The following is a 43258-nucleotide window of genomic DNA, read 5'->3' on the forward strand; positions in this document are numbered from 1 at the left end:
ACCCTGCGCGGCGGCGAAATGTACGCGCAGGTGGCTTTCTCCGCGGCCCCCGATCAGGGGTTTGAGGCCGGGGGGCACGGGGTGCTGAAAGCGGGCAGCGCGTGGATGCCGGATAACGAGATCAACGGCGTGGATTTTGTTCTTCCGTTCCGCTTAAGCCAGGGTACCTGGTCGCTGGGCACGCGCGGGCCGGTAACGTTACGAATCGACGAGGTGAAAAACCTGGTCACAGCCCGAAATATCACCGCGGATCTCCAGGGCGATTATCCCTGGACCGAAGCGAACCCGCTCCTGCTCACCAACGTGAAGGTGGAAGCGCTCGGCGGGAAAATCACCATGCAGCAGTTGAGAATGCCGCAGCACGATCCGGCTTTACTGCGCGTGGATAATATTTCCTCCAGCGAACTGATAAGCGCGGTGAATCCGAAGCAGTTTGCCATGTCCGGCCCGGTGAGCGGCGCGCTGCCGTTCTGGCTGGACAATGAAAAATGGATCATTAAAGATGGCTGGCTGACCAACCCGGGGCCGATGACGCTGCGCATCGACCAGGACACGGCGGATGCCATTGTGAAAGACAATATGGTTGCCGGGGCGGCGATCAACTGGCTCCGCTATATGGAAATTTCGCAGTCGTGGACAAAACTCAATGTGGATAATCTGGGTGTGTTAACCATGCAGGCGGCCATTAAAGGCACCAGCCGCGTCGAAGGCAAAAGCAGTTTCGTAAACCTAAATTACACCCATGAAGAGAACATTTTTACCCTCTGGCGCAGCCTGCGCTTTGGGGACAATCTGCAAACATGGTTTGAGCAACATGCGGCGATACCCCTTCTCCGCGGTTCGACAGGCAAGGAAAGTGAGGAACAACAATGAAAAAGAGGGCTGGTGTACTCACCGTGGCCGTCGTCGCGCTGCTGTCAGGCTGCACGCCGCGCATTGAAGTGGCGGCGCCCAAAGAGCCGATCACCATCAACATGAACGTGAAAATCGAGCATGAAATCCATATCAAGGTGGATAAAGACGTTGAAGCCCTGCTGAAATCCCGCAGCGATCTGTTCTGAGGATGTCATGAAACGATTAGCTCTGATGTTACTGGCGCTGGGGATGAACGTTCACGCCGCCACGCTTACGCTCAACGATGCGCGTGCCCAGGGGCGCGTAGGGGAAACCCTGAGCGGCTATCTTGCGCCCGTTCAGCACGACGCTGAAACCCTGGCGCTGGTGAACCGTATCAACGCCGCACGCACGGAAAGTTACCAGCAGCTGGCTGACAGTAATAATTTACCCGTCGACGAGGTGGCGAAAATGGCGGGACAAAAGCTGGTGGCCCGCGCGCAGCCGGGTGAGTACGTGAAGGGAATTAACGGCAAGTGGCTGAAAAAATAGCTAGCGATAACGCCTGCGGTATTCGCCCGGCGAAACCCCGAAACGCTGCTTAAAGGCGGTGGAAAAATGGCTATGGTCGGTGAAACCCCAGCTGTAGCCAATCCCCGCCAGCTTTTCGTCATCGCTGATGGAACGCAGCGCCTGAGCGCATAAATCGAGGCGACGGTTCTTAATATACTGCGCTACCACCAGCCCTTTCCCGGCAAACATGCGGTACAAGCTACGCACGGACATGCCGCTCTCTGAAGCTATCCACTCCGGTCTTAACGCCTCCGACTGAATATGATCATCAATCAGGGACAGAACGTGGCGGAACTGACGCTCCTTGCGCGGCAGCACCTCGTCACGCTGCTGGAAGGCCGGACGCAGCAGACACACCATCGCCTCAAGCGCCGCTTCGCTTTCACTGGCGCTGAGATCGGCATTGCCCATGCTCTCCTGCAACAGACGGTAGCTCAGCTGTACGGTAGGCAGACTGCGGGAGAGGGGCAGCGCGCACCTCACTTCCTGAAAACGCGCGTGTTGCTCAATGATTTGTCGCGGGAGCAGCAGCGAAATCTGGCGGGAACGCTCCTGCCAGTAAATGGAGCACGGGCGGGAGGCGTCAATCAGCGTGATATCCCCGGCTTTCAGCATCGCGCGCTGGTCGTCCTGTTCGATTCCGGCGCTGCCTTCCAGCTGAAACACGGTGTAGAACCAGGCATCGTTGCCGTTTTTGATCTCCTGACGGGTGCGAAACAGGTTAACGCCTGCGGCGGTCACCGTGCTCAGCTTCAGACTTTGGGTGTAGCTGGTTTCCAGCTCGCCGAGAAACGCCCCCTCTAACGGACGTGCCGCAAAGCGCCCACAAACCTGGTTAATTTGCGCCAGCCACTGCTGAAAATTGTCCTGTTCGCTTGCACACGCCATTGATGTTCTCGCTGCACCGTCACTGTTTTCGCATTGTTGCATTTATGTTGCATTTTGTCAGGGCTACGAGGCTGACTATAGGAAAGAACATTCAACGGTTACAGCGATATAAGCGGGAATTATCACGATTTGCGTACCCTGTCACAGCTGGCAAAGCGAATGTCACACAGACAAAAGCAGGAATGCGAATCCCCTCTTAGACTGCATACACACCCTGCGAAGCATAACGAAGGAGTATTCTATGTCCGAATCACACGTCGCCATCCTGCCGGGCGTGCAGCAGTTTTTAGATCGCCAGCACGGCCTGTGGATCGAAGGGCGTCAGGCGGCATCCGATAGCGAAAAGCGTCTGAACGTCTACAACCCGGCGACCGGAGAGGTTATTGCCTCTACCGCCGATGCCAGCGTCGATGATGTCGATCGTGCGGTGATGTCTGGCTGGCGCGCCTTTGTCGCCCGAAGCTGGGCCGGGCGGCTGCCGGCAGAGCGGGAACGCATCCTGCTGCGGTTTGCGGATCTGGTGGAACAGCATGGCGAAGAGCTGGCACAGCTCGAAACCCTGGAGCAGGGGAAATCGATTAACATTTCCCGCGCCTTCGAGGTGGGCTGCACCCTGAACTGGATGCGCTACACGGCAGGGCTGACCACCAAAATTGCCGGTAAAACCCTCGATCTCTCGATTCCACTGCCGCAGGGCGCGCGTTATCAGGCGTGGACGCGTAAAGAGCCGGTGGGAGTCGTGGCGGGGATTGTGCCGTGGAACTTCCCGCTGATGATTGGCATGTGGAAAGTGATGCCCGCGCTGGCGGCAGGTTGCTCCATCGTGATCAAACCGTCGGAAACCACGCCGCTCACCCTGTTACGGGTGGCGGAACTGGCGAGCGAGGCGGGGATTCCGGAGGGTGTGTTCAACGTGGTGACCGGCAGTGGCGCCGTCTGTGGCGCGGCGCTGACCTCGCACCCGCGCATTGCCAAAGTGAGCTTTACCGGTTCGACGGCGACGGGCAAGCAGATTGCCCGCGCGGCGGCGGACACGCTAACGGGCGTGACGCTGGAGCTGGGCGGCAAAAACCCGGCCATCGTGCTGAAAGATGCCGATCCGGCGTGGGTGATTGAAGGGCTGATGACCGGCAGCTTCCTGAATCAGGGGCAGGTCTGCGCGGCCAGTTCGCGTATTTATATTGAGGCTCCGCTGTTTGACACGCTGGTCAGCGGGTTTGAACAGGCCGTGAAGTCCCTGAGCGTCGGGCCGGGCATGTCGCCGGAGGCGTTTATCAACCCGCTGGTGTCGCGCGCCCACTGCGATAAGGTCCAGGCGTTCCTGGATGAGGCGAAGGCGCACCATGCGGAGCTGATCGCCGGGAACCGGGGGCCAGACGGCAAAGGCTATTACGTTTCGCCAACGCTGGTGGTCAACCCGGATAATCATCTGCGACTGACGCGTGAAGAGGTCTTCGGGCCGGTGGTGAATCTGGTTCGTGTGGCCGATGGGGAAGAGGCGCTTCAGCTGGCGAACGACACTGAATATGGCTTAACGGCCAGCGTCTGGACGCAGAACATCAGTAAAGCGCTGGCGTATACCGACAGGTTACAGGCCGGTACCGTGTGGGTGAACAGCCACACGCTGATAGACGCCAACCTGCCGTTCGGCGGCATGAAGCAGTCTGGCACCGGGCGCGATTTCGGCCCCGACTGGCTGGACGGCTGGTGTGAAACCAAGTCGGTGTGTGTGCGGTATTAAAAAAACGCCGGGTGGCGGCTACGCCTTACCCGGCCTACGGGATCGAGGAAAAGGTTGGTTTTGTAGGCCGGGTAAGCGCAGCGCCACCCGGCGTAACTTACAGCGACCACCGATCCCGCCCGGCCTCTTTCGCCCTGTACAGCGCCGCATCGGCGCGGGCGATGATTTCCGGGCCGGCCAGCCCTGCGGTATAGCCTGCAATGCCCATACTCGCCGTCACACATTCACTCACCTTCGACGCGCTGTGCGGAATGGCTGCGTTGCGCAGGCCAGCCTGGATCCGCGCGGCGACTTTCTCAGCAACGCTTTCTTCGCAGTCAAAGAGGATCACCACAAACTCCTCGCCACCGTAGCGCGAAACCACATCCTCTGGCGTGCGCACCGAGGTGTTCAGCACCTCTGCCACCCGCGCGAGGCACGCATCTCCGGCCTGGTGACCGTAGGTATCGTTATACAGTTTGAAGTAATCGACATCCAGCATCAGCACCGCGAAGCGTTTGCCTTGCTCTACGGCATTTTCCAGCACCAGCTCCATCGCCCGGCGGTTGGCCGTTTTCGTCAGCGGATCCTGATGGGCCAGCGCATCCAGCCGCGAAATTAAACGCTGATTCTGCTGGTTGCGACGCCACGCCTCTTCAAACCAGCTCAACAGGATATAGCGCCCGCACACGAGAATGAACGTGAACACCACCCACAGCCCGGCAAAGCGATAATTAATTTCCTGATTCAGCAGCATGCTGGCAACGGGCAGGCTTACCCATAGCGGAACGGTGAAGCAGAGCAGTGCCACCGGGTGAAAATAGAGCGCGGTCATACCGGCCATCAGCAGGGTAACGAATATAGGCCAGGGATGAGGAAGCTGTAACACGTTGATAAACCAGTAACAACTTATCGACCACAGCAGGCTGCACATAAACAAAACGGCGCTGACGCCGCGGATGTGGCGCCAGGCCATGATCACCAGCGCCACGGAAAGGATCACCACGCCCAGCATGGAGGCGTCAATCATCTGCCGCAGAGGGGGGCTGATGTGCAGCAGGGCATCAATATGGCCGAACAACGAATTGCGCAGCAGGACCATAAGGGCAAAGCTGGCATTCACAAAGGCGAGCCACGGCAGGTTCACGGCCAGCCCGTGAACAACCATTGATTTACGGGTAGGCCATATCGCGGGTTCGGGTGTGGCTGGATGTCTTTTTTCCATTGAAGAGAATTTTCCTTGAGCGGGCGGAACGTCCGCCCGCGAGTGCTGCCTTTACGGGGTCACAATGTTAAACCAGAATTCAAATTTATCCATGTAACCGAGCATGGCATCAAGTTTTGCGGCATCGCCGGTCACTTTGATATCGCCGTTATCCTGCGCCTGTTTAAGCGTCACTTCTTTCAGGATGATTTTATTCAGCGTATCGCGGTTGAGGGTCACTGTCGCGTCAGCGTCTTTCGCTTCGGCGTTCGCCGTGTGGTTCAGCACGCCATTTTCCAGCTCCAGCTTGTATTTACCGCCGTCGCTGCCGAGGTCGATGTTAAACACCGATTTTGCATCCGCCGCTTTTTCACCGTTAATGTGCACCGCCAGATAGTCAAAGAACATTTCTGGCGTCATCGCGCGCACGGTATCCGGGCTGGCGGTGTTCGGGGTCGGTCCTTTCACCACGCCGTTACGCAGCTCCTGGGCGCCGGTCAGGTAGAAGTTACGCCACGGGCCTGATTCAGCCTGATAACCCAGCTGCTCCAGCGCATCCGCTTCCAGGTTTCGCGCGGCCTGATTATTTGGATCGGCAAAGACCACCTTGCTGACCACCTGAGCCACCCAGCGGTAGTTCCCCTGGTCAAAGTCAGTTTTCGCTTTGCTCAGGATGGCATCCGCGCCGCCCATATAGTCCACAAATTTCTTCGCGGCTTCTTCAGGCGGCAGTTCGTCCAGGGTCGCCGGGTTGCCGTCAAACCAGCCTAAATAGAGCACGTAGGTTGCTTTAACGTCATGGCTGACAGAACCGTAATAGCCACGGTTTGCCCAGGTATTGGCCAGGGAGTTTGGCAGTTTGAAGTTGGCGGCAATCTCGTCACGGGTCAGCCCTTCGTTCGCCATGCGCAGGGTCTGGTCGTTGATGTAGCGATACAGGTCGCGCTGGCTTTTCAGCAGGTTAACCACGTTGTCATTGCCCCATGTCGGCCAGTGGTGCTGCGCCATAATGATTTCGGCTTTATCACCCCAGCGTACAATCGCCTGGTTGATGTATTTCGACCATGGCAACGGCTCACGAATTTTCGCCCCGCGCAGGGAGTAGGTGTTGTGCAGGGTATGGGTGACATCTTCCGCAGACTCGATCAGCTTTTTCTCTTCGATATACCAGAGCATCTCGGAAGGCGCTTCCGATCCCGGCGCGAGCATAAAATCATAGGTCAGGCCGTCGATCACCTCTTTCTGACCATCTTTCTCGATGATATTGGTCGGGGCGATCAGGGTCACCGTCCCGGCGGAGGTGGTGGTACCGAGACCCGCGCCGACCTGGCCCTTCGCATCCGGCTTCAGCAGGTTGCCGTACATATAGCTGGCGCGGCGGCTCATGACGTTACCCGCCATGATATTCTCCGCGACGGCGGCCTCCATAAATCCGGCGGGCGCGTAGACTTTCACCTTGCCGGACTTCACATCAGCTTCGTCCACCACGCCGCGCACGCCGCCATAGTGGTCAACGTGGCTGTGGGTGTAAATAACGGCGACCACAGGCTTATTACCGCGATTTTTATAGTAAAGATCCATCCCGACTTTGGCCGTTTCCGCCGACACCAGCGGGTCGACCACGGTAATGCCTTCTTTACCTTCAATAATGGTCATGTTTGACAGGTCGAGGTTACGGATCTGGTAAACGCCTTCGGTCACTTCAAACAGACCGCTGATGTTAATCAGCTGGGACTGACGCCATAAGCTCGGGTTAACCGAGTCGGGCGCCTTATCGCCTTCTTTGATAAAAGCGTACTGCTGCGGATCCCAGACGGTGTTGCCTTGCTCCCCTTTGATAATGTCCTGAGGCAGCGGGGCAATAAACCCTTTGTGGGCGTTGGTAAAATCGGTGTTATCGGAGAAAGGAAGCTGGTTGAAGAGTGCGTTGTTGGCCTGTTGCGTTGCTGCGGTGGCATCCTTAGGTGCTTCTGCGGCCCAGGCGGAACTGGCAGAAATAAAACATCCCGCCAGCGCGAGACTCCTGACGATCTCATTGATTCTCATCCTAAAACCTCTCAGTAAACTGTGACGTTGTTTGTGGAGACTCCGAATCCTGGTGAAAGTGTGTCAAGAAATGCAAAAGGATTAAGCGAGGTAACAATAACTATAATCGGGGAGAGTAATTCAGCAAGTAAGCGGATGAAAAACCGGGCATTACGCCCGGTCGGTGGATTATTTCTGCTCTTTTTTCTTGCCGAGCGTTGGCGTCTCGTCAAAGAAATTCCACGGCTTGAGTAAGGTGTGCACCCATTCCGTCGGCATTATCGGCCACTCCTCGGCACGGGCGACATGGGTGGTGCCGGTGGTCATCCAGATGACGTTATCCTGGTCGTTCAGCGACTCGTTATCTTTGCTGTACTGGCCGAGGCCGGTATCGTGCGTGGAACGGTTCGGGTATTTTCCCTCCGGGTACATCTCGTCGGGATGGTAACGCGTCACCCACAGCTGTTTATCCATAAAGCTCAGGCGGTGATAAATCCACTCGTCCGGGGCAAACTTCGCGCCGGACGCTACCGGGTGTGTACCGCCCGCGTAAGGGATGATCTGATACGAGACCGGGTTGCCCATGCGGTTCTCTTTGCTGGTATTGCTCAGCAGGCGGATGGTGCCCGGGTCAAACTTCTGCGCCGCCTGCTGTTCGGTATCAATATCATACTGATTAACCTGCATGGTGCTGGTGCGCGGTCCGCCAGCGGTGTTCGGTTTGACGTCCGGATCCATGGCCACCAGCTTATTGTTGATGCCGTCCACGTCCATATCCAGACGGAAGTTGTAGATGTGCTGGTGGGTGGTACCGACAATATTATGGTCGATCAGCGTTCCGTATCGGGTGTCATCCTTCGCGGTGGCATCATGCATGGTTTTCGTTTGCACGCCTTTCACCGCTTCAATGCCCGTAGCCCCTGCATCAATGCCGATGGTGCCGTTTTCGTGGAATACCCAGTCGAAGATGTAATCGTAGTTACCCACGGTGCTGACCCAGCGCACCACCAGCTCGCGGCGTTCGGTGCTGACGTTGGGTTTACCTAACTCCTGATGCTTATATTCCGGCCCGGCGTAACGCTCGAAAATGGCGATCGCCCTGGGGATCTCCATTGGCGCGCCGGTGTAATCCGGGATGGTTTCGTTGAGCATCACGGCGTTAGACGGAACATCCTTGCCGCGCACCAGCGGGGAGGTCAGGGTACCCATGCCGTAATCGCCGGAGTCCAGGTAGGCTTTAAAGTACCAGCCGATATCCGGGTCGCCGTACGGCACAATCATGCCGCCGAGCGATCCCTGATACATCACCTGTCGCTTTTTGCCGTTGTCGTTATAGGTCACGGTGGAGATTATCGGGCCGACGCGTGAGTCCAGGCTCAGATGAAAATCCCAGTTCTGCCAGTGCACCCTGTCCCCGGTGATGGTGTAGTTCTTGCCTTCCGGCTCGATAATTTCCAGCGGTTTTTTCACCGTTTCAACGCGGTCGCGGCCATCATAAGGGCGCGGCGTGAGCGGAACCGGCACGACCGGGCCTTCCTCAATCTTCTGGATTTTCTTCTGCTCGAGATCCACCACCGCAACCAGGTTTTCGATCGGGTGCGCCCAGTAGTTACCGTCGCCCACGTCGAGATAGCTGATCACTTTCAGCAGGCGGTCTTCCTGTTTCAGCCCATCCTTGCCGTCAAAAAAGCCGACGGTAAGCGGAGTGGTGATCACTTTCTTCGGGTCGGTAATGCCGCGCTTTTTCAGCACGGCGGCAAACTCCGGGCTTTCATTGATGATCTGCTGCACGGTATTGAAGTCATCCAGCAGCACCATGCCGTGCGCGTCTTTGATCGGCTCCCAGCGGAGGATCTTTTTGTCCTTCAGATCCACCCGGCTTTCGATGATGTGTTTACCATCAAGCATGATGATATTGGCCTGGCGGGGCGCATCCACCGCCGTGCCGTTAAGCACAAAGTCCCAGACTTTGGCCTTTTCTGGCTCCGCCAGCGCAATCTGGGTAAAGCGGGTATTGGGTTTAAAATCCGCAGAGGCTTTCACAATGGCTACGGCCTGGTTGATTTCATCAGCCGTCAGCGCGTTTAACGGGTGGGGGCTTTTTTCAACCTGGAATGTCTGATCAAGACCGGACTGAAAAACATCGTTGATAAAGGTCTCCGGGATAAACGCCTTATTGTTCTTCATCACCACGGGCACCTGGAGCGTCAGCGGTTTGCCGTTAACGATGGCGGTATTTGCGCCGGGTTTGACCTTCACAAAGGCACCGTCTTTGACGATGGTGAACATCTGGGCGTAATCATCCCACTGCACGTCCGCGCCAAACGCCTGAAGCGTTTTGTCCATCGGGACCATATGCGCCTCGCTGCCGTGAGCGTAAACAGGGGATTGCCAGGCGCAACAGAGCGCAACGGCCATGGCCAGTGCCGTTCTACGGGCAGAAAAAGAAGAATTGCTTCCCATCGCAGACCTCATCTTGTTGTGTTTATTGTGTTGTGTCAGCCTTATCCTGACAGGCGCGCACGAAAAGCGTTTGCCTGCATCTGCCAGGTTGTTTGTCAGTCTTGCCAGGTTAAAAAAAGAGCGGGGGTGCATCACACCCCGGTCAGGTAGTTGTAGGCCGGGTAAGCGGAGCGACACCCGGCAAGAAAGAGGTGCGTCAGAAGTCACCCTGCTGGCGCGCCACCAGCGTCAGGATGGAGTAGAGCGCCACGGCCTGCTGGTGCTGGTTGAAGATCTCCACCGCCCATTCCACCACGCCGGTGGGTTTTTCCTCGGCAGTGCGCTGTTTCTTCAGCGTTTTACGTTTACAGGTCAGGCGCACCTGAATGGTATCGCCCGGCTTGACCGGCTCGATAAAGCGCAGGTTTTCCATGCCGTAGTTGGCAATAACCGGCCCAACCCCGGCATCGACAAACAGCCCCGCCGCGGCGGAAATCAGGAAATAACCGTGTACCACGCGCTCACCAAAAATCGACTCCGCCGCGCCAATTTTGTCCATATGGGCGTAGAAATGATCCCCGCTCAGGCAGGCAAAATTCACGATATCCGCTTCCGTCAGGGTACGACGCGGGGTCAGCAGGCTGTCGCCCGGCTGTAACTCCTCGAAGTATTTACGGAAGGGATGAACGCGATCTTCCTGCACCTCCGCGCCACGGACCCACTGTTTACCGATCGCGGCGAGCATGGACGGGCTGCCCTGAATGGCCGTGCGCTGAAGATAGTGCTTCACCGCGCGCAGGCCGCCCAGCTCTTCGCCGCCGCCCGCACGTCCCGGACCACCGTGCACCAGCTGCGGCAGCGGTGAACCGTGGCCGGTGGATTCTTTCGAGGATTCCTGGTTGAGGATCTGAATGCGTCCGTGGGCGCGCGCGGCACCGGCAATAAACTGCCGCGCCACGCGGGTATCTGCCGTAACCAGCGTTCCCGCCAGGCTGCCGCCGCCCGCCCGCGCCAGCTGCATGGCGTGTTCGGTGTTACGGCAGGGCATTAGGGTTGCAACGGGGCCAAAGGCTTCGGTGGCGTGGACGGCCGGGGTTTCGTCCGGCTGCGGGCAGAACAGCAGGGTGGGCGGGAAGAATGCGCCAGCCGCCTGCAAATCAGCTTTACCACCCAGACGGATCTGACAGCCCGCGGCAAGGAGATGATCGACTTTTTCCTGCACGTCAGCACGTTGCTCACCGTTGACGAGGGCCCCCATCTTCACCCCTTCCTGGGCCGGATCGCCGACGACCACTTTCTCCAGCCGCGCAATCAGCGCCTGGCTGACGGCGTCAACCTGCGCTTCCGGCACGATGATGCGGCGGATGGCGGTACATTTTTGCCCGGCTTTGGCGGTCATCTCGCGCACCACTTCGCGAATAAACAGCGCAAACTCCGGGTGTTCCGGCGTCACGTCCTCACCCAGCACGCAGCAGTTAAGGGAATCCGCTTCCATGGTAAACGGAATGGAATGCGCGACGATATTTGGGTGGACGCGCAGGCTCTGCCCGGTGCTGGCCGACCCGGTAAACGTCACCACGTCCTGGCTGTCGAGCTGGTTCAGCAGATCGCCCGCGCCACCGCAGATCAGGTTGATGGCGCCGTCCGGCACCAGTCCGCTCTCGACGATCGCTTTCACCATCGCCTGAGTCACCTGCGCGGTGGCGGTGGCGGGCTTGATGATGGCGGGCATCCCGGCAAGCCAGGTGGGCGCGAGCTTTTCCAGCATCCCCCAGCACGGGAAGTTGAACGCGTTGATATGCACCGCCACGCCGGATTTCGACGTTAACACGTGACGTGCCGCAAAGCCGCCTTCCTTCGACAGCGGGATCAGCTCATCCTCCGGCCACAGGGTATCGTCCGGCAGCTCACGGCTGCCGAGGCTTGCGTAGGTGAAGAGGGTGCCGATACCGCCTTCAATATCCACCCAACTGTCGGCCTTCGTCGCGCCGGTCTGGGCTGACAGGGCATAAAAGCGATCCTTCTGGCTCAGCAGATGTTTGGCCACCGCCTTCAGCATGGCGGCGCGCTCGATAAAGCTCATTGCCCGGAGCGCTTCTCCGCCGTGTTCAATGGCGTAACGGCGCGCGGCCGCCATATCCAGCCCTTCGCTGGTGACTTCAAATAGCGTTTCCCCGCTGATGGCGTGGGTGATGGTGCGCTCGCGGCCCCGGCCTGATTGCCAGGTGCCGGACAAGAAGCTGGCTAACTGCTGCATTTCTTCTCTCCAGATGTTTCATAATTTCACTATAAATAGTTTGACCGCGAATCATAAAAATCAAGCTGAGTTTTAATGAATTGTTAACGCTGTGATCTGTATTGCTTAATCTGACCACCCAAAAGCCTTGCGTCATCGGCCTTTCATTAAAAGGCTTGCGAGCGTCGTCACAAAATAAACAAACGCTTCTTGGGGTTATATTTAACCTTTGTGTAACTTTTAAGAAACCAAATGATTCACCATTTTGCTATTTGTGGTGATTTAACGAATCACAAAGGTGGTTATGTGACGCAAGAACAACGCTTTGAGCAACGCATCGCACAGGAGACGGCCATCGAGCCGCAGGACTGGATGCCGGATGCCTACCGCAAGACGCTGATCCGCCAGATTGGACAGCACGCCCACTCTGAGATTGTCGGCATGCTGCCGGAAGGAAACTGGATCACCCGCGCGCCGACGCTGCGCCGGAAAGCCATTCTGCTGGCGAAGGTGCAGGATGAAGCCGGACACGGTCTGTACCTCTACAGCGCGGCGGAAACGCTGGGCTGCGCCCGGGAGGACATTTATCAAAAGATGCTCGACGGCAAGATGAAATACTCCTCCATCTTCAACTATCCGACCCTGAGCTGGGCCGATATCGGGGTCATTGGCTGGCTGGTGGACGGGGCGGCCATTGTGAACCAGGTGGCGCTGTGCCGTACCTCTTACGGCCCGTATGCCCGGGCGATGGTGAAAATCTGTAAAGAAGAGAGCTTCCATCAGCGTCAGGGTTTTGAGGCCTGCATGGCGCTGGCGCAGGGCAGCGAAGCCCAGCGGCAGATGTTGCAGGACGCCATCAACCGTTTCTGGTGGCCCGCGCTGATGATGTTCGGACCCAACGACGACAACTCCCCAAACAGCGCCCGCAGCCTGGCCTGGAAGATCAAACGCTTTGGCAACGATGAGCTTCGCCAGCGCTTCGTGGACAACACGGTGCCTCAGGTGGAGATGCTCGGTATGACCGTGCCGGACCCCGACCTGCGTTTCGATGAAGAGAGCGGCCACTACCGCTTCGGCGAAATCGACTGGCAGGAATTTGACGAGGTGATCAACGGGCGCGGGATCTGCAACCACGAACGTCTGGCCGCAAAACGTAAAGCCTGGGACGACGGCGCATGGGTGCGTGAAGCCGCTCTGGCCCACGCGGCAAAACAACGCGCCCGCCAGGCCGCATAAGAGGAATCAACCATGAGCAATGTTTACTGGCCGTTATACGAAGTTTTTGTCCGTTCGAAGCAGGGGCTGTCGCACCGGCATGTGGGCAGCCTTCACGCTGCCGACGACCGCATGGCGCTGGAAAACGCGCGCGATGCCTATACCCGCCGCAGCGAAGGCTGTTCCATCTGGGTGGTGAAGGCGAGTGAAATCGTCGCTTCCCAGCCGGAAGAGAGCGGGGAGTTTTTCGATCCGGCGGAAAGTAAGGTCTACCGTCATCCGACGTTTTACACCATCCCTGATGGCATCGAGCATATGTGAGGTTGGGGATGAACAACGTATCTGCTTATGCCCTGCGTCTGGGCGACAACGGTCTGGTGCTCTCACAGCGTCTGGGCGCCTGGTGCGGCCACGCGCCAGAGCTGGAAATTGACCTGGCGCTCGCCAATATCGGCCTTGATCTGCTCGGGCAGGCGCGCAATTTCCTGACCTACGCCGCTGAACGGGAGGGTAAGGGCGATGAAGACACCCTGGCCTATGGCCGCGATGAGCGTCAGTTCCGCAATCTGCTGCTGGTGGAACAACCAAACGGCAGCTTCGCTGACACCATTGCCCGTCAGTATCTGATGGATGCGTGGAACGTGGCGCTCTACGAGCGGCTGATCCATAGCAGCGACAGTCAGCTTGCCGCCATCGCGGCAAAAGCCATTAAGGAGGCGCGCTATCACCTGCGCTTTAGCCGCGGCTGGCTGGTGCGGCTGGGGGACGGAACAGAAACCTCCGCACAAAAAATGCAGCAGGCGGTGGATAGCCTGTGGCGCTTTACGGCTGAACTGTTCGACGCCGACGACGTCGAGCTGGCGCTGATTGATGACGGCGTGGCGGTTGACCCGCGCGACCTGCGGGACCCGTGGGAGCGCGAAGTGTTTGCTGGCCTGGCGGAAGCCACCCTCCGCGTGCCCGAAGAGGTGGCGTATCGCACGGGCGGCAAGAAGGGGCTACATACCGAACACCTCGGGCCGATGCTGGCAGAGATGCAGTATCTCCAGCGTGTTTACCCCGGCCAGCAGTGGTAAAGGAGGACGCCATGCAACGCCTCGTCGACATCGCGCCTGCACAAATCCCGCAGATTTGGGCGCTGTTAAGCCAGATCCCCGACCCGGAAGTGCCGGTGCTGACCATCACCGACTTAGGCATGGTGCGCAGCGTGAAGGCGCAGGGGGAAGGCTGGGTCATCGGCTTCACGCCAACCTATTCGGGCTGTCCGGCAACGGAGCATCTGCTGGGGGCGATCCGCGAAACCCTGACCGGAAACGGCTTTAGCCCGGTACATATTGTGCTGCAACTGGAGCCCGCCTGGACCACCGACTGGATGACCGACGATGCCCGCAGGCGCCTGCGTGAATATGGCATCAGCCCGCCTGTCGGCCATAGCTGCCATGCCCACGTTCCCGCGGAGGTGAGCTGCCCGCGCTGTGCGAGCACCGATACCTCGCTTATCAGTGAATTTGGTTCTACGGCCTGCAAAGCGCTCTATCGCTGCAATACCTGCCGTGAGCCCTTCGACTATTTCAAATGTATTTGAGGCTGCCATGACAACGTTTCATTCATTAACAGTGGCAAAAGTAGAACCCGAAACCCGCGACGCGGTGACCATTACCTTCGCGGTGCCGCAGGCGTTACAGGAGGCGTACCGCTTCCGTCCCGGTCAGCATCTGACCCTGAAAGCCAGTCCTGGCGGGGATGAATTGCGCCGCTGCTACTCCATCTGCCGGAGCACCGCGTGCGGTGAGATCAGCGTGGCGGTCAAAGCCATCGAGGGCGGACGTTTTTCCCGCTATGCCCGGGACGAGATCAAACCGGGCATGGCGCTGGAGGTGATGGTGCCCCAGGGACAGTTTGGCTATCAGCCGCAGGCCGAACGCGAAGGCCACTATCTGGCGATTGCCGCCGGGTCCGGGATCACCCCAATGCTGGCGATTATGTCCGCTACGCTGGCCACTGAAGCCCACAGCCACTTCACCCTGATTTACGGCAACCGCAGCAGCCAGAGCATGATGTTCCGCCGGGCGCTGGCGGACCTGAAAGATAAATACCCGCAGCGTTTGCAGCTGATCGCCATCTTCAGCCAGGAGACGCTCGACAGCGATCTGCTCCATGGCCGCATTGACGGGGAAAAGCTCCAGGCGCTGGCAAAAACGCTGGTGAATTTCCGTCAGTACGATGAAGCCTTCATCTGCGGCCCGTCGGCGATGATGGATGAGGCCGAAGCGGCGCTGCAAGCGCTGGGTATGCCGGAAAAAGCGATCCATCTTGAGCGCTTTAACACGCCGGGTACCGCCGTTAAACGGACAGCCAGCGTGCAGGCCGACGGGCAGAAGGTCACCGTCCGTCAGGACGGGCGCGACAGGGAGATCACCCTGACTGCGGACGACGAGAGCATTCTTGACGCGGCCCTGCGTCAGGGGGCGGATCTGCCTTACGCCTGCAAGGGCGGCGTATGCGCCACCTGCAAATGCAAAGTGCTGCGCGGAAAAGTCGATATGGCGACCAACTACAGCCTGGAGCCGGACGAGCTGGCCGCAGGCTATGTGCTGAGCTGTCAGGCGCTGCCGTTAACCGCCGATGTTATCGTCGATTTTGATGCGAAGGGGATGGCATGAGTGAACTGATTGTCACCCGTCACGGTCGCGTGTTGCAGCTGACGCTTAACCGTCCGGCGGCGCGCAACGCGCTCAACAATGCGCTGCTCCTGCAAATCGCGGAGCAGCTTGAGGCCGCCGCCGCGGATGCTGAGATCGCCGTCTGCGTGGTGTACGGCAACGAACGCTGCTTTGCCGCCGGGGCCGATCTCAACGAAATGGCGGAGAAAGACCTGCCCGCCACCCTGAACGATATCCGTCCGCAGCTGTGGGCGCGGATCAACGCCTTCACCAAACCGCTGATTGCCGCCGTGAACGGCTTCGCGCTGGGGGCAGGCTGTGAGCTGGCGCTGCTCTGCGATGTCGTGATTGCCGGCGATAACGCCCGTTTTGGCCTGCCGGAAATCACCCTCGGGATCATGCCGGGCGCAGGCGGCACCCAGCGGCTGATCCGCAGCGTGGGCAAATCGTTGGCCAGCAAAATGGTGCTGACTGGCGAAAGCATCACGGCGGTTCAGGCGCACAGCGCCGGGCTGGTCAGCGACGTCTACCCGGCCTCGCTGACGCTGGAGTACGCCCTGAAACAGGCGGCGCTGATGGCGCGCCACTCGCCGCTGGCGCTACAGGCGGCGAAGCAGGCGCTTCGCCAGTCGCAGGAAGTCCCGCTTCAGGCCGGGCTGGCGCAGGAGCGTCAGCTGTTTGCGCTGCTCGCGGCCACCGACGATCGCCGGGAAGGTATCAACGCCTTTTTACAAAAACGCACCCCAGACTTTAAAGGACGCTAATTGTGGAATCTATTCTGAGCCATGTTGAGCAGGGCGTAATGACCATTACGCTGAACCGCCCGAAGCGCCTGAACAGCTTTAACGACGTCATGCACCAGCAGCTTTCCGAATGCCTGAAGCAGGCCGAGCGCGATGACGCCATCCGCTGCCTGCTGATCACCGGGGCAGGACGCGGTTTCTGCGCCGGGCAGGATCTTAACGACCGTAACGTCGACCCGAACGGCCCCGCGCCCGATCTGGGCATGTCCGTTGAGACTTTTTACAACCCGCTGGTGCGCCGTCTGGCAAAACTGCCGAAGCCGGTGATTTGCGCGGTTAACGGCGTGGCGGCGGGCGCGGGGGCCACGCTGGCCCTCGGCTGTGACATGGTGATTGCGGCCCGTTCAGCCAGCTTTGTGATGGCCTTCAGCAAGCTCGGGCTGGTACCGGACTGCGGCGGAACCTGGCTGCTGCCGCGCGTGACCGGACGCGCCCGCGCCATGGGGCTGGCATTGCTGGGCGATAAGCTCAGCGCCGAGCAGGCACAGGCCTGGGGAATGATCTGGCAGGTGGTGGACGACGACCAGCTCTCCGCCACCGCACAGCAGATGGCGCTGCATTTTGCCTCGCAGCCGACCTTTGGCCTGGGCTTGATCAAGCAGGCGATTAACGCCGCCGAAACCAATACCCTCGACGCCCAGCTTGATCTGGAGCGCGACTATCAACGTCTGGCCGGACGCAGCGACGACTACCGGGAAGGCGTCAGCGCGTTCCTGGCAAAACGCGCGCCGAACTTTACGGGGAAATAAGATGGTGAATATCCATACGGTCGCCGTCATTGGCAGCGGCACCATGGGCGCCGGGATTGCCGAAGTGGCAGCCAGCCACGGTCATCCGGTTCTGGTGTACGACATTGATGCAGCGGCGATTTCCCGCGCCATCGACGGCATTCGTCAGCGGCTCTCCTCTCGCGTTGCGCGCGGAAAACTCTCTGCCGACGCCGGGGAACAGATCCTCGCCCGCCTGACGCCGGTGACGACTATCAGTGCTCTGGCGAAAGCCGATCTGGTGATCGAGGCGGCCTCCGAGCGGCTTGAGGTAAAAAAAGCGCTGTTTACCCAGCTGGCAGAGATCTGCCCGCCGCAGACGCTGCTTGCCAGCAATACCTCGTCCATTTCCGTTACCGCGATTGCGGCGGAGATAAACCACCCTGAACGCGTCGCCGGGCTGCACTTCTTCAATCCTGCCCCGGTGATGAAGCTGGTGGAAGTGGTCAGCGGGCTGGCGACCTCTCCCGAAGTGGCCGATGCACTGTGCGAGCTGGCGTTGAGCTGGGGAAAGCAGCCGGTACGCTGCCAGTCCACGCCGGGGTTTATCGTCAACCGCGTGGCGCGCCCGTTCTACTCGGAAGCCTGGCGCGCGCTGGAAGAGCAGGTGGCAACGCCCGAGGCGATCGACGCCGCCCTGCGAGACGGCGGAGGCTTCCCGATGGGGCCGCTTGAGCTGACGGACATGATTGGTCAGGACGTCAACTTTGCCGTGACCTGCTCCGTGTTTAACGCCTTCTGGCAGGAGCGTCGTTTTCTGCCGTCGCTGGTGCAGCAGGAGCTAGTGCTGGCGGGGCGTCTGGGTAAGAAAAGCGGGCAGGGCGTTTACCGCTGGCTGGAGGAGAAACCCGCCGTCAGCTGGCTCGCCCCGGTCAGCGACAGCTTCAGCCCGATGCGCGTACAGCGAAGAAGTGACGGTGTCACGGAAATTGACGATCTGTTGCTGATCGAAACGCAGGGTGAAACCGCGCAGTCGCTGGCGCTGCGCCACGGCTGCCCGGTGGTGGTGGTCGACCGCATCGAGCGGGATGTGGCCGTGATAGCCGCCGCACCCGGCAACCCGCACGCCGCCACGCAGAAAGCCATTTACTGGTTGCAGCACCAGGAGAAACGGGTGGTACAGATTGCCGATTACCCCGGCCTGCTGGTCTGGCGCACGGTAGCGATGATTGCCAACGAAGCGCTGGACGCCCTGCAAAAAGGGGTCGCCAGCGAGCAAGACATCGATACCGCCATGCGCTTAGGGGTCAACTATCCCTGCGGGCCCATCGCCTGGGGCGAGCGCCTTGGCTGGCAGCGTCTGTTAACGCTGCTGGAAAACCTGCAACGTCACTACGGCGAGGAACGCTATCGCCCCTGTTCACTGCTGCGCCAGCGTGCGCTTCTGGAGAGTAGCTATGAGTCATAACGCCTGGCATAACGCCCGCGCGATGTACGAACGGGACGCCTGCGCGCAGGCGATGGGGATGGACATTATCGACATGGGCGAGGGCTACGCGGTGGTGACCATGACCATCACCCCGCAGATGCTCAACGGGCATAAAACCTGCCACGGCGGACAGCTGTTCTCGCTGGCCGATACCGCCTTTGCCTACGCCTGCAACAGTCAGGGGCTGGCGGCGGTGGCCTCAGGCTGCGCCATCGATTTTCTGCGTCCGGGCTTTGCCGGAGATAAGCTCACCGCCACCGCGCGGGTGAAGCATCAGGGCAAACTGACCGGCGTCTACGACATTGAAATTCAGAACCAACACCAGAAAACCGTCGCTCTTTTTCGCGGGAAATCGCACCGCACCGGCGGCAGTGTGACAGGAGAAGCCTGATGCGTGACGCATTTATTTGTGAGGGGGTGCGTACCCCGGTTGGTCGCTACGGCGGAGGATTATCCAGCGTGCGCGCCGATGACTTAGGGGCCGTGCCGCTGCGTGCGCTGCTGGCGCGTTACCCGCAGCTCGATCTGGAGCGCATAGATGACGTGATCTTCGGCTGCGCGAATCAGGCCGGGGAGGATAACCGCAACGTGGCGCGCATGTCGGCGCTGCTGGCCGGGCTGCCGCAGACGGTATCCGGCACCACCATTAACCGCCTGTGCGGCTCCGGTCTGGATGCCATTGGCTTTGCGGCGCGCGCCATCAGGGCCGGGGATGGCGATCTGCTGATCGCAGGTGGCGTCGAATCCATGTCCCGTGCGCCGTTCGTGATGGGCAAAGCCACGGCGGCGTTTCAGCGTCAGGCGGAGATCTTCGACACCACCATCGGCTGGCGATTTGTGAATCCGCTCATGCATCAGCAATACGGAACTGACAGCATGCCGGAAACGGCAGAGAATGTAGCGGAATTGTTAAATATAAGCCGTGCCGATCAGGACGCATTTGCCCTGCGCAGCCAGCAGCGCACCGCGCGGGCGCAGCAGAATGGCGTTCTGGCGCAGGAGATTATCCCGGTACAGGTGGCGGGGAAAAAAGGTGCGGTAACGGAAGTGAGCGTGGACGAGCATCCGCGCGCCGAAACCACCCTGGAACAGCTTGCCGCGCTGAAAGCCCCGTTCCGTAAGAACGGTGTGGTGACGGCGGGGAACGCCTCTGGCGTCAACGACGGGGCGGCGGCGCTGATTATCGCCAGCGAGCCGATGGCGCTTGCCCAGGGGTTAACCCCGCGCACCCGCATTGTGGCCATGGCGACAGCGGGCGTCGAGCCGCGCCTGATGGGATTAGGCCCGGTGCCCGCCACCCGCAAGGTGCTGGAGCGTGCCGGACTCAGTATCACCGATATGGACGTCATTGAGCTTAATGAAGCCTTCGCCGCACAGGCGCTGGGCGTGCTGCGTCAGCTGGGCTTGCCGGATGACGCGGAGCATGTCAACCCGAACGGCGGGGCGATCGCGCTAGGTCATCCGCTGGGAATGAGCGGTGCCAGACTGGCGCTGGCCGCAAGCAATGAATTGCACCGACGCGGCGGGCGCTACGCGCTGTGTACGATGTGCATCGGTGTGGGTCAGGGCATTGCCATGATCCTTGAGCGTGTTTGAGCGAACAATAATGTGAGTACCCTGCGATGATAAATACAACAAAGCTTGATCCGATCGAAACCGCGTCCATTGATGAATTACAGGCGTTGCAGACCGCGCGCCTGAAGTGGACGCTGCACCACGCCTACAACAACGTTCCGATGTACAAACGCAAGTTTGATGCCGCGGGCGTTCACCCTGACGACTTCACCGAGCTGGCGGACCTGCAAAAATTCCCGTGCACCACCAAGCAGGATCTGCGCGACAACTACCCGTTTGATACCTTTGCGGTGCCAATGGAACAGGTGGTACGCATCCATGCCTCGTCGGGCACCACCGGAAAGCCGACCGTGGTGGGGTATACCCAGAATGATATCGACAACTGGGCCAATATCGTCGCCCGTTCCCTGCGCGCCGCCGGGGGCAGCGCGAAGGATAAAATTCACGTCGCCTACGGTTACGGGCTCTTCACCGGCGGGCTGGGGGCGCACTACGGTGCCGAGCGTCTGGGAGCGACGGTGATCCCGATGTCCGGCGGCCAGACGGAGAAGCAGGCGCAGCTGATCCGCGATTTCCAGCCGGATATGATCATGGTGACGCCGTCTTACTGCCTGAACCTGATTGAAGAGCTGGAGCGTCAGATGGGCGGCGATGCCAGCGCCTGTTCCCTGCGCGTCGGCGTGTTTGGCGCCGAGCCGTGGACGCAGGCGATGCGCCGCGAAATTGAAAAACGGCTGGGCATTACCGCGCTGGATATCTATGGTCTCTCCGAAGTGATGGGGCCGGGCGTGGCGATGGAGTGTCTTGAAACCGCTGACGGCCCGACTATCTGGGAAGATCACTTCTACCCGGAGATCGTCAACCCGAATGACGGCACGCCGCTGGCCGACGGCGAGCAGGGTGAGCTGCTGTTCACCACGCTGACCAAAGAGGCGCTGCCGGTGATCCGCTACCGCACCCGCGATCTGACGCGCCTGCTGCCGGGCACCGCACGCACCATGCGCCGGATGGATCGCATCAGCGGGCGCAGCGACGACATGCTCATCATTCGCGGGGTTAACGTCTTCCCGTCACAGCTGGAAGAGGAGATCGTTAAGTTCGAACACCTTTCGCCGCACTATCAGCTGGAGGTGAACCGCCGCGGGCATCTTGATTCACTTTCGGTGAAGGTCGAGCTGAAACAGAGCAGCTTAACGCTGACCCATGAACAGCGCTGTCAGGTGTGCCATCAGCTGCGTCATCGGATTAAATCGATGGTGGGGATCTCAACCGACGTGATGATCGTTAACTGCGGCAGCATTCCGCGCTCCGAGGGTAAAGCCTGCCGGGTGTTTGATTTGCGTAAAGTGGCAGCCAACGGTTGAATTTCCCTCACCCCAGCCCTCTCCCAAAGGGAGAGGGTGTATTAAGTTCCCTCTCCCTTTGGGGGAGGGTTAGGGTGAGGGTACACCCCAGATTCGTATGCTATGATTCATCCACGAAAAAAATAACAACAGAATGAATCACATGAATAAACTTGATGCCTTTATCCAGCACGCAGTCAGCTCTGTTCCCGTCAGCGGAACGTCGCTTATCTCCTCGCTGTATGGCGACGCGCTTTCCCATCGCGGCGGAGAGATCTGGCTCGGCAGCCTGGCGGCCCTGCTGGAAGGGATGGGTTTCGGGGAGCGCTTTGTGCGCACTGCGCTGTTTCGCCTCAACAAAGAGGGCTGGCTGGACGTGTCCCGCATTGGCCGCCGCAGCTTTTACCGTCTCAGCGACAAAGGGCTGCGCCTGACCCGCCGTGCGGAAAGCAAAATCTACCGCGCGGAGCTGCCCGCCTGGGACGGCAAGTGGCTGCTTCTGCTGTCAGAAGGGCTGGATAAAACCACGCTGGCCGATGTGAAAAAACAGCTGATATGGCAAGGGTTTGGCACATTGGCACCGAGCCTGATGGCCTCGCCGTCGCAGCATCTGGCGGACGTACAGTCGCTGCTCCACGACGCGGGCGTGGCGGAAAACGTCATCTTCTTTGAGGCCCATTCGCCGCTGGCGCTGTCCCGCGCGGCGCTGCGTTCGCGGGTGGAAGAGTGCTGGCAGCTGACCGAACAAAACGCGATGTACGAAACGTTTATCAACTCGTTCCGTCCGCTGCTGCCGCTGCTGAAAGAAGCACCGCCTGAGGATTTGACCCCGGAACGCTGCTTCCAGATCCAGCTGTTACTCATTCATTTTTATCGTCGCGTGGTGCTGAAAGATCCGCTGTTGCCGGAGGAGTTACTTCCTGCGCACTGGGCGGGACAGAGCGCGCGACAGCTGTGTATTAACATCTATCAGCGCGTGGCGGCGGGAGCCCTGGCGTTTGTCAGTGAGAAGGGGGAAACCTCCGTGGGCGAGCTGCCCGCTCCCGGCACGCTTTATCACCAGCGTTTTGGTGGTCTGAATATCACATAAGGAGAGGGTATGCCTGTTTATCAAATTGATGGTCTGACGCCGGTCGTGCCTGACGAGAGTTATGTACACCCGACCGCGGTGCTGATTGGCGACGTGATTCTGGGCAAGGGCGTTTACGTTGGCCCTAACGCCAGCCTGCGCGGTGATTTTGGCCGGATCGTGGTTAAAGACGGCGCGAACATCCAGGATAACTGCGTGATGCACGGTTTTCCGGAGCAGGACACGGTGGTGGAAGAGGACGGGCATATCGGCCACAGCGCGATCCTGCACGGCTGCATTATCCGCCGTAATGCGCTGGTGGGGATGAATGCGGTCGTGATGGACGGGGCGACGATCGGCGAAAACAGCATCGTCGGGGCGGCGGCGTTTGTGAAGGCCAAAGCGGAGATGCCTGCGAATCACTTGATTCTTGGCAGTCCGGCGAAAGCGATTCGTGAGTTAAGCGCGCAGGAGATAGCGTGGAAGAAGCAGGGCACAAAAGAGTATCAGGTGCTGGTGGAACGCTGTAAGCTCACGATGCATCAGGTTGAGCCGCTGCGGGAAGAAGAGCCCGGCCGCAAACGGCTGGTCTTCGATGAGAATTTACGGCCCAAGTCGGCTGGCCGGGATAAATAAGGCCGTTCGTTCCCGCGTGTTGCTCAAGGCGTGAAGATGAGCTTAATACGCTTCCGGCAGGGGCCGGTCAATCGACACCAGCTTCCCGCGCTTCATGGTGATATAGCCCCCGGCTTTGAGATCTGCCAGCACGCGAAAGACATGCGTGCGTGACAGGTTAGTGCGCTTAATGATAAACAGCGCCAGGCCCTCATTCTCTCCCGTGTGGGTCTCCTGCCGATAGAGATAGCGGTACAGCATCGGTTTGATGGTCTGGTAGCTGGTGACCTGCCTGCGTTCATTGTGCAGGTCGATGGTGAAAATGGACATGTAGGTCAGTATGGTGGCCAGCGCCTGCATGCGCTCACACCCGCCCCCGAAAAATAGCTGGTCGAAGTCGGCCCAGGCTATTCTCACCAGCTTCACCTTTGCACTGCTGCGATATTCATACTTCGCCAGTGGACAATACCTTTCCATTAACCCTATCGGCATATACTCGATAGTATTGCCAATATTTAGGCCATCATCAGGCATTAATATTGTCAGCGATCCTTCAGTGCAAAAATAGATATAGCCAGGCTCGACGGTGAATTTTTTATTTGCGGCAACGGATAAGGCCTCGCCTTTACAAAGCATGTGCGGAAAGAATTGCCCAATATTGAGTTGCTGATAATAGGTATGGATATCCTGAAAATTCACGCTAAGCCTCTCCCCGCAACGTCTGCCGTGGTAACGAGTATAGCAGCAATAGCCCCCGGATTACGAACCGATAAATAACCAGTCCCATATGGGACTATGATGAGAAAGTATTCTGATTAGAATGGTCGTCAATGAGTTCGCATTAAAATTATCCGCCAACAGTAAATATCCAGGCGGCGCAATTAATCTATGAGGCCATTCAATGAAATTAACCCTAATTGCTAAACATCTGGCGCTTGCCGGTGTGTTGACGTCGCTGTCGCTTTCCGCGTTTGCGGAAGTGCAGCCGCAGGATGCCACTGCCACAACCCGGCAGGCAAATAACGCCCTGTATAACAAATTACCGTTTGCCGATAAAACCGACTTTGAGAACGCCCATAAAGGTTTTATCGCCCCGCTGCCACAAAACATGATTAAAGGCGAGCAGGGGAACGTTATCTGGAACCCGGCGAAATATGATTTCGTGAAAGAGGGTGAAAAAGCCCCGGATACGGTAAACCCGAGCCTGTGGCGTCAGTCACAGCTGATCAACATTGGCGGGCTGTTTAAGGTCACCGACGGCGTGTATCAGATCCGCAATCTCGATCTCTCCAACATGACCATCATTGAAGGCGAGAAGGGCATCACCGTTATCGACCCGCTGTTAAGCGCTGAACCGGCGAAAGAAGCGCTGGATCTCTACTATGCAAACCGCGGCAAGAAACCGGTCGTCGCTGTGGTGATCACCCACAGTCACGTCGACCACTACGGCGGCCTGCGCGGTGTGGTTGACGAAGCCGACGTGAAGTCCGGCAAAGTGAAGATCTACGCCCCGGAAGGCTTTATGAAAGAAGCGGTTTCCGAAAACATTATGGCCGGGAATGCGATGAGCCGCCGTGCGAGCTATATGTACGGCAACCTGCTGAAGCCGGATGCAAAAGGCCAGGTGGGGGCGGGTCTTGGCACCACCACCTCTGCGGGTACGGTGACCCTGATCCCGCCGACCAACTACATTACCCATACCGGCCAGCAAGAGGTGATTGACGGGCTGACCTACGACTTTATGATGGCGCCGGGCTCAGAAGCCCCGTCCGAAATGCTGTGGTATGTCAAAGAGAAGAAAATGATCGAAGCCGCAGAGGACGTGACCCATACCCTGCACAACACCTACTCCCTGCGCGGCGCGAAAATCCGCGATCCGCTGGCCTGGTCCAAGTACATCAACGCCGCCATTGAGCGCTGGGGCGCGGACGCGGAAGTGATTATTGCGCAGCACCACTGGCCGACCTGGGGCAACGAGAATATCGTCAAGCTGATGAAAGGCCAGCGCGATATGTATCGCTACATCAACGACCAGACCCTGCGTATGGCAAACAAGGGGCTGACCCGCGACGAGATCGCCGCCGAATTTACACTGCCGGAATCGCTGGAAAAACAGTGGGCGAGCCGCGGCTATTACGGTTCCGTCAGCCACGACGTCAAAGCCACCTACGTGTTTTATCTCGGATGGTTTGACGGCAACCCGGCTACCCTCGACGAACTGCCGCCTGAACAGGCTGCGAAGAAGTTTGTGGAATACATGGGAGGGGCCGATGCCATCATGCAGAAAGCCAAAGCTGACTATCAGAAGGGCAACTACCGCTGGGTGGCGCAGGTGACCAGCAAAATTGTCTTCGCCGATCCGCAGAACGCTGCGGCACGTAATCTGGAAGCCGACGCGCTGGAGCAGTTAGGTTACCAGGCGGAAGCGGGCACCTGGCGTAACTTCTACCTGACCGGCGCGCAGGAACTGCGTAATGGCGTGAAGAAGCTGCCGACGCCGAACACCGCCAGCCCGGATACCGTGCGGGCGATGACCCCGGAAATGTTCTTCGACTACCTGGGCGTGCACATCAACGGGGTACGGGCCGGTAACGCGAAAGCGGTCTTTAACATCGATCTCGGTAAGGATGGCGGCAAATACAAGCTGGAGCTGGAAAACGGCGTGCTGAACCATACCGCCAACGCGCAGGCGAAGGATGCCGACGCAACCATCACGCTGGACCGCACCACGCTGAACAACATCATCCTTAAGAAAGAGACGCTGAAGCAGGCGATGGATAAGGGTGACGTGAAGGTGAGCGGAGACGGAGCGAAGCTGGAAGAGATGCTGAGTTACATGGATAAGTTTGACTTCTGGTTCAATATTGTGACGCCATAAGTTTAGCGTTCATCCTGGTTAATCCTGGCGCCTTATTGCGATAAGGCGCCATTTTTTTATTCACGCATCGCCAGCGCGCTGGCGCTTGCCGGATCGAACAGCGAAATACTCTCGATCTGATCCAGCATGATCACTTTGCGAAAATCCATGGCGCTTTTGGGCTCTGAATCGAGCGTAATGTCATGCTCGGCATACCATTTGCTGTAGTTATGCTCGATACAGAGCTGCATGTTCTTCCCGTCACGGTAGCCGCTCAGCATCGGAATAAGCACGATATTGGCCGTTTTTTCATACTCCAGCGTGGCGGTATGGATCATGCCAATATAGATCCGCCGCGATTTCAGCGTGACGTGCGCCAGTTCACCTTCCTCCATGCACTGATAGAGCAACTGTTCAATCCCGCTCGACTGCGCCAGCCGCTTGTACAATTTTTTCCGGCCATCGCCGTCCAGCCGCGCGCTTCCGGCCCAGTTCGAGCGGTAGAGACAAAACAGGATCGCAAAAGTCAGCATCACCACCACCGGGGCCTGAATCCCCAGGAAGCTCCAGTTCATAAAATCAATTTGCCAGTCGGCATATTTTGCTGACGTGAAATGGAACGTGTTATCGGCGGCGGAGAGGGCGAACAACAGCAGCCACAGCAGGCCGGTGGCGATCACCCCCTGAAGAACAAAAATACAGCCATACAGTGCAACAAGAAAATAGACGTCCCAGCCAAAGGATCGCTTGATTTTAAACCGTGTTGAGAGGTCGCGGCTGGTGTACCAGTACCCGCATACCATCAATACCATGAATATTGCCGTTCCCATTTCAGGCCCTCTTCAGCGCGTTGACATGGCGCAGAAAGTCCTGCCGCACCTCGTGGCTTTTGTAGTTAACCGAGGCGTTTCCATCCTGATCGATGATGATGCGGTCGCCATCCTCTACGGCTTCGATAATTTCCTGGTGACTCATGACCTGCAACAAGGATTCCGGGCTGGAAAAGAGCGTCATCAGTAAATGTTTCATCGCGTGACATCCTTATGAATTAAAAGGATAAGTCTGGAAGATAAATGGCACCTTTGCCTTAAGGTTATCCCTAAAAAAACGGCAGCCTGGCGGCGAAATTCATATTTTTCACAAAATGGTTGTGCGTGGTGATATTCCATGTAACTGAAAAATAATAAGAATAAAAAATATATCTGCGCAAACTTGGACAAATAACGTTAACTGTGTAAGTTTAAATTATGCGATTCCGCTACGTTGTTTACACCCAGGATGTGACCCATGAGCACGTTGCCGTCCGTCATCAGTCGGTTCGTTGATTACTACGCCACGCTGGATACCCAGCCACCTTCGGCGCTGGCGGGGATTTATCGCGCCGATGCCACGCTTATCGATCCCTTTGGCGAACACAGCGGGGTGTTCGCGATTCAGCGCTATTTCACCCATCTGCTGGCTAACGTCCAGCACTGTCGCTTTACCGTCGATGCACCGTTGCAGCAGGGCGATCGCTTTGTGGTCACCTGGATGATGCACTGGTCGCACCCGCGTATCGCCGGGGGGGCAATGCGCCAGCTGCCGGGCTGCTCCGTGGTAGACATGCGCGACGATCGCATTGTTCGCCAGCGGGATTACTACGATGCCGGAGAGATGATTTACGAACATCTCCCGATACTCGGCTGGGCCGTGCGCGGCGTGAAGCGAAGAGTGAAATCATGAAAACGGTTCTGATCACCGGCGCAAGCTCGGGCATCGGGGCGGGGCTGGCGAAATCGTTTGCCGACGATGGTTACCGGGTGATTGCCTGCGGGCGCGATGCGCAACGTCTGGCAGCCGTCCATCAGTACAGCCCCAACATTACGGTGCGCCTGTTCGATATGACAGACAGGGACGCCTGTCGCCAGGCGCTGGCGGACTGTACTGCCGACACGGTGATTCTCTGCGCCGGAACCTGCGAGTATCTCGACCGCGGCGAGGTGGATGCCGGGCTGGTGGCGCGGGTCATGACCACCAATTTCATCGGGCCGGTAAACTGCCTTGCGGCGTTGCAGCCGCAGCTGGTATCCGGCAACCGCGTGGTGCTGGTCAGTTCGATGGCGCACTGGCTTCACTTCCCGCGAGCCGAAGCGTATGGCGCCTCCAAGGCGGCGTTAACCTGGTTCGCCGATACGCTGCGCCTCGACTGGGAACCGAAAGGGATTGCCGTCACGGTCGTTTCACCCGGTTTTGTCGACACGCCGCTGACCCGCAAAAACGATTTCCCGATGCCGGGCCGGGTCAGCGTGGGGGACGCCGTCCACGCCATTCGTCGCGGTCTGGCAAAAGGGAAGGATCACATCGCGTTTCCCGCCGGGTTCAGCCTGGCGCTGCGCCTGCTTTCCGGCCTGCCCGATGTACTTCAGCGCGCACTGCTGCGCAGGATGGTGCGACCATGAAAATCGCAATTATCGGCAGCGGCATCGCCGGGTTAACCTGTGCCTGGCGGCTCGCCGGACATCATCAGGTCACGCTGTTTGAGGCGCAGGCCACGCCGGGCGGCCATACCGCAACGGTGGATGTCGATACGCCGCAGGGCAGCTTTGCCATCGATACCGGTTTTATCGTCTACAACGACCGCACCTATCCACGCTTCATGGGGCTGCTCAGCGAACTGGGCATCTGCGGGCAAAAAACGCAGATGAGCTTTTCGGTGCACAACCCGCAGAGCGGGCTGGAGTACAACGGGCACACGCTGACGTCGCTGTTCGCCCAGCGACGTAATCTGCTCAACCCGGCTTTCTGGACGCTGCTGAAGGAGATCGTGCGCTTTAACCGGCTGGCGAAACAGACGCTCCGGGGCGAAGTCGATGGTTCCGCCACGCTGGAAACGTTCCTGCGCCAGCACCGTTTTACGCCCTTTTTTGCGCGCCACTACATCCTGCCCATGGGGGCGGCTATCTGGTCGTCGTCGCTACAGGAGATGAAACGCTTTCCGCTGCCGCTCTTTTTACGCTTTTTTGAAAACCACGGTCTGCTGGACATTACCCATCGTCCGCAGTGGTACGTGGTGCCAGGCGGCTCCAGGGAGTATATCCGCGCGATGCTGGATACGCTCGGCGATCGCCTGACGCTGCACCTTAACGCGCCGGTGCAGCAGGTTATTCGCCACGATCGTGGGGTTGATATTGCGCGTGAGGGCGTAACAGACACTTTTGATCAGGTGATCTTCGCCTGCCACTCCGCTCAGGCGCTGGCGATGCTCGCCAGCCCAACGCAGGCTGAACGCGAGGTGCTGGGGGATATCGGCTGGCAGCGTAACGAGGTGGTGCTTCACCGCGATCCGCGCTGGCTGCCGGTGCGCGAACGCGCGTGGGCGAGCTGGAACTACCGCCTCAGCGAGCAGGATCAGGCCAGCGCCTGCGTCACCTACAACATGAATATCTTGCAGGGACTGCCGCCGGGTAGCCCGCTGTTTTGCGTCACCCTCAACCCGGAAACGCCGGTGGAGGAACGGTTTGTGCTGCGCCGCTTTGTCTATGAGCATCCGCTTTTTAACCCGCAAAGCTGGCAAGCTCAGGCCCGGCGCGGCGAAATAAACGGTCGCCAGCGGAGCTGGTTCTGCGGCGCGTACTGGTACAACGGCTTCCACGAAGATGGCGTGCGCAGTGCGCTGGACGTGGTCAACGCTATCGCGACCGGGGAGGGCAACTAAGATGAACAGCTGCCTTTACCACGGCACATTGCGCCATCGTCGGCTTGCGCCGAAAGCGCACCACTTTACCTACAGCGTGTTTATGGCCTGGCTCGATCTGGATGAGCTGGACGCGCTGCCCTCTGTCGGCGTGCGTCGTAACCGCGTTGCGCCCGCGGCATTTTATGATGCGGATTACCCGCTGGGCACGCCGCTCAAAGCGCGTGTCCTTGAGTGTCTGGAAAATCTGACCGGCGAACGTCCGGCGGGGCGGGTCATGCTTCTGACTCAGCTGCGCTATTTCGGTTTTCATTTCAACCCGGTCAATTTCTACTACTGCTATGACGGGGAAGACACCCTGCGCTGGGTTCTCGCCGAAGTCCGTAACACGCCGTGGAATGAACGACATTACTACGCGGTAGCGGGGCGGGACGCCCCGCCGACGGAGAAAGCGTTTCACGTCTCGCCCTTTAATCCGATGGATATGATCTACCACTGGCGCTTCAACAGCCCGGACAGCACGCTGCGCATGCATATCGAAAACCATCAGGAGACGAAGGTGTTTGATGCCACCCTGACGCTGCGCCGGGTCCCGCTGACGCGCACGGCGCTGCGTTCGCTGCTGGCGCGGATCCCGTTGATGACCCTCAAAACCGTTTTCGCCATTTACTGGCAGGCGCTCAGGCTGTGGCTGAAGCGCGTACCGCTGCATAACCATCCCCTCAGCAGGAGTGAACGCTCATGACCAATCCCGTCTTTGCGCTTGAACCCGATATCCCGCGCAACGTCCGCGTCGCGCGATGGTTGCTCTTCCGCCTGCTGAATGGCCTGCACGGTGGCTCGCTGACGCTGCGTGAAGGTGCGCAGACGTTCCAGTTCGGCGACGCTTCCGCCGCGCTTCACGCTGAGGTGCAGGTACTTGCTCCGGGCGTCTACTGGCGCATTTTAACCGGGGGCAGCCTCGCCGCGGCACAAGCGTGGATGGATGGCGACTGGGAGACGCCCCACCTGACGCCGCTGCTGGAGCTGATTGCGCGCAATAGCCAAATCCTCGGAAAGCTGGAAAAAGGGTTTCGCCTGCTCGGGAAACCGGTGGAGCGGCTGCGGCACTGGATGCGGCGCAACTCCCGCGCGCAGGCGCGGGAAAATATTGCCGCCCATTACGATCTGGGCAACGCCTTTTACGCCCATTTCCTTGATGAACATCTCCTGTACTCCAGCGCGCTGTTTAGCGGGGACGAGCAGGATCTGACCGCGGCTCAGCAGGCGAAAATGGCGAGGCTGTGCGACCAGCTGGCGCTCACGGCAAACGATCATCTGCTGGAGATTGGCACCGGCTGGGGGGCGATGGCGGAATATGCCGCCCGTCATTACGGCTGCCGGGTGACCACCACCACGCTGTCGCAGGAGCAGTACCACTGGGCCACCGCGCGCATCGCCCGGGCAGGGTTGCAGGATCGCGTTGAGGTACTGCTCTGCGACTACCGCGATCTGACCGGGGTCTACGACAAGCTGGTGTCGGTTGAGATGATTGAGGCCGTCGGTCAACGCTACCTGCCAACATTTTTCCGCACCTGCCAGGCGCGTCTGCGTCCAGGCGGGCGGATGGCGATTCAGGCCATCACCATTCAGGATCAACGCTATCGCGACTACAGCAAAAGCGTCGATTTTATTCAGCGCTACATCTTCCCCGGCGGCTTTTTGCCCAGCATCACCGCCATGAATGAACTCATGACCCGCCATACCGATTTTGTGGTGCGTAACCTCTTCGATATGGGGCCGGACTACGCCCGCACGCTGGCGCACTGGCGTCAGCGCTTCGTTCACGCCTGGCAGGAGATTGAAAAGCTCGGGTTTGATGACCGTTTCCGCCGGATGTGGCTGTACTACCTCGGCTACTGTGAAGCCGGGTTTAATGCCCGCACCATCAGCGTGGTGCAGCTGACTGCGGAACGCGTATGAAGCGCTACGGGCAGGTATTTCTGTTGGCCATCGGGTTTGATCTCTACTGGACGCGCTCTGGGCGCTGACGGGGCTGATTGCGTTCACGGGCGCGTCCCTGATGCCGCTATGGATGGTGGCGCTGTGGCTAATGTTTGCCACCGTCTGGACGCAACTGACCCGCACGACCACCTTGCCGGGCTGGTTGCTGACGGTGCTGGCGACCCTGGGCGGGCCGGTGGCCTACCTGATCGGCGAGCGTCTGGGGGCCATTTACCGTTTATACCTCTCAGCTTCTGACGCCCGACGGCAGCTATACAGGGTTAGACGGCGATAATGCGCTGATTATCACCTATGCCCGGGACATCGATGGTGACGACCTGGTTGAGGCGACCCGCGACCAGTGGCAGGCGCAGGGCATTTTGCAGCAGGAGCCGCAGAGTGAAGCATGGCTGAGCGAGTATCCTGAACTGCGTCAGCAGTTAATCGGAGGACCACAATGAAACGTTTCCTGTTAATGGCGCTTGCCCTGACGATGCTGGTGGCCGGATGTAGCACCGAGGTGACAGAGTATCGTCAGCAGCAGCCACGGCTTGATATTTTTACTTACTTCCAGGGGAAAACCGAGGCGTGGGGGATGGTGCAGGATCGCAGCGGTAAGCAGATCCGTCGTTTTCACGTCGAGATCGCCGGGGATGTTATCGGCGATACGCTGACCCTGAATGAACATTTTGTCTACGATGACGGCGAGAAGCAGCAGCGCGTCTGGCATATCCGCCGCGTAGGGCAGAATCGCTATGAAGGCACGGCGGGTGACATAGAAGGTGTCGCGACAGGCCAGGCGGCGGGCAATGCCCTTAACTGGCGCTACAGCATGAACGTGAAGGCGGACGGTAAAACCTGGCTGCTGCACTTTGATGACTGGATGTATTTGCAGGACAGCACCCGTCTGTTTAATAAAACCGAGATGAAGAAATTTGGCGTCACCGTCGCCACGGTGACGCTGTTCTTTACCCGCAAAGAGGGCGGTTAATCCTCTTCGGGCTGAGGTTTACTGCTTGAGTAGATGAAGAAGAGCGCAATACTCAGGCAGACGACGGCCCCGAAACGGCTCACTGAAAACGGAATGGCTTCATTGTTCAGCCAGCCAAAGTTATCAATCAGCATGCTCATGGCCAGCTGGCCCAGGATAACCGCTACCGTGGCAACGGCGGTCCCGATGCGCTGCACTGCGAGCACCATAATCACGATATAGGGCACGCCGCACAGGGCCCCCAGGAGCTGCCATTTGGGTACATCCATCAGGCTGACCGCCTGTTTCGGCTCAAAAAAGAAGATCAGCAGGGCGGTCACCAGCGCGCCGACGGAAAACGTCAGAAACGCGCTTTTAAATACCCCCACGCTGCTGCCTAATTGCCCGTTAATGGCAGCCTGAATGCTCAGCGTTGCGCCGCCAATCACCGCCAGAATAATCATAATCACTGTCATAACGTTACCCCTGCGCCACGAGAATGAGCGCGGCGATGATAAATCCCAGCGCAATAATGCGTTTTGTATCGATCCTGCGGTGCGGCGTACCCAGCAGGCCATAGTGGTCAATAATCAGGCTTTTAAAAACCTGGCCTGCCAGAATGCCGATCATCGTCATGGCAATGCCGATCGCAGGCGTGGCAATGGTGAGAATGATGACGTAAACCGGGCCGAGCACGCCGCCCAACAGGTGCCATGAAGGCTGCGCAAAAAATGAGGGACTGTTGCGCGGGCTGAAAAACAGCATCAGCAGAAACGTCAGCCCCGTTCCCACGCTGAATATGCTGAACGCCGCCCACAGGTCGCCCACCTCTGCGCCCAGCGGCCCCAGCAGCCCGGCTTCCACGGACAGCCCCATGCCACCAGCAATCACCAGTAAAATTAAAATAATGTGCATAACGCTTTTTCTCCTTTTTCCAGGCGGAGAAGATTACGTCTGAACATCATTGAGAAAAATGCCATAATGCAGGAAACACCTTTGCAGGAAATGCATTAATGATGGATGCCGGACATATCAGCATTCGCGCGCTGCTGATCTTCATCGACGTTTATGAAACGCAGAATTTTTCCGTGGTGGCGAGGCGGGAAGGGATTTCTGCGTCGCAGGTCTCACGCGTGATCCACCAGCTTGAGGACGCCCTCGGGCAACAGCTTTTCTACCGCAACACGCGGGCGATTATGCCCACAGAGAGCGGGCATCTTTTTGTGCGCTATGCCCGTGCGATGGCCGGGAATATGGAGGACGCGCGACGCGAGCTGGATGAACGCGCCCGCGAGCCGTCGGGCACGCTGCGTATCAATGGCCCGGTCTTTTTCGGACAAAGGCACATCGCGCCGGGCCTGCCGGGGCTTCTGGCGCGTTACCCTCGTCTCTCCATTGAACTGACCCTCACCGACGATTTTATCGATCCGCACCGTGATGCCGCGGACGTTATCTTCCGCATCGGCGCGCTGACGGACTCCTCGTTTCACGCCCGGGTGTTCGGGCAGCAGTTCTATCATCTGGCGGCCTCGCCGGACTATCTGCAAAAACATGGCGCGCCCGAGGGGCCGGACGATCTCAGCCGTCACCACTGTCTGGTTTACCGCGGCTCGTCCGGGCCTAACCGCTGGCTGATCCGGCGGCCGGGCGAGGCGTGGGTTCACTATCCCATTGTACCGCTGATGACTTCCAATAACGCGGAAACGCTCCTGATTGCGGCGCTGGGCGGCATGGGCGTTGTGCTTTTCCCGGACTGGATGGTGAGCGAACGGCTCAAAAGCGGTGAGCTGGTGGCACTGCTGCCGGAAATGGAGTGTTCAATTAATACGGAGCCACTGACGATTGCGGCGATTTACCCGAACGCGCGTCATCCGCCCCTGAACGTCAGGGCGGTGATTGATTACTATATTGAGCGATTCGGTACGCCACTGTACTGGCAAACCTGAAGGTTAGCGGGCAAGCTCGCGACGGATAATGTCAGCCCCGGCGCTTAACGCCTTCAGCTTACCGTTGGCGACCTGGCGGGAAAGGGGGGCCATACCGCAGTTGGTGGACGGATAGAGCTTGTCTGCATCAACAAACTGCAACGCCTTGCGCAGCGTATCGGCCACCTCTTCCGGCGTTTCGATGGTCTGGGTGGCGACGTCAATTGCCCCGACCATCACTTTTTTACCGCGGATAAGCTCCAGCAGATCCATCGGCACGCGCGAGTTGTGGCACTCCAGCGAGATGATATCGATCTTCGAGGTCTGTAACTTTGGAAATGCCTCTTCATACTGGCGCCACTCGGAGCCGAGCGTCTTTTTCCAGTCCGTATTGGCTTTGATGCCGTACCCGTAACAGATATGTACCGCGGTTTCGCATTTCAGCCCTTCAATGGCGCGCTCCAGTGCGGCGATACCCCAGTCATTCACCTCGTCGAAAAAGACGTTAAAGGCAGGTTCGTCGAACTGAATAATGTCGACGCCGGCCGCTTCCAGCTCGCGGGCCTCCTGATTGAGAATTTTAGCGAACTCCCAGGCCAGCTTTTCGCGGCTTTTATAGTGGGCATCGTATAGCGTGTCGATCATGGTCATCGGGCCGGGCAGCGCCCACTTGATCGGCTTGTCAGTCAGCTGGCGCAGGTATTTCGCGTCGTCAACAAACACCGGCTTCTGGCGCGCCACCGCGTCTACCACGGTCGGCACGCTCGCATCGTAACGGTTACGGATGCGTACCGTCTGACGGTTCTCAAAATCCACGCCGCTGAGATGTTCAATAAAGGTGGTGACAAAATGCTGGCGGGTTTGTTCCCCGTCGCTGACGATATCAATCCCGGCGCGAATCTGTTCATCCAGAGACAAACGCAGCGCATCCTGTTTCCCTGCCAGTAATTCCTCGTCCTGGAGTTTCCATGGCGACCAGAGCGTTTCCGGCTGCGCAAGCCAGGTGGGTTTCGGCAGGCTGCCAGCCGTTGATGTCGGGAGCAATGTTTTCATAAAAGAACCTTTTATCCGTATTAAATTAAAGCGTGAAGTGTTGAGACCACTGCTCAAGAAGGGTTTTATAGGGTTTGATAAACCGCTCTTCGGTATATTTACCCTGTTCAATGGCCAGCCGGCTGCGCTCTTCACGGTCATAGACGATTTTGGTTAATGAGTGATCCTGCTGATTCAGGTCGGGCTGATAGCACTGTCCCGCAGCGGAATTGGCATTGTAAATTTCTGGTCGATAGATCTTCTGGAACGTCTCCATGGTGCTGATGGTGCCGATCAGTTCCAGATTGGTGTAATCACGCAGTAAATCGCCGGTGAAGAAGAAGGCAAATGGCGCGACGCTGTTTTCCGGCATGAAATAGCGAACCTTCAGGCCCATCTTCGCGAAGTACTGTTCCGTTAGCGACTCGCCGTCCGGCTGGTACTCATAGCCCAGCACCGGGTGGTGGTTACCGGTACGACGATAGGTGTCTTTGCTGGAGACGCTCAGGCAGATCACCGGCGCTTTTTTAAAGTTCGCCTGATATTCCGCAGAATGAACGAAGCTTTTAAAGATATTGCCGTGCAGCTCGCCAAAATTCTCGGGGAGAGAGAAACGGGCCCGGTCTTTATTATGCTCCAGCAGCAGGACGCTGAAATCATAGTCACGAACATACGATGAGAAGTTATTTCCGACGATGCCTTCGATGCGCTCGTGGGTTTTTTTATCCACGATCGTCGTTTGCAGAATTTCGATGGCTGGGAAAGTAAAATCGCCGCCGATATTCATATCGACAGAAATAATCTCCAGCTCGACGGCATAGCGGTCAGCTTTCGGGTTATCCCAGCTCGCCAGCGCGTTAAAGCGGTTGTTGATCATCACCAGCGTATTGCGCAGGTTCTCCTGACGCTTCTCGCCACGCGCCAGGTTGGCGAAGTTGGTGGTGGTACGCGTGTTTTCTGACGGGTTATAATTTTCATCAAAGCAACTGCGCTTAAGGGTAAATGTGAAAGCCTGACTCATTTGGTTATGCATCCTAAGTTCATGTTGCCGGAACGTTATCAATGCATAATTTATGCCTGAGCCACTGGCGCAGGGGAAGTGACTTAATTTCACTGCAACATGAGGGTTCTTCATGAACTGCGCGATTCAGGTATAATCCCCCGACATTTCCAACCGGTTTAAACGAACATGACAAAACTCACCCTACAAGAGCAGATGCTGAAAGCGGGCTTAGTCAGCAGTAAAAAGATGGCGAAGGTCCAGCGCACGGCGAAAAAATCCCGCGTCCAGGCTCGCGAGGCGAGAGAGGCTGTTGAAGAGAACAAGAAAGCCCAGCTGGAGCGTGATAAGCAGCTGAGCGAACAGCAAAAACAGGCGGTGCTGGCAAAAGAGTTCAGGGCGCAGGTGAAGCAGCTGATTGAGATGAACCGCATCACCGTGGCGAAGGGCAACATTACCTTTAACTTTACCGACGGCAACCTTATCAAAAAAATCGAGGTCGATAAGCAGACGCAAACCCAGCTGATCAATGGCCGTCTGGCGATTGCCCGACTGGTGATTAACGCGAATGGCGACTGTGATTACGCGATTATCCCGGCGGTAGTGGCGGATAAAATTGCCCAGCGCGATGCGGACAGCATTGTGCTAAACAGCGCCCTGAGTCAGGAAGAGCAGGACGAAGACGATCCGTACGCAGACTTCAAAATCCCTGACGATTTAATGTGGTAATCCCCGCTCAGAACGGCGCGGCGTGACGGGCGTTTATCGTCTCGCCGCTCAGCGGATGAATAAAATTCAGAGCGCTTGCATGCAGCATCAGCCGGGGCGTTTCTTCCGCCCCCGGCCATTCCAGACCACCATACAAATCGCACCCCAGAATAGGGTGGCCTAACTGCTGGCAGTGAATGCGCAGCTGGTGGGTGCGCCCGGTCTCCGGGGTAAGCTCAACCCGCGTCAGCGGCATTATCTTATCCTGGTAAATACGTTCCACCACCCGATAGCGCGAGCGAGCGGGCTTACCGGTGCGGGCACAGATCGTCATCAGCGGAAACAGCGCCGGATCTTTGGCAATCGGCGCATCCACGGTCCCTTCGTCCTGTTCCACATGTCCGCACAGCAGGGCGGTGTAAACCTTGTTCACGGCGCGCTGACTGAACTGGTGGCAAAGCGCGGCGTTGATCGCTTTGTTACGCGCAATGACCATCAGACCCGAAGTGCCAAAATCAAGACGATGCACCAGCGTGCAGCCGGGAAAGGTTTGAACAAGACGGTGGTGGACGGAATCGAGGTTTTGCGGATTTTTCCCCGACAGGCTGAGCAGACCGGAAGGTTTATTGATCAGCAGCAGATGCTCGTCCTGCCAGAGGATCTCAATGTCGTCGTGACAGGGTGGTGCAATAAACGTATCGATAATGACAGACATCAGGCCGCCGGGCTGGAGAGTGGGTGCGGATGATAACGAAATACGGGGGAAAAGAAAAACCCTCCCACCGGGCGGTGAGAGGGGGAAAACTTAGGCAGCGACCAGGCTGTCGATAGCGGCTTTCGCGTCGGTCTGCGCTTTGGTGGCCACTTCCGGGCCGTAAGCGATACCTTCAGCGAACACGAAGTTCACGTCGGTAATGCCGATGAAGCCCAGGAACAGCGTCAGGTACGGTGCGACCAGGTCGGTAGGGGTATCTTTGTGAATACCGCCGCGGCTGGTCAGTACAACCGCACGCTTGCCTTTCACCAGACCTTCCGGGCCGTTCTCGGTGTAACGGAAGGTTACGCCAGCGCGCGCCACCAGGTCGAAGTAGTTCTTCAGCTGGGTAGGAATGTTGAAGTTGTACATTGGGGCGTTGATCACGATAACGTCGTGCGCCTGCAACTCAGCAATCAGCTCGTCGGAGAGCGCCAGGGCTTCCTGCTGACGCGGGGTAAGAGGCGCATCGCTCGGACGCAGCGCGCCAACCAGCTCGCCGTCCAGCACAGGAATTGGGTTTGCCGCCAGGTCACGCACGGTGATTTCATCCGCGCTGTGCTGTTCACGCCACTGTTCAACGAAATAGTCAGACAGCTGACCAGACTGTGAATACCCTGCCAGAATACTGGATTTCAACACTAATACTTTGCTCATGGGAAATTCCTGTTTTGTATTTGATTGAGGGGGTTGCCCCGTTGCTTGTTGACACTTTATTCACAATCCTGCCACAGGGATAGCGCAATATATCGAAGCCTATGTTCGAATTTTTTGAATAAGGCGCGAAAAGCGCTGATGTGGTACTCTATACCAATCATTAAAAAGAGATTTTATCCGGCAGTGCACTGCCCGTTAACGCTATGACAGAACACCAAAAATTGACCTTCCCGATGCTGATGCAAAAGCTTGATTCGCTGATGCTGCGCGATAAACAGCGGTTTGCGCGCCGTCTGCACGGCGTTAAGAAGGTTAAAAATCCTGATGCACAACAGGCCATTTACCAGGAGATGGCCAACGAGATTGAACAGGCGGCAGGGAAAGTTGTGCTGCGTGAAGCCGCACGTCCGGAGATTACCTATCCGGAAAATCTGCCCGTCAGCCAGAAGAAACAGGACATTCTTGAGGCCGTACGCGACCACCAGGTGGTGATCGTCGCGGGGGAAACCGGTTCAGGTAAAACCACTCAGCTGCCGAAAATCTGCATGGAGCTGGGCCGCGGGGTGAAAGGGCTGATCGGTCACACCCAGCCGCGTCGTCTGGCGGCGCGCACCGTGGCGAACCGTATTGCGGAAGAGCTGCAAACGGAGCCGGGCGGCTGCATCGGCTACAAGGTGCGATTCAGCGACCACGTCAGCGATAACACCATGGTTAAGCTGATGACCGACGGTATCCTGCTGGCGGAAATCCAGCAGGATCGTCTGCTGATGCAGTACGACACCATCATCATCGATGAAGCGCACGAGCGCAGCCTGAACATCGACTTCCTGCTCGGCTACCTCAAAGAGCTGCTGCCCCGGCGTCCGGATCTGAAAATCATCATCACCTCCGCGACCATCGACCCGGAGCGCTTCTCAAAACATTTCAACAATGCGCCGATTATCGAGGTGTCAGGACGTACGTATCCGGTGGAAGTGCGCTATCGCCCGATTGTGGAAGAGGCGGACGATACCGAGCGCGACCAGCTTCAGGCCATCTTTGATGCCGTCGACGAGCTGGGCAACGAGAGTTCTGGCGACATTCTGATCTTCATGAGCGGCGAGCGCGAGATCCGCGATACCGCCGATGCGCTCAGCAAGCGCGATCTGCGCCATACTGAGATCCTGCCGCTGTACGCGCGCCTGTCGAACAGCGAGCAGAACCGCGTGTTCCAGCCGCACAGCGGGCGCCGCATCGTGCTGGCGACCAACGTGGCCGAAACTTCGCTGACCGTACCGGGCATTAAATACGTGATCGACCCGGGTACGGCGCGCATCAGCCGCTACAGCTACCGCACCAAAGTTCAGCGCCTGCCGATTGAGCCGGTTTCGCAGGCGTCGGCTAATCAGCGTAAGGGCCGCTGCGGCCGCGTGTCGGAAGGGATCTGTATTCGTCTCTATTCGGAAGACGATTTCCTGTCGCGCCCGGAGTTTACCGATCCGGAGATCCTGCGGACCAACCTGGCATCCGTTATCCTGCAAATGACCGCGCTGGGGCTGGGCGATATCGCCGCCTTCCCGTTTGTGGAAGCGCCGGATAAGCGCAATATTCAGGACGGGGTGCGGTTGCTGGAAGAGCTGGGGGCCATCACCACCGACGAACAGGCGACGGCCTACAAGCTAACGCCATTGGGCCGCCAGCTTAGCCAGTTGCCGGTCGACCCGCGTCTGGCGCGCATGGTGCTGGAGGCGCAAAAACACGGCTGCGTGCGCGAGGCGATGATCATCACCTCGGCGCTCTCCATTCAGGATCCGCGCGAGCGTCCGATGGACAAGCAGCAGGCGTCGGATGAAAAACACCGTCGCTTCCACGATAAAGAGTCCGATTTCCTCGCCTTTGTGAACCTGTGGAACTACCTTGGCGAGCAGCAAAAAGCGCTCTCCTCGAACCAGTTCCGCCGTCAGTGCCGGGTGGATTTCCTCAATTATCTGCGCGTACGCGAGTGGCAGGATATCTACACCCAGCTGCGCCAGGTGGTGAAAGAGCTGGGTATCCCGGTGAACAGTGAACCGGCGGAGTACCGCGAAATCCATATCGCCCTGTTGACTGGTTTGCTGTCTCATATCGGGATGAAGGATGCGGATAAACAGGAATATACCGGCGCACGCAACGCGCGTTTCTCCATCTTCCCGGGCTCCGGTTTGTTTAAGAAGCCGCCGAAGTGGACCATGGTCGCCGAGCTGGTGGAAACCAGCCGTCTGTGGGGGCGTATCGCCGCGCGTATCGATCCGGAGTGGGTTGAACCAGTGGCGCAGCACCTGCTGAAACGCTCATACAGCGAGCCGCACTGGGAGCGCGGGCAGGGCGCGGTGATGGCGACGGAAAAAGTCACCGTCTACGGCCTGCCGGTGGTGGCCGCGCGTAAGGTTAACTACAGCCAGATCGATCCGGCGTTGAGTCGCGAGCTGTTTATCCGCCACGCGCTGGTGGAAGGCGACTGGCAGACGCGTCATGCCTTCTTCCGCGAAAACCTGAAGCTGCGCGCCGAGGTGGAAGAGCTTGAGCACAAGTCCCGCCGTCGCGACATTCTGGTGGACGACGAGACGCTGTTTGAGTTTTACGATCAGCGCATCAGCCACGATGTGATCTCGGCGCGCCATTTCGACAGCTGGTGGAAGAAAGCCAGCAAAGAGGCCCCGGACCTGCTCAACTTTGAAAAGAGCATGCTGATCAAAGAGGGCGCGGAGTCGGTCAGCAAGCTCGATTATCCGAACTTCTGGCATCAGGGCAACCTCAAGCTGCGTCTGACCTATCAGTTTGAGCCGGGCGCGGATGCCGATGGTGTGACGGTGCACATTCCGCTGCCGCTGTTAAACCAGGTGGAAGAGAGCGGGTTTGAGTGGCAGATCCCCGGCCTGCGCCGCGAGCTGGTCATTGCGTTAATCAAATCCCTGCCTAAACCGGTGCGGCGTAACTTTGTGCCGGCGCCGAACTACGCCGAAGCGTTTTTAGGCCGCGTCACGCCGCTGGAGCTGCCGCTGCTGGACGCCCTGGAGCGTGAGTTCCGCCGCATGACCGGGACCACCATCGACCGCGACGACTGGAACTGGGATCAGGTGCCCGATCACCTGAAAATCACATTCCGCGTGGTGGACGATAAAAACAAAAAGCTGCTCGAAGGCCGTTCTCTGACGGAGCTGAAAGAGGCGCTGAAAGGTAAAGTCCAGGAGACGCTCTCTGCGGTGGCCGATGACGGCATTGAGCAGAGCGGGCTGCACATCTGGAGCTTTGGTCAGCTCCCGGAAAGCTACGAGCAGAAGCGCGGGAACTACAGGGTGAAAGCCTGGCCCGCGCTGGTGGATGAGCGCGACAGCGTGGCGATTAAGCTCTTTGACAATCCGCAGGAGCAACAGCAGATGATGTGGCGCGGGCTGCGTCGACTGCTTCTGCTCAATATCCCGTCGCCGATTAAGTATCTGCACGAGAAGCTGCCGAACAAAGCCAAGCTGGGGCTCTACTTTAACCCGTACGGTAAGGTGCTGGACCTGATCGACGACTGCATCTCCTGCGGTGTGGATAAGCTGATCCACGAGGCCGGCGGTCCGGTCTGGACGGAAGAGGGCTTTGCTCAGCTTCATGAAAAGGTGCGCGCGGAGCTGAACGACACCGTGGTCGAGATTGCCAAACAGGTCGAGCAGATCCTTACCGCCGTGTTCAATATCAACAAGCGCCTGAAGGGGCGGGTGGATATGACCATGGCCCTGGGGCTGTCGGACGTTAAGGCGCAGATGGCGGGGCTGGTGTATCGCGGCTTTGTCACCGGCAATGGCTTTAAGCGTCTGGGCGATACGCTGCGTTATTTGCAGGCGATAGAGAAGCGTCTGGAGAAAATGGCGGTCGATCCGCATCGCGATCGTGCGCAGATGCTGAAAGTCGAAAACGTGCAGCAGGCGTGGCAGCAGTGGCTCAACAAACTGCCGCCGGCGCGTCGCGATGACGACGACGTGCGGGAGATCCGCTGGATGATCGAGGAGCTGCGCGTCAGCTTCTTCGCTCAGCAGCTGGGAACGCCGTATCCCATTTCGGATAAGCGTATCTTGCAGGCGATGGAGCAGATTTCCGGCTAAAACCGTTGCCCGGTGGCGCTGCGCTTACCGGGCCTACGAGAGAATATGTAGAACATGTAGGCCGGGTAAGGCGTAGCCGCCACCCGGCTTTTTATCGTTTCTCCGGGTATAATCCTTGCCCGGTGGCGCTGCGCTTACCGGGCCTACAGGAGAATATGTAGAGCATGTAGGCCGGGTAAGGCGTAGCCGCCA

At 58.4% G+C, this 43258-nt stretch carries 41 protein-coding genes and 2 pseudogenes (1 of these 43 only partly in view); 29 read left to right on the forward strand and 14 right to left on the reverse strand.

The genetic code is table 11. The annotated features are described in order from the left end of the window. The 3 genes in view from ACWKXX_RS19830 to ACWKXX_RS19840 are tightly spaced (at most 7 nt apart) and all read left to right on the forward strand, a layout consistent with a single transcriptional unit that may run on beyond the window. Positions 1 to 873: the 3' portion of a YdbH family protein gene (locus ACWKXX_RS19830; protein ID WP_045348168.1), read on the forward strand. 1767 nt of this gene lie to the left of the window's left edge; only the last 873 of its 2640 coding nucleotides appear in the window; its start codon lies off the left edge, out of view; the stop codon is at positions 871 to 873. Then, the gene (locus ACWKXX_RS19835; RefSeq protein ID WP_003857369.1) at positions 870 to 1061 is read left to right on the forward strand and encodes a YnbE family lipoprotein; all 192 of its coding nucleotides are present in this window, start codon (positions 870 to 872) and stop codon (positions 1059 to 1061) included. The genes ACWKXX_RS19830 and ACWKXX_RS19835 overlap by 4 nt, the downstream gene beginning before the upstream one ends. A 7-nt stretch (positions 1062 to 1068) precedes the next feature. Next, on the forward strand, positions 1069 to 1386 hold the full coding sequence (locus ACWKXX_RS19840) for a YdbL family protein (protein WP_006808832.1): 318 nt from the start codon (positions 1069 to 1071) through the stop codon (positions 1384 to 1386). Here ACWKXX_RS19840 and feaR read toward each other — a convergent pair whose 3' ends face one another. Further along, positions 1387 to 2295 (reverse strand): transcriptional regulator FeaR, encoded by a 909-nt coding sequence (gene feaR, locus ACWKXX_RS19845; protein ID WP_015570600.1) that lies wholly within the window; start codon positions 2293 to 2295, stop codon positions 1387 to 1389. A gap of 241 nt (positions 2296 to 2536) precedes the next feature. Here feaR and ACWKXX_RS19850 point away from each other — a divergent pair, with 241 nt between their 5' ends. After that, complete coding sequence (locus ACWKXX_RS19850; RefSeq protein ID WP_045339728.1) at positions 2537 to 4036, forward strand: aldehyde dehydrogenase family protein; 1500 nt, start codon at positions 2537 to 2539, stop codon at positions 4034 to 4036. A 97-nt stretch (positions 4037 to 4133) separates the two neighbouring features. Here ACWKXX_RS19850 and ACWKXX_RS19855 read toward each other — a convergent pair whose 3' ends face one another. The 4 genes from ACWKXX_RS19855 to paaZ form a co-directional block, all read right to left on the reverse strand. Next, on the reverse strand, positions 4134 to 5240 hold the full coding sequence (locus ACWKXX_RS19855) for a GGDEF domain-containing protein (protein WP_017693486.1): 1107 nt from the start codon (positions 5238 to 5240) through the stop codon (positions 4134 to 4136). Positions 5241 to 5291: 51 nt separating this feature from the next. Then, positions 5292 to 7265 carry an alkyl/aryl-sulfatase gene (locus ACWKXX_RS19860; RefSeq protein ID WP_017693485.1) on the reverse strand — a complete coding sequence of 658 codons (1974 nt, stop codon included), beginning with the start codon at positions 7263 to 7265 and terminating at the stop codon, positions 5292 to 5294. Between the two features lie 168 nt (positions 7266 to 7433). After that, positions 7434 to 9707 carry a primary-amine oxidase gene (gene tynA / locus ACWKXX_RS19865; RefSeq protein ID WP_023296556.1) on the reverse strand — a complete coding sequence of 758 codons (2274 nt, stop codon included), beginning with the start codon at positions 9705 to 9707 and terminating at the stop codon, positions 7434 to 7436. 196 nt (positions 9708 to 9903) lie between these two features. Then, positions 9904 to 11943, reverse strand: a complete 2040-nt coding sequence (gene paaZ / locus ACWKXX_RS19870) for a phenylacetic acid degradation bifunctional protein PaaZ (protein ID WP_261666259.1) — start codon at positions 11941 to 11943, stop codon at positions 9904 to 9906. 285 nt (positions 11944 to 12228) lie between these two features. On the opposite strand from paaZ, the gene paaA reads away from it, so the two are divergent. The 13 genes from paaA to paaY all read left to right on the forward strand — a co-directional run bounded on the left by paaA (position 12229) and on the right by paaY (position 23422). Next, positions 12229 to 13158: a 1,2-phenylacetyl-CoA epoxidase subunit PaaA gene (gene paaA / locus ACWKXX_RS19875; RefSeq protein ID WP_040118298.1), complete on the forward strand. Its 930-nt coding sequence runs from the start codon at positions 12229 to 12231 to the stop codon at positions 13156 to 13158. A 12-nt stretch (positions 13159 to 13170) separates the two neighbouring features. After that, the gene (gene paaB / locus ACWKXX_RS19880; protein WP_003857353.1) at positions 13171 to 13458 is read left to right on the forward strand and encodes a 1,2-phenylacetyl-CoA epoxidase subunit PaaB; all 288 of its coding nucleotides are present in this window, start codon (positions 13171 to 13173) and stop codon (positions 13456 to 13458) included. An 8-nt stretch (positions 13459 to 13466) separates the two neighbouring features. Beyond that, the gene (gene paaC, locus ACWKXX_RS19885) at positions 13467 to 14213 is read left to right on the forward strand and encodes a 1,2-phenylacetyl-CoA epoxidase subunit PaaC (protein WP_015570597.1); all 747 of its coding nucleotides are present in this window, start codon (positions 13467 to 13469) and stop codon (positions 14211 to 14213) included. 11 nt (positions 14214 to 14224) lie between these two features. Continuing rightward, a complete protein-coding gene (gene paaD / locus ACWKXX_RS19890; RefSeq protein ID WP_003857347.1) occupies positions 14225 to 14722 on the forward strand; it encodes a 1,2-phenylacetyl-CoA epoxidase subunit PaaD in 498 nt (165 codons plus the stop codon). Positions 14723 to 14729: 7 nt separating this feature from the next. Beyond that, positions 14730 to 15800, forward strand: coding sequence for a 1,2-phenylacetyl-CoA epoxidase subunit PaaE (paaE, locus tag ACWKXX_RS19895; RefSeq protein ID WP_033486769.1), 1071 nt, complete (start codon positions 14730 to 14732; stop codon positions 15798 to 15800). Next, complete coding sequence (gene paaF / locus ACWKXX_RS19900; protein ID WP_045141540.1) at positions 15797 to 16564, forward strand: 2,3-dehydroadipyl-CoA hydratase PaaF; 768 nt, start codon at positions 15797 to 15799, stop codon at positions 16562 to 16564. The genes paaE and paaF overlap by 4 nt, the downstream gene beginning before the upstream one ends. Beyond that, positions 16564 to 17352, forward strand: coding sequence for a 2-(1,2-epoxy-1,2-dihydrophenyl)acetyl-CoA isomerase PaaG (gene paaG / locus ACWKXX_RS19905; protein ID WP_261666474.1), 789 nt, complete (start codon positions 16564 to 16566; stop codon positions 17350 to 17352). The genes paaF and paaG overlap by 1 nt, the downstream gene beginning before the upstream one ends. 1 nt (position 17353) lies before the next feature. Next, on the forward strand, positions 17354 to 18778 hold the full coding sequence (gene paaH, locus ACWKXX_RS19910) for a 3-hydroxyacyl-CoA dehydrogenase PaaH (protein WP_032671113.1): 1425 nt from the start codon (positions 17354 to 17356) through the stop codon (positions 18776 to 18778). Next, entirely contained in the window at positions 18768 to 19190 is a 423-nt protein-coding gene (paaI, locus tag ACWKXX_RS19915; protein ID WP_017693477.1) for a hydroxyphenylacetyl-CoA thioesterase PaaI, read from the forward strand. Before paaH ends, paaI begins: the two co-directional genes overlap by 11 nt. Then, the gene (gene pcaF / locus ACWKXX_RS19920; protein ID WP_023296563.1) at positions 19190 to 20395 is read left to right on the forward strand and encodes a 3-oxoadipyl-CoA thiolase; all 1206 of its coding nucleotides are present in this window, start codon (positions 19190 to 19192) and stop codon (positions 20393 to 20395) included. Before paaI ends, pcaF begins: the two co-directional genes overlap by 1 nt. A gap of 26 nt (positions 20396 to 20421) precedes the next feature. Beyond that, positions 20422 to 21738 carry a phenylacetate--CoA ligase PaaK gene (paaK, locus tag ACWKXX_RS19925; RefSeq protein WP_017384511.1) on the forward strand — a complete coding sequence of 439 codons (1317 nt, stop codon included), beginning with the start codon at positions 20422 to 20424 and terminating at the stop codon, positions 21736 to 21738. A gap of 133 nt (positions 21739 to 21871) precedes the next feature. Further along, complete coding sequence (gene paaX, locus ACWKXX_RS19930) at positions 21872 to 22807, forward strand: phenylacetic acid degradation operon negative regulatory protein PaaX (protein WP_039270818.1); 936 nt, start codon at positions 21872 to 21874, stop codon at positions 22805 to 22807. A gap of 9 nt (positions 22808 to 22816) precedes the next feature. Next, entirely contained in the window at positions 22817 to 23422 is a 606-nt protein-coding gene (paaY, locus tag ACWKXX_RS19935) for a phenylacetic acid degradation protein PaaY (RefSeq protein ID WP_039270815.1), read from the forward strand. Between the two features lie 42 nt (positions 23423 to 23464). On the opposite strand, the gene ACWKXX_RS19940 is transcribed toward paaY, so the two are convergent. Beyond that, positions 23465 to 24100, reverse strand: a complete 636-nt coding sequence (locus tag ACWKXX_RS19940; protein ID WP_017693472.1) for a helix-turn-helix domain-containing protein — start codon at positions 24098 to 24100, stop codon at positions 23465 to 23467. 202 nt (positions 24101 to 24302) lie between these two features. Between ACWKXX_RS19940 and ACWKXX_RS19945 the strand changes: the two genes are divergently transcribed. Further along, the gene (locus ACWKXX_RS19945; RefSeq protein WP_454540846.1) at positions 24303 to 26279 is read left to right on the forward strand and encodes an alkyl/aryl-sulfatase; all 1977 of its coding nucleotides are present in this window, start codon (positions 24303 to 24305) and stop codon (positions 26277 to 26279) included. 56 nt (positions 26280 to 26335) lie between these two features. Here the strand turns inward: ACWKXX_RS19945 and ACWKXX_RS19950 are convergent, their stop codons facing one another. Both ACWKXX_RS19950 and ACWKXX_RS19955 read right to left on the reverse strand, forming a co-directional pair. Next, entirely contained in the window at positions 26336 to 27088 is a 753-nt protein-coding gene (locus ACWKXX_RS19950) for a hypothetical protein (protein ID WP_017384508.1), read from the reverse strand. Between the two features lies 1 nt (position 27089). Then, on the reverse strand, positions 27090 to 27287 hold the full coding sequence (locus tag ACWKXX_RS19955) for a hypothetical protein (protein WP_003857318.1): 198 nt from the start codon (positions 27285 to 27287) through the stop codon (positions 27090 to 27092). 258 nt (positions 27288 to 27545) lie between these two features. Between ACWKXX_RS19955 and ACWKXX_RS19960 the strand changes: the two genes are divergently transcribed. The 8 genes and pseudogenes from ACWKXX_RS19960 to ACWKXX_RS19995 all read left to right on the forward strand — a co-directional run bounded on the left by ACWKXX_RS19960 (position 27546) and on the right by ACWKXX_RS19995 (position 32905). Next, positions 27546 to 27980, forward strand: a complete 435-nt coding sequence (locus ACWKXX_RS19960; protein ID WP_017384507.1) for a nuclear transport factor 2 family protein — start codon at positions 27546 to 27548, stop codon at positions 27978 to 27980. Next, positions 27977 to 28696, forward strand: coding sequence for an SDR family NAD(P)-dependent oxidoreductase (locus tag ACWKXX_RS19965; protein ID WP_261666256.1), 720 nt, complete (start codon positions 27977 to 27979; stop codon positions 28694 to 28696). Before ACWKXX_RS19960 ends, ACWKXX_RS19965 begins: the two co-directional genes overlap by 4 nt. Continuing rightward, on the forward strand, positions 28693 to 29952 hold the full coding sequence (locus tag ACWKXX_RS19970) for an NAD(P)/FAD-dependent oxidoreductase (RefSeq protein ID WP_023303690.1): 1260 nt from the start codon (positions 28693 to 28695) through the stop codon (positions 29950 to 29952). Before ACWKXX_RS19965 ends, ACWKXX_RS19970 begins: the two co-directional genes overlap by 4 nt. A gap of 1 nt (position 29953) precedes the next feature. Then, entirely contained in the window at positions 29954 to 30676 is a 723-nt protein-coding gene (locus tag ACWKXX_RS19975; protein ID WP_045357753.1) for a DUF1365 domain-containing protein, read from the forward strand. Beyond that, positions 30673 to 31893, forward strand: a complete 1221-nt coding sequence (locus tag ACWKXX_RS19980) for an SAM-dependent methyltransferase (protein ID WP_045141532.1) — start codon at positions 30673 to 30675, stop codon at positions 31891 to 31893. The genes ACWKXX_RS19975 and ACWKXX_RS19980 overlap by 4 nt, the downstream gene beginning before the upstream one ends. Before the next feature lie 40 nt (positions 31894 to 31933). Continuing rightward, a pseudogene (locus ACWKXX_RS19985) lies at positions 31934 to 32146 on the forward strand (DUF2878 family protein); the annotation flags it as partial. After that, a pseudogene (locus tag ACWKXX_RS19990) lies at positions 32136 to 32348 on the forward strand (hypothetical protein); the annotation flags it as partial. The pseudogenes ACWKXX_RS19985 and ACWKXX_RS19990, both read left to right, overlap by 11 nt. Before the next feature lie 23 nt (positions 32349 to 32371). Next, positions 32372 to 32905: a DUF3833 domain-containing protein gene (locus ACWKXX_RS19995; protein WP_032653483.1), complete on the forward strand. Its 534-nt coding sequence runs from the start codon at positions 32372 to 32374 to the stop codon at positions 32903 to 32905. Here the strand turns inward: ACWKXX_RS19995 and ACWKXX_RS20000 are convergent. Together ACWKXX_RS20000 and ACWKXX_RS20005 are read right to left on the reverse strand one after the other, a co-directional pair. Next, positions 32902 to 33360: a DMT family transporter gene (locus tag ACWKXX_RS20000; RefSeq protein WP_003857305.1), complete on the reverse strand. Its 459-nt coding sequence runs from the start codon at positions 33358 to 33360 to the stop codon at positions 32902 to 32904. The two genes, ACWKXX_RS19995 and ACWKXX_RS20000, sit on opposite strands and share 4 nt — an antisense overlap. Positions 33361 to 33364: 4 nt before the next feature. Continuing rightward, positions 33365 to 33799 carry a DMT family transporter gene (locus ACWKXX_RS20005; RefSeq protein WP_003857304.1) on the reverse strand — a complete coding sequence of 145 codons (435 nt, stop codon included), beginning with the start codon at positions 33797 to 33799 and terminating at the stop codon, positions 33365 to 33367. A 98-nt stretch (positions 33800 to 33897) separates the two neighbouring features. Here ACWKXX_RS20005 and ACWKXX_RS20010 point away from each other — a divergent pair, with 98 nt between their 5' ends. Further along, a complete protein-coding gene (locus ACWKXX_RS20010; RefSeq protein WP_015570582.1) occupies positions 33898 to 34830 on the forward strand; it encodes a LysR family transcriptional regulator in 933 nt (310 codons plus the stop codon). 3 nt (positions 34831 to 34833) lie between these two features. Here ACWKXX_RS20010 and ACWKXX_RS20015 read toward each other — a convergent pair whose 3' ends face one another. Both ACWKXX_RS20015 and ACWKXX_RS20020 read right to left on the reverse strand, forming a co-directional pair. Then, positions 34834 to 35862 carry a methionine synthase gene (locus ACWKXX_RS20015; protein WP_003857302.1) on the reverse strand — a complete coding sequence of 343 codons (1029 nt, stop codon included), beginning with the start codon at positions 35860 to 35862 and terminating at the stop codon, positions 34834 to 34836. A 25-nt stretch (positions 35863 to 35887) separates the two neighbouring features. Further along, positions 35888 to 36862: a DUF1852 domain-containing protein gene (locus ACWKXX_RS20020; RefSeq protein WP_023296571.1), complete on the reverse strand. Its 975-nt coding sequence runs from the start codon at positions 36860 to 36862 to the stop codon at positions 35888 to 35890. Between the two features lie 168 nt (positions 36863 to 37030). Between ACWKXX_RS20020 and ACWKXX_RS20025 the strand changes: the two genes are divergently transcribed. After that, entirely contained in the window at positions 37031 to 37570 is a 540-nt protein-coding gene (locus ACWKXX_RS20025; protein ID WP_017384500.1) for a DUF2058 domain-containing protein, read from the forward strand. Between the two features lie 7 nt (positions 37571 to 37577). Here the strand turns inward: ACWKXX_RS20025 and ACWKXX_RS20030 are convergent, their stop codons facing one another. Both ACWKXX_RS20030 and azoR read right to left on the reverse strand, forming a co-directional pair. Next, the gene (locus ACWKXX_RS20030) at positions 37578 to 38264 is read right to left on the reverse strand and encodes an RluA family pseudouridine synthase (RefSeq protein ID WP_045349185.1); all 687 of its coding nucleotides are present in this window, start codon (positions 38262 to 38264) and stop codon (positions 37578 to 37580) included. A gap of 90 nt (positions 38265 to 38354) precedes the next feature. Beyond that, a complete protein-coding gene (gene azoR, locus ACWKXX_RS20035) occupies positions 38355 to 38960 on the reverse strand; it encodes an FMN-dependent NADH-azoreductase (protein ID WP_015570577.1) in 606 nt (201 codons plus the stop codon). 203 nt (positions 38961 to 39163) lie between these two features. Between azoR and hrpA the strand changes: the two genes are divergently transcribed. After that, a complete protein-coding gene (hrpA, locus tag ACWKXX_RS20040; RefSeq protein WP_047056711.1) occupies positions 39164 to 43066 on the forward strand; it encodes an ATP-dependent RNA helicase HrpA in 3903 nt (1300 codons plus the stop codon). The last annotated feature ends 192 nt before the right edge of the window (positions 43067 to 43258 follow it).

The organism is Enterobacter sp. UPMP2061, assembly GCF_053709615.1.

Bases quoted from the DNA above. Each gene is read 5' to 3' on its own strand.
- ACWKXX_RS19835 (WP_003857369.1), top strand. From the start codon at position 870: ATGAAAAAGAGGGCTGGTGTACTCACCGTGGCCGTCGTCGCGCTGCTG.
- ACWKXX_RS19840 (WP_006808832.1), top strand. From the start codon at position 1,069: ATGAAACGATTAGCTCTGATGTTACTGGCGCTGGGGATGAACGTTCAC.
- feaR (WP_015570600.1), bottom strand. From the start codon at position 2,295: ATGGCGTGTGCAAGCGAACAGGACAATTTTCAGCAGTGGCTGGCGCAA.
- ACWKXX_RS19850 (WP_045339728.1), top strand. From the start codon at position 2,537: ATGTCCGAATCACACGTCGCCATCCTGCCGGGCGTGCAGCAGTTTTTA.
- ACWKXX_RS19855 (WP_017693486.1), bottom strand. From the start codon at position 5,240: ATGGAAAAAAGACATCCAGCCACACCCGAACCCGCGATATGGCCTACC.
- ACWKXX_RS19860 (WP_017693485.1), bottom strand. From the start codon at position 7,265: ATGAGAATCAATGAGATCGTCAGGAGTCTCGCGCTGGCGGGATGTTTT.
- tynA (WP_023296556.1), bottom strand. From the start codon at position 9,707: ATGGGAAGCAATTCTTCTTTTTCTGCCCGTAGAACGGCACTGGCCATG.
- paaZ (WP_261666259.1), bottom strand. From the start codon at position 11,943: ATGCAGCAGTTAGCCAGCTTCTTGTCCGGCACCTGGCAATCAGGCCGG.
- paaB (WP_003857353.1), top strand. From the start codon at position 13,171: ATGAGCAATGTTTACTGGCCGTTATACGAAGTTTTTGTCCGTTCGAAG.
- paaC (WP_015570597.1), top strand. From the start codon at position 13,467: ATGAACAACGTATCTGCTTATGCCCTGCGTCTGGGCGACAACGGTCTG.
- paaD (WP_003857347.1), top strand. From the start codon at position 14,225: ATGCAACGCCTCGTCGACATCGCGCCTGCACAAATCCCGCAGATTTGG.
- paaE (WP_033486769.1), top strand. From the start codon at position 14,730: ATGACAACGTTTCATTCATTAACAGTGGCAAAAGTAGAACCCGAAACC.
- paaF (WP_045141540.1), top strand. From the start codon at position 15,797: ATGAGTGAACTGATTGTCACCCGTCACGGTCGCGTGTTGCAGCTGACG.
- paaH (WP_032671113.1), top strand. From the start codon at position 17,354: ATGGTGAATATCCATACGGTCGCCGTCATTGGCAGCGGCACCATGGGC.
- paaI (WP_017693477.1), top strand. From the start codon at position 18,768: ATGAGTCATAACGCCTGGCATAACGCCCGCGCGATGTACGAACGGGAC.
- pcaF (WP_023296563.1), top strand. From the start codon at position 19,190: ATGCGTGACGCATTTATTTGTGAGGGGGTGCGTACCCCGGTTGGTCGC.
- paaK (WP_017384511.1), top strand. From the start codon at position 20,422: ATGATAAATACAACAAAGCTTGATCCGATCGAAACCGCGTCCATTGAT.
- paaX (WP_039270818.1), top strand. From the start codon at position 21,872: ATGAATCACATGAATAAACTTGATGCCTTTATCCAGCACGCAGTCAGC.
- paaY (WP_039270815.1), top strand. From the start codon at position 22,817: ATGCCTGTTTATCAAATTGATGGTCTGACGCCGGTCGTGCCTGACGAG.
- ACWKXX_RS19945 (WP_454540846.1), top strand. From the start codon at position 24,303: ATGAAATTAACCCTAATTGCTAAACATCTGGCGCTTGCCGGTGTGTTG.
- ACWKXX_RS19950 (WP_017384508.1), bottom strand. From the start codon at position 27,088: ATGGGAACGGCAATATTCATGGTATTGATGGTATGCGGGTACTGGTAC.
- ACWKXX_RS19955 (WP_003857318.1), bottom strand. From the start codon at position 27,287: ATGAAACATTTACTGATGACGCTCTTTTCCAGCCCGGAATCCTTGTTG.
- ACWKXX_RS19960 (WP_017384507.1), top strand. From the start codon at position 27,546: ATGAGCACGTTGCCGTCCGTCATCAGTCGGTTCGTTGATTACTACGCC.
- ACWKXX_RS19965 (WP_261666256.1), top strand. From the start codon at position 27,977: ATGAAAACGGTTCTGATCACCGGCGCAAGCTCGGGCATCGGGGCGGGG.
- ACWKXX_RS19970 (WP_023303690.1), top strand. From the start codon at position 28,693: ATGAAAATCGCAATTATCGGCAGCGGCATCGCCGGGTTAACCTGTGCC.
- ACWKXX_RS19975 (WP_045357753.1), top strand. From the start codon at position 29,954: ATGAACAGCTGCCTTTACCACGGCACATTGCGCCATCGTCGGCTTGCG.
- ACWKXX_RS19980 (WP_045141532.1), top strand. From the start codon at position 30,673: ATGACCAATCCCGTCTTTGCGCTTGAACCCGATATCCCGCGCAACGTC.
- ACWKXX_RS19995 (WP_032653483.1), top strand. From the start codon at position 32,372: ATGAAACGTTTCCTGTTAATGGCGCTTGCCCTGACGATGCTGGTGGCC.
- ACWKXX_RS20000 (WP_003857305.1), bottom strand. From the start codon at position 33,360: ATGACAGTGATTATGATTATTCTGGCGGTGATTGGCGGCGCAACGCTG.
- ACWKXX_RS20005 (WP_003857304.1), bottom strand. From the start codon at position 33,799: ATGCACATTATTTTAATTTTACTGGTGATTGCTGGTGGCATGGGGCTG.
- ACWKXX_RS20010 (WP_015570582.1), top strand. From the start codon at position 33,898: ATGATGGATGCCGGACATATCAGCATTCGCGCGCTGCTGATCTTCATC.
- ACWKXX_RS20015 (WP_003857302.1), bottom strand. From the start codon at position 35,862: ATGAAAACATTGCTCCCGACATCAACGGCTGGCAGCCTGCCGAAACCC.
- ACWKXX_RS20020 (WP_023296571.1), bottom strand. From the start codon at position 36,862: ATGAGTCAGGCTTTCACATTTACCCTTAAGCGCAGTTGCTTTGATGAA.
- ACWKXX_RS20025 (WP_017384500.1), top strand. From the start codon at position 37,031: ATGACAAAACTCACCCTACAAGAGCAGATGCTGAAAGCGGGCTTAGTC.
- ACWKXX_RS20030 (WP_045349185.1), bottom strand. From the start codon at position 38,264: ATGTCTGTCATTATCGATACGTTTATTGCACCACCCTGTCACGACGAC.
- azoR (WP_015570577.1), bottom strand. From the start codon at position 38,960: ATGAGCAAAGTATTAGTGTTGAAATCCAGTATTCTGGCAGGGTATTCA.
- hrpA (WP_047056711.1), top strand. From the start codon at position 39,164: ATGACAGAACACCAAAAATTGACCTTCCCGATGCTGATGCAAAAGCTT.